This window comes from Yersinia massiliensis, from assembly GCF_003048255.1.
GTDB classification, from domain to species: domain Bacteria; phylum Pseudomonadota; class Gammaproteobacteria; order Enterobacterales; family Enterobacteriaceae; genus Yersinia; species Yersinia massiliensis_A.
The window spans coordinates 1,038,087-1,095,757 of sequence record NZ_CP028487.1 but is presented as its reverse complement, the minus strand read 5'-3'; the positions used below and the strand labels follow the sequence as shown (position 1 = coordinate 1,095,757).

The window sequence follows — 57,671 nt, the reverse complement described above, 5'->3', positions numbered from 1 at the left end:
CAGCGACGGTAAATTGATTGAAAAAGACAGTGTGAGCGAAGTCTTCTCTCATCCCAAAACACCGTTGGCACAGCAATTCATTCAATCAACGTTACATTTGGATATTCCAGAAGATTACGCCCAGCGTATGACTCAAGAGCCCGCAACTGATCGTGTTCCATTACTGAAATTGGAATTTACCGGTAAATCTGTCGATGCGCCGCTGATTTCACAAGCAGTTCGCCGTTTCAACATTGATATCGGCATCCTGAGTTCGCAAATGGACTATGCCGGTGGCGTTAAATTTGGCGTCATGTTGGCGGAGCTACATGGCGATAATCAAGATGGCCTCGCAGCCATTAAGTTCTTGCAAGATCATCATGTAAAAGTAGAGGTTCTAGGTTATGTCTGAGGCAATGATGTGGTTAATGGGCCGAGGCGTCTGGGAAACTCTGATGATGACTTTTGTGTCTGGTTTCTTTGGCTTTGTTTTAGGATTGCCGGTTGGGGTTCTGCTGTATGTCACCCGCCCTGGGCAAATTATCGCCAATAATAAGATTTACCGTAGCCTTTCTGGGGTTGTGAATGTTTTCCGCTCCATACCTTTTATTATCTTACTGGTATGGATGATTCCATTTACCCGAATGATTGTTGGAACCTCCATTGGTTTACAGGCTGCGATTGTGCCATTAACTGTTGGGGCCGCACCTTTTATTGCCCGTATGGTTGAAAACGCACTACTAGAGATCCCATCCGGTCTGGTCGAAGCAGCACGTGCAATGGGTGCGACACCCATGCAAATTATTAAGAAGGTGCTGTTGCCAGAAGCCCTTCCCGGCCTGGTTAATGCCGCCACTATTACCCTAATTACCCTTGTAGGCTATTCCGCTATGGGGGGAGCAGTCGGTGCCGGTGGTCTAGGCCAAATCGGTTACCAGTATGGTTACATTGGTTATAACGCCACTGTAATGAATACAGTATTGGTATTATTAGTAATTCTGGTTTATCTCATTCAGCTCAGTGGCGATCGGATAGTAAAAGCCGTCACCCACAAATAGTTATCACGATATAAATTACATCGCGACTGCCTCACACAGCGGCGCACCTTAACGAATGTCTATAGAGGAAGGGATATGTCTTTAAAATTCAAATCTATCGCAGCAGTCAGCGCACTTATTGGTACTCTGGCTCTCGTGGGTTGCGGCCCAGCAGAAAAAGATCCAAACCACATTAAGGTGGGTGTTATTGTCGGTGCTGAGCAACAAGTTGCTGAAGTCGCGCAAAAAGTCGCAAAAGACAAATACGGTCTGGATGTGGAACTAGTGACATTCAACGACTATGTGTTGCCAAACGAAGCGCTGAGCAAAGGTGATATCGACCTGAACGCTTTCCAGCATAAACCTTATCTGGATCAGCAAATCAAAGACCGCGGCTACAAATTGGTTTCAGTCGGTAACTCATTCGTCTACCCGATTGCTGGTTACTCTAAAAAAATCAAATCATTGGAAGAACTGCAACCGGGTTCTCAAGTCGCATTGCCAAACGATCCAACTAACCTAGGTCGTTCGCTGTTACTGCTGGAAAAAGTGGGCCTGATTAAACTGAAAGACGGTGTCGGCTTGCTGCCAACCGTACTGGATGTGGTTGAGAACCCTAAGAATCTGAAGTTAGTTGAGCTCGAAGCACCTCAGTTACCACGTTCTTTGGATGACCAACAGATTGCATTAGCGATTATCAATACCACCTATGCAAGCCAAATTGGCCTGACGCCAGCGAAAGATGGCCTGTTTGTGGAAGATAAAGAATCACCTTATGTTAATTTGATCGTGGCTCGCGAAGATAATAAAGATGCGGAAAATGTGAAGAAATTCGTTCAGGCATACCAGTCTGACGAAGTTTATAACGCCGCTGATAAAGCCTTTAACGGCGGTGCAGTTAAAGGTTGGTAATCATTAATTGATTACATTGCTGGATATAACACCGGCTAAATGCGGTGTTTGATAAATATATTGCAAGACGGGCTATGGCCCGTCTTGTTATTTGCAAAATAGATTGCTTCAATAGCGCCTCTTAAATAAAAAGGCTGAGGAATTTCTATGCGCGCGTTACCTCTGTGCCTGTTGGCCCTTTCGCTAACTGGATGCTCCATGTTTCAATCAAAGCCATCCATCACAGAAACTCCGGTCAAACAACCACCGCCAGTGACTAAAACCAGTCCAACGGTCGCCCCTCGTCCTGCGCCAGTAAAACTCTATAAAAGTGCAGAAGAGCTTGTCGGTAAGCCTTTTCGTGATTTAGGCGAAGTGTCTGGTGAATCATGTCAATCGACAGTTCAGGACTCTCCACCCAGTATCGCGACTGCCCGTAAAAGAATGCAGACCCGCGCTTCTTACATGAAGGCCAATGCAGTCTTGCTACATGAATGCGAAATTCAAAGCGGTGTTCCTGGCTGCTATCAACAAGCTGTGTGCCAAGGTTCTGCGCTGAGCGTTTCATCAAAATGAGTGTTTTTTCCTTTAATCAGATCGGGGTGATCCGTTCACCCTATAAAGAAAAGTTTGCCGTACCGCGACAACCTGGTCTGATTGAAGATGGTGGTGGTGAGTTGCAATTATTAGCACCTTATAACCAGCCAGAAGCTGTGCGTGGCTTATCTGATTTTAGTCATCTTTGGGTGATGTTTGTTTTCCATCAAACCATGGAGGGTGGCTGGCGTCCCACTGTTCGACCACCTCGTTTGGGAGGCAATGCCCGAATGGGCGTCTTTGCTACTCGCTCCACTTTTCGGCCCAACCCTATTGGGATGTCTTTGATTGAGTTGAAAGGTGTGCGCTGTCAAGGCAGTGAGGTGGTTTTGGAACTTGGGAGCCTAGATCTCGTTGATGGTACGCCAGTCATTGATATAAAACCTTATTTGCCCTTTGCAGAGAGCCAACCGCAAGCACGAGCGGGTTTTGCTCAATTGGCACCTGATGCCAATATGCAGGTTGGCTTCTCCACGGTCGCTGAACACCAATTGTCACAGCAGCAAAAACGCTATCCGAATCTACGACGTTTCCTTACTCAGGTGCTAGCGCAAGACCCACGCCCTGCTTATCGAAAAGAAGATAGTGAAAGCCGAGAATACGCGGTTCTACTGCTGGAGTTTAATGTGCGTTGGCGGGTTATTGACCAGCAAACAGAAGTGTTATCCATCGACCCGTGTTAAATTTACCCTGCTCTCTTTTGACATCCCGTTCTCACTGGTAAACTAAACCACTTTTTACTTTTTTGGCTGCCTCTAACTTGCAGTGCTAATGGAACCAAAACATCATGCGTACTAGCCAATATTTGCTCTCCACTCTAAAGGAGACACCTGCTGATGCTGAAGTGATCAGCCATCAACTCATGCTCCGCGCTGGGATGATTCGTAAACTGGCCTCAGGTCTTTATACCTGGTTACCGACCGGTGTACGGGTGTTGAAGAAAGTCGAAAATATCGTGCGTGAAGAGATGAATAACGCCGGTGCTATCGAAGTTTCTATGCCTGTCGTGCAACCAGCCGACTTGTGGCAGGAAAGTGGTCGTTGGGAGCAATATGGCCCTGAATTATTACGTTTTGTCGATCGCGGTGAGCGTCCTTTCGTGCTCGGCCCGACTCATGAAGAAGTGATCACTGACCTGATTCGTGGTGAGATCAACTCATACAAACAATTGCCACTGAATTTCTTCCAAATTCAGACTAAGTTCCGTGATGAAGTTCGCCCACGTTTTGGCGTAATGCGTGCTCGTGAATTCCTGATGAAAGATGCCTATTCTTTCCATACAACTCAGGAATCGCTGCAAGAAACTTACGATGCGATGTATACCGCTTATAGTAAGATTTTCGAGCGCATGGATCTGAATTTCCGTGCTGTACTCGCAGATACTGGCTCAATTGGTGGTAGTGCATCCCACGAATTCCAAGTACTCGCTGAAAGCGGTGAAGACGATATCGTCTTCTCAACCGATTCTGATTACGCCGCAAATATTGAGTTTGCTGAAGCACTAGCGCCAACAGAACCACGGGCTACTGCATCAGAAGAACTGCGTATCGTGGATACGCCAAATGCGAAAACCATCGCTGAATTGGTTGAGCAGTTCAAACTGCCAATCGAGAAAACAGTGAAAACTCTGTTGGTCCATGCTCATGAAGAGAGTGGCCATAAGCTGGTCGCGCTGCTGGTTCGCGGTGACCACGAATTAAACGAAATCAAGGCTGAGAAATTACCACAAGTTGCCAAGCCACTGACGTTCGCCACCGAAGAAGAAATTCGTGCTGCACTCGGCGCAGGCCCTGGCTCACTGGGTCCAGTTAACTTACCACTGCCGATTGTCGTTGACCGCTGCGTAGCAGTGATGAGTGATTTTGGTGCTGGTGCCAATATCGATGACAAACATTACTTCGGTATTAACTGGGAGCGTGATTTACCGCTGCCACACATTGCTGACTTGCGTAATGTCGTTGAAGGCGATATCAGTCCTGACGGTCAAGGCACGCTGCAGATTAAGCGCGGGATCGAAGTTGGCCACATCTTCCAACTTGGGACCAAGTATTCAGAAGCAATGAAAGCAACGGTCCAAGGCGAAGATGGTCGTAACCAAGTGATGACCATGGGATGTTACGGTATCGGAGTCTCTCGTGTGGTTGCAGCAGCAATTGAACAGAATTATGACGACCGTGGCATTATTTGGCCGGATGCAATTGCACCTTTCCAAGTTGCTATTCTGCCAATGAATATGCACAAATCTTTCCGTGTGAAAGAACTCGCAGAAGAGTTGTATACCACACTACGTTCTCACGGTATTGACGTTATTCTTGACGATCGCAAAGAGCGCCCAGGTGTAATGTTTGCCGATATGGAATTGATTGGTGTGCCACACAATATCGTGATTGGCGATCGCAACCTCGACAGCGAAGAAGTGGAATACAAACATCGCCGTGCAGGCGAGAAGCAAATGATCAAAACCAGCGAAATCATTGATTTCTTACTGAGCCAGATCAAACGCTAAGTTAGGGATTTTGCTGATAAGGCCACTGGTTAACCAGTGGCTTTTTTTTATTATTAATTAATGTACTTTATTGGCTGTCACAGTTTTTATTCGCATTAAACTGAATATCATCACCCGCCGGAATCAGCATTTTATCCAACTGCCCTTCTTCCATCGAAGGCCGAATATCAAAATGGCCATTAAGCGTCAGGAATACAGGTTCGCCAGCGTTTTTACGAGCCTTCAAATATCCCTTTTCCAGCGCAATATTATTCTCAACTGGGAATGTTTTTCCCGTCGCGCAATCCGTGAAAACCGCCGCATCCGCAAAATATTTATACATACCACTTAATGGCATCGGGGTTTTAGGGATAGCTTGAACGCTTGGCACCAATTGGTAATTCAACTTCGATTGGATAGGTAAACCTTGCTGATCGAGCATAACCAGATTCTTACCGACAGGTCGGAAATAACGTTTATCTCCCTGCCCATTAGTTAAGACTAATTTGTCCGCAGTACGCGCCCACTTACCATATTCAGCAAAAGACTGATCACCGTCTTTGCTGCCAAGATAAACCTCTTTCAGGATAAACGTACCATCGCTATCAAGAAAAAGTGAGGTATCCAACCCACTACAATCTGCACAGGGTAATACACCCTGATAGCTTTGCTGCATCGGTTGTAGTGCCTGCTCAACCGGCTGATGCCGATTGTTGCAACCGAATAGTGACAGCGCACCGACTGCCACAAACAGCGAAATTGCTAATTTATTCACAGTTATTCTCCCGTACTGTGTTCGATAATAAGACTTGAAGCCTTTTAGCATCATGCCTGATGTATTTTACCGCGCAGTGCTTTTATTGCGCCTTTGCGGACTTTGCCTTCAACTCGTCTAATTTTTGAGCCTTTGGTGGGTTTCGTCGCGCGGCGGGACTTTTCCACCACCATTGCCTGACGAATTAATGCCACCAGCCGCGCTAAAGCTGCCTCACGATTCATATCTTGGCTGCGGTATTCTTGCGCCTTAATAATGACGATGCCGTCAGCCGTCATCAAATGACTATTAAGTAATAATAACTTTTCTTTATAATACTCTGGCAGGCTTGATGCCTTGATGTCAAAGCGCAAATGAATAGCAGTTGAGGTTTTGTTAACATGCTGGCCACCCGCTCCCTGCGATCGAATCGCGGTTAGTTCAATCTCACTGTCGGGTAAGCTAACGTTATTAGATATAATCAGCACGTTTATTGCCCATTGCTTTGCCATTCAGCAAAACTAATTTCCAGACTATTCTTATCATCTGAAAGCCAGATAGTCCCTTCTTGCAGCGTAGCTTGCAATGACATATTTCGATTAGACAACGCTGCCAACTTTGCCATTTGTTCATCATCGAGGAAACGCACTTGAAGATTGCGGTACCCTGATAACCTCTCCTGAACTTGTGGCCACCACACTTTAGCGGCCCGTTCACTATAGGCATACAAAACAACTTGCTGCGATTGATTGCAGGCTTTTCGTAGCCGTTTTTCTTCTGGAAGCCCTAACTCTACCCAAAGCTCAATGCCATTATGATCATTGTGACGCCAGATCTCCGGCTCATCGTCAGCACTCAACCCTTTGGTAAATTGCAAACGTTCGTCAGCATGACAAATCCATGCTAATAAGCGTAGCATCATGCGCTGGTCGGTTTCAGAAGGGTGTTGCGCTATCGTCAGGTTAACATCCTGAAAAAAATTACGATCCATATCCGCGATATTAACAACAGCTTTATGGATGGTTGCTTTTAGTGCCATGGGTGACCTCTTAAATATCTGACGCACAGTGTACTTGATCAGGTCTGCCAGCAGCCAGCCAACCATGTGTAAAGAGAGCTATTAATGGTATCAATACAAGAAATAAACCTTATATAGCACTCTAATATCTCCATCACTCCTGTGCTATAGTCCTTATAAGTTCAGAGTTTATCTTCGTAGGTTGACGGTGTGGCGTATCCACTGAGAATCTACTGGGTTAAACTTTTCCAGGAGGATTATTGTGCAACAATACTGTGAATTAGTACGCCGTTTTTATGCCGAAATAGGAAGTGGTGATCTTGGTTACGTGCCAGACGCCCTGCGTTGTGTATTGAAAGCATTGGACGAAGTTGCGGCTAACGACGCACTCCCGTCCTCCGTTAGGGAACAGGCGGCCTTTGCCGCCGCTAACTTATTGGTGAGCGATTATGTCGATGAGTGAAGAGTATCAACCCATCAATTGTGATGACTACGATAATCTGGAGCTCGCCTGCCAACATCACCTGATACTGACGTTGAAGTTGAGAGGCGGTGAGATCGTAGAGGGTAAAGCTAGCGATCTGCTGCTGAGAAAAAAGGTCGAATACCTGATTGTTGAACAAGACGGCGCTATGCGCGAGTTACGTCTGGACCATATCGCCAGTTTCAGTCACCCCGAAATTGGGACTGTCGTGGTAAGTGCCTCATAATTCCCTCGCTTTATATGGGCCGCTGAAAAGCGGCCCTAATGTTTCAGCCGTACTCAGTTCCAGACTGACGCGTTATGGCTTTAGACTGGCTGACTATGGCTTTAAACTGGCATAGTAAGCGGCCAGATCAGAAAAATCCTCGTCAGATAAATTAGCGACATAAGCACGCATCACTTCAGCTTGCCCCCCTGTACGCCCACCTTTTTTATATGCCGCTAAGGATTGCTCCAAATACATCGCATTTTGCCCCGCTAAATTGGGATACATTGGCACTGATACTTTGCCATTCATACCATGGCATGCCACACAACTGGCAGACTTTGCTCGCCCTGCTTCGATGTCATTTTTTGCGAGTACTGAAAAACTGCACAATCCCAGTAACACTAACGTACTGACGATTAATTTCATCATTGCTCCTCACTCAATATCCTTCAAATTGCAGGTTGCTAGGTGACTCTGATTTGCCACTTTCCTGCACCGTACGTCGTACTTATTATTTATTTTAATTCCCCATTAGCCCAATTCAGGTACCAACAGGTCTCACCTTCTTTCGCTTGGCCGGCCTGAGTCACAAAGACGCCAGCGGCAGCAATCAATTGTTCGCCGAAATAGAGTAATGGTATACGCTCCCGCTGCCATGGCGGAATCCCCAGCTCCTGCCATATCTTCTTAGCTGGGCGAGAATGATGCCGCCCAACAATTCTTATGTCCCCTCGTAGTCCAAAACCGATACTGACTTCATCGCCGACAGTTGGCGGCCTAATGGCTTGGCTGCCGCTGGATAAAAAGCGCAAAACGCCCAAATTAGCAGGTAAGACCAACGGTTCTGGCGGTACATCTGTATTTTGAACTATCACCCAAGGTAAATGCTGCACATTAATCTCATCTAGCACAGGTACAAGATACAGATATTGCCGGAACCGACGAACCTGGTAAGCGCCGAGCGTTAACTGTGGTTCTGCATCCTGCCTAGCCATGGCAACCTCCAGCCACAAGCGCTGCAATTGGCTATACGATGGCATTGCGGCTCCCTGTCCGGCAAGCCAACGGCGCAATAATGCTGACCGTTTTGCTTCTGAGGCCTGCGATAGCCCTTCAATCGATATCGCACCATGGGGCGTTTTCAGTTGTTGCAGATTATCTGCAAGCAGTTCGTCCAGTAACTGTTCCTGTTCAGCACATAAACTCGCGCTACGTGCTGTCGCTTGAGCAAAATGTGGCCAGCGCTGATTGAGCAATGGCAGAACGTTTAACCTCAGGAAATTGCGATCAAAGCGATCATCCTGATTGCTGTCATCTTCAATCCACTGTAATAGATGCGTTCGAGCATAACTTTCGAGAATTTGACGCGAGAAACCCAGTAAAGGTCGCAGCAACTGGCTATGAGCAAAGGGCATCTTAGCGGCCATTGCTGATAGTCCCGCAGGGCCACTGCCCCGTTTAAGCGCAAGCAAAAATGTCTCGCATTGATCATCCAAATGCTGGGCCGTGAGTAATATTTCATCAGATGCCAAATGGGAAGAAAATGCTTGATAGCGGGCTGTTCTGGCGGCTGCCTCAATACCATTATGGCGGGGATCAATGTTCACTCGCACTACGACGAGCGGAATTTGCCATTGTTCACATTGCTGTTGGCAATGCTTTACCCACTCATCTGCTAACGGATTTAAGCCGTGATGAATGTGTATAGCACGTATTTTTAACTCAGGGATAAGTTGGTCGCGTATACAGACCAATAAATGCAGCAATACGCTGGAATCTAAACCACCGCTGAACCCTACCAAAAAATGACGATGCTTCCCCAACTGAGCGAACACGGGGTTAAGTAAAATATTTGGTATGGCTGGGGTAGCGTTCATGTTATTCCGGCATCAACTCATAGAGTTCCAGCGGTAAGCCATCTGGATCATTAAAGAAAGTAAAACGTGATTGAGTATAAGGGTCAATGCGTATCACTTCGCAAATAACACCAGCAGCCTCTAATTCACTGACCGCCAGTTCAATGTCATCAACCTGAAAAGCCAAATGTCGCAAGCCGCAGGCTTCCGGACGACTTGGACGAGGTGCGGGTTTAGGGAATGAGAATAATTCGATGGTGTAGTGACCTTTTAGGGCGAGATCCGCTTTCCAAGAATCACGTTCTTCACGATAAACCTCACTGATCAGGCTGAAGCCCAGCACTTCACAGTAGAATTTTTTGCTGGCCTGATAATCTGAGCCAATAATTGCGATATGGTGAATCTGACGAATTGCTAGCATGTGCCACTCCGACTTAAAGATCAATTCGCGTAGGCGATTTTGCTTAGCTTGATAAAAAAATCCGGAGGCCAGCTCCGGATTTTCCAACTACGATGACATTACCGAATGAATAAAATCAGCAATAGCCGTAGTTCATCAAACGCTGATAACGACGATTCAGTAGCTCTTCGTCATTCAGTACATCTAGATCACTAAGATCTGCCAGCAGTTGCGCTTTCAATGAAGCGGCAATCGCTAAATAATCACGGTGTGCACCACCTAAAGGCTCAGGAATGACTGAATCAATCATTTTCAGCTCTTTCAAGCGATGTGCAGTAATACCCATCGCTTCGGCAGCTAACGGTGCTTTGTCGGCGCTTTTCCACAAAATGGATGCACAGCCTTCTGGAGAGATAACTGAATAAGTGCTGTATTGCAGCATATTCACTTTATCACCAACACCGATGGCTAATGCGCCACCAGAACCACCTTCACCGATAACGGTACACACGATAGGCACATTCAAGCGTGACATCTCGCGTAAGTTACGTGCGATGGCTTCGGATTGGCCTCGTTCTTCTGCTCCCACGCCCGGATAAGCCCCAGGGGTGTCAATGAAGGTAATAATTGGCAGCTTAAAGCGCTCTGCCATTTCCATCAAACGCAGTGCCTTGCGATAGCCTTCTGGCGCAGGCATCCCAAAGTTACGACGGATCTTCTCTTTGGTTTCGCGACCTTTTTGATGACCAATGATCATCACTGGGCGACCATCCAGACGAGCAAGCCCACCTACGATGGCTTTATCGTCGGCATAAGCGCGATCACCAGCCAGTTCTTCGAAATCGGTAAAAATATTAGCGATATAATCCAGGGTATAAGGACGACGCGGATGGCGTGCCAGTTGGGCAATCTGCCATGCGCCAAGGTCCGAGAAAATTTTCCGCGTCAGCTCAAGGCTTTTATCTCGTAGACGCTGGACCTCTTCATCCAGATTAATATCTAATTTTTCGTCTTGACGGCTGACTGCAGTCAGCGAGTCAATTTTCGCTTCCAGCTCTGCAATCGGCTGTTCAAAATCAAGAAAATTAAGACTCATAGCATTCCTATTTTAGTCAAATTCCAGTTCCACCTGCTCATTACCTACCAGCGTTCGCAAATCTATCAATAAGCGATCGGTGGGCGTCACGCGCCATGTGGCTCCAAACCGTAGCCGAGCGCGAGCATCTTCCCGTTGGTAATAAAGATGCACTGGGATCGTCCCCGCTCGATGGGGTTCCAACGATTGACGGAGACGGTTCAAAAGCTGGTCATCAATTTGCCTGTCGGTCAGCGATATAGCAAGCCCACGGGCATATTTTTCACGAGCTTCACTGATGTCCATTAACTCACGGGCAGTCATTTTAAGTCCACCACTAAAGTCATCAAAGCTGACCTGTCCAGTGGCTATCAGGATACGGTCTTTTTCCAATAAATGCTGATATTTTTCCAACGCATCGGTGAATAACATCACCTCTAGACGCCCAGAACGGTCATCTAACGTACAAATACCAATTCTATTCCCGCGCTTAGTTAACATCACCCTAGCAGCGATAACCAACCCCACTGCTGTGGTCATTTTGCCCCGATCCGTCGGATGCATATCTTTCAAACGCTGCCCACCGGCATAACGTTCTATTTCCTTAAGATATTGAGTAATCGGGTGACCCGTTAGATACAGCCCCAACGTTTCCCGTTCACCGTCCAAGACGATTTGTGCCTGCCACGGCGGCACATTAGCATAAGATTGTTCAACCTGCTCAGGTGCATCAGCCAGTACTCCGAACATATCTGCCTGACCAATAGCTTCGGCTTTAGCATGCTGGTCTGCGGCTTTTAAGGCTTCCCCCAACGAACTCATCAGTGCGGCACGGTGCGGTCCTAAGCGGTCGAATGCACCGGACATAATCAGTTTTTCTAGAATTCGACGATTGAGTTTTTTGGTATCAACTCTGGCACACAAATCAAAGAGCTCTTTGAAGTGGCCGCCCTCTTTACGGGCTTCCAGCATGGCTTCAATGGGCCCTTCGCCAACCCCTTTGATAGCGCCGATACCGTAAACGATTTCACCTTCATCATTCACATGGAAATGATATAACCCGCTGTTGATGTCTGGAGGCAAAATTTTCAGCCCCATACGCCAGCACTCATCAACCAAGCCAACTACTTTATCGGTATTATCCATATCGGCAGTCATGACGGCCGCCATAAATTCAGCCGGATAATGCGCTTTCAACCAAAGTGTCTGGTAAGAAACTAAAGCATAAGCAGCGGAGTGAGATTTGTTAAAACCATAACCGGCAAATTTCTCTACCAAGTCAAAAATTTTAATGGCCAGCTCACCGTTAACGCCCTGATTTTTTGCGCCATCTTCAAATACAGATCGCTGTTTAGCCATCTCCGCCGGATTCTTTTTACCCATCGCACGACGAAGCATATCTGCGCCACCGAGTGAGTAACCAGACAGAACCTGAGCAATCTGCATGACCTGTTCTTGATACAAGATAATGCCGTAGGTCGGTTCAAGTACGGGCTTCAGGGATTCATGTTGCCATTCAATATCCGGATAAGAGATTGCTTCACGCCCATGCTTACGGTCGATAAAGTTATCTACCATCCCCGATTGCAATGGGCCTGGTCGGAACAAGGCCACCAGTGCGATCATGTCTTCGAAACAGTCAGGCTTCAGCCGTTTGATAAGATCCTTCATGCCTCTGGATTCAAGCTGGAATACGGCCGTCGTTTCTGAACGTTGCAGCATATCGAAGCTTTTTTTATCTTCCAGCGGAATAGAGGCGATATCGATAGGCTCTAATCCAATCTTGGCACGACGAGCGTTTATCATCTCTAACGCCCAGTTAATGATAGTGAGCGTTCGCAAACCAAGGAAGTCAAACTTCACCAAGCCTGCGTATTCGACATCATTTTTATCAAACTGGGTGACAGGGTTATGACCTTCTGCATCGCAATAAAGCGGTGCAAAATCAGTAATTTTAGTCGGCGCGATAACCACACCACCAGCGTGTTTACCGGCGTTACGTGTTACCCCTTCCAGCTTACGCGCCATATCAATCAGCGCTCGAACCTCTTCATCGGCCTCATAGATTTCAGGCAACTGAGGTTCAGCGGCGAAAGCTTTTTCCAGCGTCATGCCTGGATCTGGTGGGACTAATTTGGATATTCGATCGACAAAACCATAGGGATGGCCCAGCACACGGCCCACATCGCGGATAACTGCTTTGGCCGCCATCGTACCAAAGGTAATGATCTGGGAAACCGCATCACGGCCATACATGTCCGCAACATGTTCAATCACCAGATCGCGTTTCTCCATGCAGAAGTCAACGTCGAAGTCGGGCATAGAAACACGTTCTGGGTTAAGAAAACGTTCGAACAGTAAATCAAATTCCAGCGGGTCAAGATCGGTAATTTTTAGCGCATAGGCAACGAGCGAACCCGCACCAGAGCCTCGCCCTGGCCCTACTGGTACGCCATTATCTTTAGACCACTGGATAAACTCCATGACGATCAAGAAGTAGCCGGGAAAACCCATCTGGTTGATAACTTTTAGTTCAATATCCAAACGCTCATCATATTCAGGGCGCTTTTGCGCTCGAACTTCAGGATCGGGAAATAAGAACTCCAACCGTTCTTCTAAACCTTGTTTGGATTTTTCAACCAAAAAATCTTCTGTACTCATCTCACCCGTTGGGAACTGTGGTAAGAAATACTCCCCAAGACGGATGGTCACATTACAACGTTTAGCTATTTCTACACTGTTGATCAGTGCCTCAGGAATATCCGCGAACAGCTCGCACATCTGCTCTTCGTCACGCATAAATTGCTGAGGGCTATAATTTTTGGGGCGCTTAGGATCGACCAATGTAAAGCCATCATGAATGGCAACACGAATCTCATGTGCGTCAAAATCTGATTCATCGATAAAGCGCACATCATTGGTTGCCACGACTGGCAGACCCTGTTCAGTCGCTAATGCTACAGCGGCATGCAGATAGTTTTCTTCATCTGGACGACCGGTGCGAATCAATTCTAAATAATAACTGTCAGGGAAATGTTCTTGATAAAACGCCAAGCACTGCTCAACTAGAGCCTGATTTCCACGCAAAATAAACTTGCCAACATCCCCCATCCGGCCACCAGAAAGCAGGATCAATCCGTCTCTGTGCTTAATCAACCAATCACGGTCAATAATAGGACCAGCAGCACCATAACCTCGTTGGTAAGCTTCGGAGATCAGCAAAGTCAGGTTTTGATAACCTTCGTTATTACGCGCCAGTACAGTAAGATGAGATAACTCATCCCCCAGCAGATCACTTTGTACGTAAAAATCTGCACCGATAATGGGCTTAATGCCAGCACCATGCGCGCTACCGTAGAATTTCACCAAGCCACAGAGGTTAGTAAAATCAGTGATGGCCAGAGCTGGCATGCCTAATGCTGCAGCTCTTTTCACCAAAGGTCCAATCTTGGCTAATCCATCAATCATGGAATAGTCACTGTGAACACGAAGGTGGATAAAACGAGGCTCGGCCATATCGAGGATACTCAAAATTAGTGGATGGAATCATGCCATCAGCAATTCATTGCTGAGAAATCATATCCAAATGCAATGAATATTAAGTTGCGCTTTACACCAAACCCAGCACACGTTTAACTGGGCCAAAACTACGGCGATGATGTTTTGTCGCACCGAAGGCAGACAATTTTTCCAGATGGACAGCGGTTGGATAACCTTTGTGCTGCGCAAAACCATATTCAGGAAAGACCTGGTCTAGTTCGGTCATTTCACGATCTCGGGTCACTTTAGCCAGAATCGAAGCAGCGCTAATTTCAGCTACTCGGCTATCACCTTTCACCACTGCTAACGATGGCATAGCCAATTTCGGGCAGCGATTCCCATCAATCAAGACATAATCAGGTGCGATATGAAGCCCTGCAACCGCTCTTTGCATCGCCAGCATCGTAGCATGCAATATATTCAGTTGGTCTATCTCTTCTGGTTCAGCACGACCAAGGCTCCATGATAGGGCCTTATCGGTAATTTCGTCATACAGTGATAAGCGACGCTTTTCACTCAATTTTTTCGAATCAGCTAGCCCAATGATGGGCCGCTTTGGGTCAAGAATCACGGCTGCGGTGACAACTGCGCCAACAAGAGGGCCACGGCCGACTTCGTCCACACCGGCAATGAGATTAGCTTGTGGGTAGATAAATATTTCCGTCATCGTCCAGCTAACTCCATGACTGCTTGCGCTGCCTGCTCATCAGCACCACAACGAATACTCTGATGCAAAATCAGAAAACGTGCTTTTAATGCTTCAACCGCTTCACCGCCTTGCAACAACGGCAACAATGCATCAGCCAATGCTTGCGGCTGACATTCTTGTTGCAGCAATTCCGTCACCAACTCTTCCCCTGCTAACAAGTTTGGTAATGATACATAGGGGGTTTTGACTAGACGTTCAGCCAACCAGAAAGTGAACGGTTTCATACGATAACCGACGACCATTGGGCATTTTGCCAGCATACATTCTAATGCAGCAGTACCGGATGCCAACAGTGTCGCATCGCTGGCTATCATTGCCGCGCGAGCATTACCGTCAAGTAAATGTACCGATAGATCAGGAGCAACCTCAGCTTTGATACGTTCAAACTGTTCACGTCGCTTGCTATTGACCAGAGGAACGAGGACTTCAAGCTCAGGCAGCTTTTGCTTGAGGAGGACAGCAGTACGCAGGAAATCACCACTAAGCATTTCAACTTCTGAGTGGCGGCTTCCGGGTAGTAAGGCTAAACAGGGCACATTTGGCGCAATGCCTAATTCAGCTCTTGCTGCTGGCTTATCTGGGGTTAATGGCATGGCGTCGGCCATGGTATGACCGATAAAGCGGCAAGGAACATTAAAACGATCGTAAAACGCTTTTTCAAAAGGAAGAAAAGCGAGCACCATATCAGTCGCTTTACCTATTTTGAAAACACGTTTTTGTCGCCAAGCCCATACTGATGGACTGACATAATGAATGGTACGAATACCACGTTGCTTCAAGCGCCCTTCTAGGGTGATATTAAAATCAGGCGCGTCAATGCCCACAAAAACATCAGGAGCCAACTCACTAAAACGTTGAGTTAGCTCTTTTCGGATTTTCAGCAACCGTGGCAAGCGTTCTAGCACTTCAACAACGCCCATCACTGCCAATTCTTCCATCTCAAACCAAGCTTCACATCCTTCAGCTTGCATCAGAGGCCCCGCAACGCCGACAAAGCGAGCATTAGGTACCTGAGCTTTCAGCGCACGAATTAATCCTGCACCTAAGATGTCGCCAGATGTTTCTCCAGCGACTAAACCTATCGTTAAAGGACGCTCGCCACTTGATGGACGATCTGCAACTAATGGGCTAATTTGCATAGATCAGCGAATAATGCCGCGAGTCGAACGAGCAAAGAAATCACTAAATGCTTGAACAGCTGGATATTGCTCCGCCAATTCAGCAATTTCAGGTTTCACTTCATCTAACGTTCTACCGCTGCGATACAGTAACTTGTAGGCATTGCGGATAGCATGAAGCGATTCTTTGTCGAAACCACGACGTTTCAGCCCTTCGATATTGATACCGAACGGTGTCGCGTGATTACCTTGTGCAATGACAAACGGAGGCACGTCTTGAGCAACGCCAGAACAACCACCCACCATAACATGCGCACCGATCACGCAGAATTGGTGAATGGCAGTCATACCACCGATAATGGCATAATCGTCAATTTCCACATGACCACCCAGCGTTGCATTATTCGCAAGAATGCAACGATTGCCGATAATACAGTCATGGGCAATATGGGCATTGATCATCAGTAAATTATCGCTGCCTACTTTCGTCAATTCCCCACCTTGCACCGTGCCACGATGGATAGAAACGCTTTCACGGATACGGTTACGATCACCGATCTCGACTCTAGTTGGCTCACCTGCATATTTCAGATCCTGATTTGCTTCACCAATAGAAGCAAATTGATAAATCTGATTATCGCAGCCGATTTTTGTTATTCCATTAACGACGACATGGGATTTCAGTTCCGTGCCAGCGCCGATTTCCACCTGGGATCCGACAAAGCAGAAGGGGCCAATACGAACGCCTGCGCCAATAACAGCGCCTTCTTCGACGATAGAACTTGGATGGATAACGGCCGTTTTGTCAATCACGTATCAGGACTCCTTTGCAACTACAGGTTCTGCTGGCGGTGTCGCGGGTTTGCTACGAGCACACATCATGGTAGCCGTACAAACAATCTCACCATCGACTTTGGCAACACCGGTAAAACGAGTCAAACCACGACGTTCTTTGACAAACTCAACTTCCATGATCATTTGATCACCAGGAACAACCGGACGCTTGAAGCGGGCTTCATCAATACCAGCAAAATAATAAAGCTCGCCAGGCTCAAGCTTACCACGGCTCTTAAACGCCAAAATCCCTGTAGCTTGTGCCATAGCTTCTAAAATCAGCACGCCAGGGAAAATAGGTTTGCCCGGAAAGTGGCCTTGGAAAAATGGCTCGTTGAAAGAGACGTTCTTCACTGCACGCAGAAATTTTCCTTCCTCAAAATCAAGGACACGATCTACCAGCAAGAACGGAAAACGGTGCGGGAGTAGATCCAAAATCTCTTCAATATGCAGAGTATGAGTGTCAGTAGTCAAAATACTCTTCCTGTCTAAAAAACTGATGCTATCAACAACACGGCCTGCACTGCCCCAAAAGGGAGGCATTAGGCAGGCCGCAAATTAGGAACTCTGTATACCCTTCAAGCTTGAAACTGCTGGAGCTAGCGCTACTTTTATACCCAAATACTCACTTCAAACACTCATATGAGGAAGTCTCGGGAATCATTCGCTTACAGCCGACCTGCAATATCCATTTCTTTGGGTATCTACTTTTGGCATCAACTGCCAATAGCTTAATTATTTGCTCAGAGTGTCTGGCTTGAGTGATTATTCTTTATCGATTTTACGCTCAATAGCTTTTAATCGCTTATTAATCCCATCAATATTCATCACTAAAGCAGCTGTCTTGCGCCAAACTTTATTCGGTTGTAGCGGAATACCGGAGGAGTATAACCCAGGTTCAGTGATTGGACGCATCACCATTCCCATTCCAGTCACAGTGACTTTGTCACAAATCTCCATGTGACCATTGATCACACTGGCCCCACCTATCATGCAATAACGGCCAATTTTCAGGCTGCCCGCCATGATAACACCACCCGCAACTGCGGTATTGTCGCCAATCACAACGTTATGTGCAATCTGACATTGGTTATCAATGATGACGCCATTACCAATTATCGTATTATCTAATGCACCACGGTCAATCGTTGTACAGGCACCAATCTCTACACGGTCACCAATATGCACAGAACCAAGCTGCGGGATTTTTATCCAGTTGCCACGATCATTTGCATAGCCAAAACCATCTGCACCAATGACCGTACCGGACTGAATCAGGCAATTTTGCCCAATCACAATTTCATGATAAACGGAAACATTGGCCCACAAACGGCTACCAGCGCCAATGTGAGTATCTTTACCAATAAAGCAGCCAGCACCGATAACAACGTTATCGCCCAGCACAACACCTGATTCTATCACTGCATTTGCGCCGACTGAGACATTCTCTCCCAGCGTTGCCTGCGAAGAAATCACCGCACTCGGGGCAATATCTTGCGCCGGTTGAGGTGTGGTATCCATTATTTGCGCCATACGTGCATAGGTTAAATACGGATTCTTAACCACAAGCGCCGCAGATTTACAAAAAGGTAAGTCAGCCTCAGTTAACACCACAGCACCTGCACGGCAAGTGGCGAGTTGTTCCTGATAACGGCTGTTTGACAAAAACGTGATTTGCTCAGGTTGGGCAGAATGCATAGAAGCGATGCCGGTGATGACAAGATCGCCATCACCGTGCACCTGTGCATCCAACTGCTGGGCTAAATCAGCCAGTCGAATTGAAGGCATGTTTTATTTAACCTGTTTCAGCACGTCAGCAGTAATGTCTTTTGAAGGGTCTGCGTATGCAACAGCATTCGCATCAATCACCACATCATAACCGCCTTTGCTAGCAACAGACTTAACAGCATCCTGAATACGGCTCAGAATTTTGTTACGTTCTTCCATCTGACGACGGCGATTGTCTTGCTCAAAAGCCTGAGCTTTCGTTGAGAAAGTTTCACGCTGTTTCATTACATCGTTTTCCAGCTTGGTACGATCGCTGGCTTTCATGGTAGAACCATCACGTTGCAGTCTCTGCATTTTAGTCTGCAGATCTTTTTCCATTCCTTGCAATTCGGTTGCACGGCCTTTGAATTCATTCTCCAGCTGCTTAGCTACGGTTTCACGCGCAGGTAATTGTTGGAAGATGCTGGAAACATTAACAATAGCAATCTTGTCAGCGGCTTGAACGCTGGCTGAAGCAGCCAATGCTAAACCAAGACCTGCGGCACACAACCACTTTTTCACTATAAACTCCTTACCATTACCCGTTTGTGTCAGAGACACCTTGAAGTGCACTTAATACTGAATAACACCTAAGATAGCGCCAGCCAGAGCCAACGCGGTCTTAGGTTATTTCAACTACCAGTGCTGTCTTTAAAATTCGGCCCTGCTTTACCTAACAATTACCAAGTTTTACCGATGTTAAACTGGAATTGTTCTGACTTATCACCTTCGTAATCTTTAACCGGTTTAGCATATGAGAACACTAGTGGCCCCAATGGAGACATCCATTGCAATGACACACCGGCAGACACACGAATATTACTCGCTTTACTATAATCAGGTATGCCAGCAGCACGTGTTGCTGCAGTATTTTCCCAATTAGTATCCCATACCGTACCGGAATCAATGAAGAATGAAGTCCGTATAGAGTTAGAGTATTTCTCACTAATAAACGGTGTCGGTGTAATCAGTTCTAAACTGGCCACCGCCATCGCGTTACCACCGACTGCATCGGTAGAGTTTCTGACAGTTCCATCAGTATTATAGTACGCCGCTTTTGGACCGATGTTATTTGATCGGAAACCACGCACAGAACTGGAACCACCCGCATAGAAGTTTTCGTAGAATGGCATCTCTTTAGAGCCGATACCGTCGCCATAACCCAAGCGACCACGGCCTAACAGCACCCACGAATGATCTTCATCTATCGGCTGATAAGCAGACGTATCAAACGTCACTTTATAGAACTCGTTATCAGAACCCGGCACAGTCACTTTAGTATTGACTGATGATTTAACACCCTTGGTTGGGAAGAAACCACGGTCAAGGTTGTTATATGTCCAACCCATATTCAGTGTGAAATCGTCTGCGGTGAAGCCTGCACGGTCAACTAGGTTAGGATCTTGACCAACAGAGTCAAGGTATCGCCACATAGCGACTTGCGGTTCCATATCTGACAGGTCGTTATGGACGTAACCTAAGCCAACACGCAAGGAGTTATACTCATTGATTGGGAAGCCTAAAGTACCATCAACACCATAACTACTGTTGGTATAGCCCGACAGGTCTGCATTATCTGCTTTAAAGTCATTATAGAAGATACGCCCACCCAGACTAACACCATCAACAGTGAAGTAAGGGTCAGTCAACGTAAATTCAGCATACGTCTGGTAGTCGTTTTTCGTGCCGTTAATACCGACAGTATTACCCGTACCTAACCAGTTTTCCTGCTGAACACCGACTTGGAAGCTCACACCACTTTCAGTACCGTAACCGATACCAAAGTTGAGGCTACCCGTATTTCGCTCTTTAACTTTGTAGGTAATGTCTACCTGATCAGGTGTTCCAGGAACACGTTGAGTTTCAACTTCAACGGTTTCAAAGTAGCCAAGGCGGTTCAAACGCTCTTTACCCGCTTCGACTTGATCATTCCCTAACCAGGCACCTTCCATCTGACGCATTTCACGGCGTAATACGGAATCCTTACTGGTGTCATTACCTTCGAAGCGAACATTACGGACATAGAAGCGGTTACCCGCATCGACATTGATATGCAGTTTCACTGTTTTATCAGCATCGTTAATTTCAGGCTGCGACACGACACGCGGATAAGCATAGCCATAACGGCCCAACATCTTCTTGATGTCATCTTCCATTCGCGTGACTTTACTGCCGTTAAACAGTTCACCCGGCTCAATCTGTACCAGCTTATCTGCCTCAGATTGGTGCCCTGCAAGATTACCGCTCACAACCACGCTATTAAGCTTGTATTGGTTGCCTTCGGTAATGTTGATGGTGATATAGATGCCTTTTTTGTCCGGCGTCAAACTGACCTGAGTCGAATCAATGTTGAATCGCGCATACCCACGATCCAAGTAGAAACTACGCAAGGTTTCAAGATCGCCAGCCAACTTCTGCTTCTGATATTTACGATCACCAACCACGTTCCACCACGGCACTTCATCCCGCAATTGGAAGCGAGAGATGAGCTCATCAGTTGTGAAACTGTGATTACCGACGATGTTGATCTGCTGAATTTTTGCAGAAACACCTTCAGTGAAGACTAATTTAAGATCGACACGGTTACGCGGCAGCGGTGTAACAACAGCCTTCACAGAAGCGCTGTATTTACCCACGCTGTAGTAGAAATCTTCGAGTCCTTTTTCAATGCTGGATATAGTGGTACGGTCCAGGGCTTCGCCAACCCGGACGCCAGAGGCTTCCAGATTCTGCTTGAGCATGTCATCTTTCACCGCTTTGTTACCGGAGAAAGTGATGCTGGCAATCGTTGGGCGTTCTTTGACTTGAACAATCAGCGTATCACCATCGCGCAGGACGCGAACGTCCTCGAAGTTGCCTGTAGCAAACAACGCGCGAATAGTATTACCGATGTCATCATCACTGACGGTATCGCCTACGCGAACCGGCATATTAAGTAACGCCGCACCGACGGCGACCCGTTGCAGGCCTTCGAAATGAATATCTTTCACCACGAACCCGTCTGCACCGTATACGGTGGCGCTGCCAAACAGCAGCGACGCTATGAGCAACTTTTTCATCGCCATCGTTGTTATGCGTTCTTCCTAACCTATCCCCTGCCGTTAAAGACGGGAGAAATCATTGAAAAGTGCAAGCCCCATTAATAACACCAGCAAAATAGAGCCAATGCGATAACTGAAGTCTTGTACTCGCTCAGAAACCGGCCCACCCTTGAGCTTCTCTATCGCCAGGAAGAGCAGATGTCCACCATCTAATACCGGTAACGGGAACAGATTGATAATCCCCAAGTTGACACTGATTAGCGCCAAAAACATCAGGTAATACACCAACCCGTACTCAGCTGATACTCCAGCGCCTTGTGCAATAGATATCGGGCCACTCAAGTTATTCAGTTTAACATCACCAGTAATCAGTTTACCCAACATGCTTACCGTCAACCGCATCAACTGCCAGGTTTTATCCCCAGCTTGATAGAGTGCGGTAAACGGGCCATATTGGCGAATCGTTCTATACTCATCCGGAAGCGGTATCACTTTCGGTACTACACCCGCAAAACCTTCACTGCGGTTTTCTCCAACCGATTTTGTATCTGGAATCAAGGTTAAAGACAAGGGGGTACTTCCCCTTTCAATATCTAAAACCAGCGGTTTACCGGGATTATCACGAACCTGTAAAACAAAAGTCTGCCACCGATCCAGTGCTTGACCGCCAACTTTAACGATCCTATCCCCTGCTTGTAAACCTGCCTTTTGCGCCGCTGACCCAGATTGTACTTCAGCCAGAACAGATTCTATCTGCGGGCCCCGGGGAATTATACCCAGTGCAACAACAGGATCTTGCTTGTCTGGTTCAAATTGCCACTGCCGTAAGTCCAGCGTCTTTTGCACGATGTTGCTAGAACCTGATACCTCATGACCAGTAGTGAATGGCGCAACGCCAACTTGCGTTTGTTGATCACCAATTTTACTGATTAGTGCCAAACGAACAGAATCCCAGTCAGGCGTTTCGATACCATCTACCGACTTAAGTTCCATTCCTGGAGAAATATTAGCTTGTGCAGCAATGGATTGTGGCGAAATATCACCCACGACAGGACGCACACTTGGCACACCAATGATGAACACTAGCCAGTAAGCAATAATAGCAAAAAGGAAGTTAGCAATAGGACCCGCGCTGACGATTGCCGCACGTTGCAAAACAGTTTTATTGTTAAAAGATTGATGGCGAAATTCTGGCGCAACAGCTTCTACGCGCTCATCCAACATCTTAACATAGCCGCCTAGAGGGATCAGGGCGATGACATATTCAGTGCCCTGACGATCAGTCCGACGCCATAAAGCTTTGCCAAAACCAATCGAAAAGCGTTCTACGCGGACACCACAACGCCGTGCCACCCAAAAGTGGCCGAATTCATGCACGGTGATTAAGATCCCCAGTGCGATAATAAACGCGGCCAGGCTCCAGAGTATGCTCATCATATTCCCTAAACTCCCCGTCAGTGACGGATTAAAACACTAACAGCATTAAGCAGGCAAATACCGGCACAGCTGCGGTCAGGCTATCGATACGATCCAGTATCCCACCATGACCAGGAATCAAATGACCACTGTCTTTGATTCCCGCTTCACGTTTAAACATACTTTCGGTCAAATCGCCGAGTACCGAGGCCAATGCTGCGACCACGGAACAGATTAACAGTTTTTCAGGGATGATATCTAACGGTGCATATCGGCCAAACAGCCATGATATCAGAGCCGATGTCAGTAAACCGCCAATTAATCCTTCCCATGTTTTACCTGGTGAGACTTTAGGCGCTAATTTATGTTTACCGAATAGCTTACCGAACATATAAGCGCCAGAATCAGCTCCCCAGACCAAAAGCATTACGTATAACAGCCACCAAGCCCCAATATTATGGTGCTGGTCATAGCCATACTGGCGTAGTGCCACCATCCCCCAGAAAAATGGGACAATGGTCAGAATACCGAAAATGATACGTAAGAGACGCGAATCGCGCCAGAATGCAGCGGAACGTGGATAAGTCAGCACCAATAGCAATGCAGCGAGCCACCACCCCATAGAGAGCCAGAGTGGAACGCTAACTTGCGGAAGATGAACTGAATGCTGATAAGCCGGGAGACTTAGCAACATCAAGACAAGTAGGAAACCACAGAGTATCGCTAACCAGATACGCTGAGAACGACTGGCAAATCCAGCTAATTGCCCCCACTCCCAAGCTGCGAGCATACAGACGAAGAGAGTGACAATAGCAAAGCCAACCGGCGGAAGCAGGAACAGTGCACCAATGACAACTGGAATCAAAATCAAAGCAGTTATGAGACGATACTTCAGCAAAAGTTCCCCCTAGGATGCCGTGGCATCGATAGGTGTAGTTCCCCCGAAGCGACGCTCGCGTTGAGCAAATGCATTCAGCGCACCTTCAAAGACATGTTCATCAAAATCAGGCCAGAGTACATCAGTAAAGTAAAGTTCAGCATAGGCAATTTGCCACAACAAGAAATTACTGATGCGATGTTCACCACCGGTTCTGATCACTAAATCCACCTCAGATTGCTCATGTAGGCAGATATGCGAGTTTAGCGATTCTTCATTGATATCTGTGGGTTGCAGCTCCCCTCGCTGTACTTGTTCAGCGATATGGCGCACGCCCTGAATAATATCCCAACGCCCACCATAATTGGCAGCAATGTTAAGTTTCAGACCGTCATTATTGACTGTAAGCGCTTCTGAGCGACGGATCCGTTGTTGCAAACGTTCACTAAACCGACTGATATCACCAATAACCGATAAACGAACATTATGTTTATGCAGGCTTTTGACTTCGCTGTCCAGTGCACGAACAAAAAGCTCCATTAAAGCGGTGACTTCCTGAGCAGGACGATTCCAGTTTTCACTACTGAAAGCATAAAGTGTGAGTGCATCTAGATGATGGGTGGCAGCAAAACTTACCGCACGCCGAACCGATTTCACACCTGCTTTATGACCGAAAACCCTTAATTTTCCGCGATTTTTAGCCCATCGCCCATTACCATCCATAATGATTGCAACATGGCGTGGCATCAGGGGGGACAAACTAGTCCTATCTTCATTTACAGACGACATAATGCGGACTCATTTCCTCAAAAATCAATTGTTCGTCCCGAACATTAGGCAGCAAATGCACAAAAAAAGCCGTGTACCAAGTCACGGCTTCTTAAGTGACAGCCAAAATAGACGGCTTAAATACTTATTGGGCCACTAATCAACAGTCTATCTCTCTATCGACGGTGCAGACTATATCATCTCAGCCTTGCCCTAACAAATTCCCAAATCAGATAGCAATTCTGAATTATTCAATTTTGCGATAGCTTGGGCCGCTGTTGTGCGGGCTTTGCGATCAATCACCAGTACCTCATCAACACTAGAGGGTTCCGGTAACGATAAATGCTCGACTACTGCTCGATTAACAACTGCGATATCAGTAAAACGAATCTGCGAATCTAAAAATGCCATGACTGACACTTCGTTCGCGGCATTCAACGCTGTCGTTGCGGCCTGCCCTGCATTACATGCATCAATGGCCAGTTTCAGACACGGATATCGTAGATAATCCGGTGTAGCAAAGGTCAGCTCGCTTATTTTGCAAAAATCCAACGATGCTACACCTGAATTAACGCGCTTCGGATACGCCATCGCATGTGCAATAGGTGTACGCATATCTGGTGTACCCATTTGCGCGAGCACACTACCATCATGATAGCGTACCATCGAATGAATGACCGATTGAGGATGCAAAATGACTTCTATTTGTTGTGCGCTAGCATTAAATAACCAGCGAGCTTCAATATACTCTAGCCCTTTATTCATCATTGTTGCAGAGTCGACTGAAATTTTACGGCCCATAGACCAGTTTGGATGAGCACAAGCTTGATCTGGCGTGACATCTGCAAATTGCGACAACGGAATTTCGCGTAATGGCCCGCCAGAACCCGTCAGAATGATACTCGAAACGCCATTATCACTCAGTGAAGAATAGCCCAATTGGCGCTGAATTTTTTCAGGTAAACTCTGAAAAATAGCATTATGCTCACTGTCGATTGGCAACAGTTGTGCTTTGCTATTTTTTACTTCATCCATAAACAGTTTGCCGCAAGTAATCAGAGATTCTTTGTTAGCTAGTAAGACCTGTTTACCCGCACGAATAGCAGCCAGTGTAGAAGATAACCCCGCCACACCAACAATCGCGGCCATCACCTGATCAACATCATCTAACGCAGCCAACTCACAGGCAGCTTTTTCCCCCGAGAGCACCTCAGTTTTTGAGCCGTTCTCAGCTAAAAGCAGGCGCAATGCTTTAGCAGCTGTTTCATCACTCATTGCAGCATAACGGGGAGCGAATTCGAGGCATTGCCGAGCCATCTGCTCGACATTTCGACCTGCAACTAATGCAGTGATATTGAATAATTCAGGATTAGCTCGCACAACAGCTAATGTACTGTTGCCGATAGAACCAGTAGAACCAAGAATAGTCAGTTGCTTCATGAGAGTACTCTGAATAACTGTTTTTGTGATAGGCGAGGCGTCCACCATCCTGCAAGACAGGCGGTATTATTCATCTCCTCCAACCCAATTTTTTGGTGCTGTAAGACAAATGACAGATTAGCAGATAATATAATTAGCCGATATTATGTTGATTTGATGAAACTTTTAATCGATTGAAAATATTGATTCTGCTAAAAACAAAGCGCCCCCTAAGCGGCGCTTTATCATTCTGGATCAGGATTAGAAATCCATTAATTCAGCTTCTTTAGCAGCCAACGCTGTATCAACTTTTTTGATAAAGGCATCAGTCAGCTTTTGTACATCGTCTTGAGAACGGCGGTCTTCATCTTCGCTAATCTCTTTGTCTTTCAACAGCGCTTTTACTTTTTCGTTAGCATCGCGGCGCACGTTACGAATTGAGACACGACCTTGCTCTGCCTCTGCACGAACAACTTTGATGAGGTCTTTACGGCGCTCTTCAGTCAACGCTGGCAATGGAACACGGATTACGGTACCAGCAGAAGAAGGATTTAGGCCCAAATCAGACGTCATAATTGCTTTCTCAACGGCAGCGCTAAGGCTACGGTCAAAAACAGTCAAAGCCAGAGTGCGAGAGTCTTCAACAACGATGTTAGCCAACTGACGTAATGGCGTAGCAGTGCCATAGTACTCAACCTGAATGCCATCAAGAATACTTGGAGAGGCACGACCGGTACGAATCTTGCTGATATGGTTCTGGAAGGCTTCAAAGCACTTTTCCATGCGCACTTCAGCGTCTTTTCTAATTTCGTTAATCACGTTGTTAACCCTTGAAAACTGGTTACTTGGCAGGCCATAGCTTCAGTATAGCCGGTGAATATACAAACCAACAGTTGCTGACTGAAGGGGCAAATTTTTAAACGAAACACCCCTAGCCATTCGAGCACCTGCTTATTTAACGATTGATGTCACTTCTTTGGTGATCAACGTCCCTTCATTCTCACCCATCACCACGCGACGCAGTGCACCAGGCTTATTCATGTTAAAGACGCGAATAGGTAGATTATGATCACGTGCCAAAGTGAAGGCCGCCAGATCCATAACTTTAAGCTCACGCTCTAAAACATCCTGATAGGTTAACTGTTCATACAGTGTTGCGTCAGGATTTTTCACCGGATCTGCGGAGTAGACCCCATCAACTTTGGTGGCTTTCAACACCACATCAGCTTCGATTTCAATACCACGCAGACATGCAGCAGAATCCGTCGTAAAGAATGGATTACCCGTACCGGCGGCAAAAATGACCACACGGTTATGACGCAGTAAGCTGATGGCTTCAGCCCAGCTGTAATTATCACACACGCCATTCAATGGAATAGCTGACATCAAGCGAGCGTTCACATAGGCACGATGCAGTGCATCTCGCATTGCCAGGCCATTCATTACAGTAGCCAGCATTCCCATGTGGTCGCCCACAACGCGGTTCATCCCTGCCTGTGCCAAACCGGCACCGCGGAATAAGTTACCACCGCCAATGACCACACCGACCTGAATGCCCAATTCGACAAGCTCTTTAACTTCTTGAGCCATGCGATCCAAAACGCTTGCGTCGATACCAAAACCTTCTGCACCTTGCAGGGCTTCGCCACTAAGCTTAAGCAGGATACGCTGATATACGGGTTTTGCATTGGTTGCCATGGTGTTCTGTCCTAGCAGCAGTAGTAATATGAGGGAGACTTGTCCGTCAGGCATTCAACACAATTCTATGCGTCAAAACTGATCGAAATAAATTCTGTGTGAATAAAATGGAACCGCCTATTGGCGGCCCCATTTTTAGCATTAAGACTGTTTGCTCATTGCTGCAACTTCAGCAGCAAAGTCAGTCTCAGCTTTCTCAATGCCTTCACCTACTTCAAAGCGAACGAAGTTGACAACGTCAGCTTTGTTTTCTTTCAGCAGATCGCCAACAGTTTTGCTTGGGTCCATAACGAAGTTCTGACCAGTCAAAGAAACTTCGCCGGTGAACTTACGCATACGGCCTTCAACCATCTTCTCAGCAATTTCACGTGGTTTGCCGGATTCGATAGCGATATCCAACTGGATTTGGTGCTCACGAGCAACAACTTCAGCAGGCACATCTTCTGGCTTAACATATTCAGGCTTGCTTGCAGCGATGTGCATAGCAATGTGCTTAACCAGCTCTTCATCAGCGCCAGTTGCAGCAACCATAACGCCGATGCGTGCACCGTGCAGATATGTACCCAGAACATCGCCTTCCAGTGCAGCAATACGACGAATATTGATATTTTCGCCGATTTTAGCAACTAGGTTTGCACGTTGTTCTTCAAACTTAGCTTTCAACGCTTCGATATCGGTGATTTTGTCAGCCAGCGCTGCGTTAACCACTTCTTCGCCAAATGCTTTAAAGCCAGCATCTTTAGCAACGAAGTCAGTTTCACAGTTCAGTTCCAGAATCACACCGAATTTACCGTCGGTTGAAACTTTAGCCAGAATGATACCTTCAGCAGCGATACGGCCTGCTTTCTTGGCAGCTTTAGCCTGACCAGATTTACGCATATTGTCGATGGCAAGCTCGATGTCGCCGTTAGCTTCAACCAACGCCTTTTTACATTCCATCATGCCTGCGGCAGTACGCTCACGCAGTTCTTTTACCAAAGCAGCGGTAATAGCAACCATTTCAATTTCCTCGGTTCTCTTGTGAAGACAAGATCTCACATTAGATACGCAAAGGGGGCCTATAAAAGGCCCCCTAACCAACATTTTTCAATACCTGGTTAATAAGGGCTCCTGCGAGCCTGACTTATTATTCAGCTTCTACGAAGCTTTCTTCCGCTTGAACGGCCAGATCTTGAGAACGACCTTCATTGACAGCAGTAGCAACAGAGCTCAGGTACAGTTTTACTGCACGGATTGCATCGTCGTTACCTGGGATGATGAAGTCAACGCCATCTGGATCGGAGTTAGTATCAACGATAGAGAATACCGGGATACCCAGGTTGTTAGCTTCTTTGATAGCGATGTGTTCGTGGTCAGCATCAACAACAAACAGAGCGTCTGGTAAGCCGCCCATGTCCTTGATACCGCCCAAGCTGTTTTCCAACTTGTTCAGTTCACGAGTACGCATCAGCGCTTCTTTTTTAGTCAGCTTGTCAAAAGTGCCGTCTTGAGACTGGATTTCCAAATCTTTCAAACGTTTGATGGACTGACGAACAGTTTTCCAGTTAGTCAGCATCCCGCCCAACCAGCGATGGTTCACGAAGAACTGGTCGCAGTTGTTGGCAGCTTCTTTTACCGCTTCGCTTGCTGCGCGTTTAGTTCCAACGAACAAGATCTTACCTTTACGGGAAGAGATCTTTTTCAACTCAGCCAGAGCTTCGTTGAACATTGGAACAGTCTTTTCCAGGTTGATGATGTGAACTTTGTTACGTGCGCCGAAGATGAAAGGCTTCATTTTCGGGTTCCAGTAACGGGTTTGGTGACCAAAGTGAACACCGGCCTGGAGCATATCGCGCATGGAAACAGTTGCCATGATTAAAACCTCTATAGTATCAGTTGGGGTTATGCCTCCACGTATCCCATAACGCCGACCCCACAAGCAATTGATAATCATCAAAAACTTTAGGGCACCCCGGCGTATGTGTCGACACGTGTGTGTTATTTACACATATGAGTGCGTTTGGTATTACTCAGCTGAATCACACATTTGCCACTAGCACATGACTAAGAACGTAGTGCGATTCGCCGGCGCGCTTTATACCATAAACAGCCACAATACACCAACTTTTGTTGCATATAGTGCCGCCACTGCAAACGAAAGTTTGGCAGCAAATTGCAGGGCTGATACCATTAGCGCCAGATTTTTTATGAATCGACATTCACCTGTTTTTTCTACAACTATTTTTTCTACAATTATGCCCCGATAATTTAGCGTGGCAGGCCGGTAGCGCTCTCACCCCCTGCGATAGCAACAACGATGAAGGGTATAATTAATAACGGCGGCTGATACATACAGCCCCCACGGACACTTTGCATGGCAATCTCAATCAAAACACCTGAAGACATTCAAAAAATGCGCGTTGCTGGCCGCTTGGCTGCTGAGGTGCTGGAAATCATTGAACCTCATGTAAAACCAGGGGTCAGTACCGGCGAGCTTGATCGTATCTGTCACGACCATATCACCAACCACCAGCAAGCTATTTCTGCCTGCTTGGGGTACCACGGTTATCCAAAATCAGTTTGTATCTCAGTGAATGAAGTCATCTGCCACGGTATCCCAAGTGATGAAAAAATCCTGAAAGATGGCGATATCGTCAATATCGACGTTACCGTGATTAAAGATGGCTTTCATGGCGACACCTCCAAAATGTTCATCGTCGGCAAACCAACTATTTTGGGCGAACGCCTGTGCCGCGTGACACAAGAGAGCCTCTATTTGGCCATCAAGATGGTCAAACCAGGTATCCGCCTGCGCACGCTGGGTAAAGCTATCCAGCAGTTTGTTGAAGCAGAGAACTTCTCTGTGGTGCGTGAGTATTGTGGTCACGGTATTGGCGAAGGCTTCCATGAAGAGCCTCAAGTTCTGCACTACGATGCAGATGATGGTGGAGTGGTCTTGCAAACCGGTATGGCGTTCACGATTGAACCCATGGTGAATGCTGGGGATTACCGAATTCGCACCATGAAAGACGGCTGGACGGTAAAAACTAAAGATCGCAGCTTGTCGGCACAGTATGAGCATACTATTGTGGTAACGGATAACGGCTGCGAAATAATGACGTTGCGAAAGGATGACACTATTCCCAACATCATAACGCACGAGTAATGATGACAAGCCGGCTTCCGCCGGCTTTTTTTATGGGCTGCGTTTCTTATCAGGTATACATTCATCTCAGGTTTATATTCATCGGGAAAACATATGTCTGAAAATCATACCGAGCACGCTGTAGCACTGGCGCTCACCATTCCTGAGCAGCCCGCTTCACCCAGTACCTATCTTGATGGTGAGCTTAATTGCGCGAGCCTCAAGCAACGGCTTGAAGCATTTCAATTCTGGTTGGCTGAAGCATTCAATGGCGGAATCAGCGCTGAGGTCTTAATTGCAGCACGCAGTCATTACATCGACCAATTGTTGCAGCGTTTGTGGACATATTACGGCTTTGATGACGTCCCTGAAACTGCCTTAGTCGCCGTCGGTGGTTATGGGCGTGGTGAACTGCACCCTCTATCAGACATTGATGTCTTAGTCCTAAGCAAACAGCGCTTAAATGATGAGCAAGCTCAGCGAATCGGCCAGTTGATCACACTACTCTGGGATCTGAAGCTAGAAGTGGGCCATAGCGTGCGAACTTTGGAGGAGTGTTTACTGGAAGGATTGGCCGATCTCACCGTCGCCACCAACATGATTGAATCTCGTCTAATTTGTGGTGACGTGGCTCTGTTCTTACAGATGCAAAAACACATTTTTAGCGATGGTTTCTGGCCTTCGCCTCAATTTTTCCATGCCAAAGTTGCCGAGCAGCAAGAGCGACATAAGCGCTATCACGGTACGAGCTATAATCTGGAACCGGATATTAAAAGCAGCCCCGGTGGGTTAAGGGATATTCACACTCTACTCTGGGTCGCGCGCCGCCATTTTGGTGCCACATCATTAAGTGAAATGGTTGATTTCGGCTTTCTAACCAAAGCTGAGCGCAATGAGCTCATCGAAAGTTTGAGTTTTTTATGGCGTATTCGTTTTGCCTTACATCTGGTTTTGACTCGCTACGATAACCGATTGTTGTTTGACCGCCAGTTGAGCGTTGCCCAACTTCTGCAATATCAAGGCGAAGGTAATGAACCGGTCGAGCATATGATGAAAGATTTTTATCGCATGACACGCCGAGTCAGTGAACTCAACAACATGCTGTTGCAACTGTTCGATGAAGCCATACTGGCACTGGATACCACTGAAAAGCCACGTCCACTCGATGATGAGTTTCAGTTACGTGGTGACTTAATTGATCTGCGCGATGAAAACCTCTTTGTTCAGCAACCTGAAGCCATTATGCGCATGTTCTATCTGATGGTGCGCAATCAAGAAATCAAAGGGATTTACTCCACCACAGTACGCCGCTTACGCCATGCTCGTCGGCATCTAAAACAGCCTTTATGCCAGATTCCTGAAGCTCGTAAGCTGTTTATGGCTATTTTGCGCCATCCAGGTGCGGTTTCTCGCGCATTACTGCCCATGCATCGTCATAGCGTGCTGTGGGCTTATATGCCGCAATGGGGCAGCATTGTCGGCCAAATGCAGTTTGACCTTTTTCATGCTTATACCGTTGATGAACACACGATTCGGGTACTGCTTAAACTCGAAAGCTTTGCGGATGAGAAGACTCGGCCGCAGCATCCCCTGTGTGTCGAGCTTTATCCGCGCCTGCCGCAGCCTGAATTACTGTTACTCGCAGCGCTATTTCACGATATAGCCAAAGGGCGTGGCGGCGACCATTCAATACTGGGTGCTCACGATGTATTGGAATTTGCTGAGCAGCACGGACTCAACTCGCGCGAAGCGCAGCTCGTTGCTTGGCTTGTGCGCTGCCATTTATTGATGTCAGTTACGGCCCAGCGCCGTGACATTCAAGACCCCGATGTTATCCAGCAATTTTCCGCTGAGGTACAGAGCGAAACTCGCTTGCGTTATTTAGTCAGCCTGACCGTCGCTGATATCTGTGCCACTAATGAAACCTTGTGGAATAGCTGGAAGCAGAGCCTATTACGCGAACTTTATTTTGCGACAGAAAAACAGCTTCGACGTGGGATGCAAAATAGCCCTGACTTGCGTGAACGTGTTCGCCATCATCGACTACAAGCCTTGGCATTGCTACGGATGGATAATATCGATGAAGAAGCATTGCATCGTATCTGGAGCCGCTGTCGAGCCGATTACTTCCTACGCCATTCGCCTAATCAATTGGCATGGCATGCCCGTCACTTGTTGGCTCATGACTCAACCAAACCACTGGTGTTGGTGAGCCGTCAGGCTACTCGAGGTGGAACCGAAATATTCATCTGGAGCCCTGATCGTCCATCATTATTTGCCGCCGTTGTCGGTGAATTGGATCGCCGTAATCTGAGTGTCCATGACGCACAAATCTTCACTAACCGCGATGGTATGGCGATGGATACCTTCATCGTGTTAGAACCGGATGGCAGCCCACTGGCGCAAGATCGGCATCCCGTCATTAGTCACGCTTTGGAACAAGCCATGACGCAGCCAAACTATCAACATCCGCGTGTGAGAAGGCTGTCGCCGAAACTACGGCATTTCAGTGTGCCGACTGAAACTAATTTCTTGCCGACTCATAACGAGCGCCGGACTTATCTGGAGCTAATTGCACTGGATCAGCCGGGCTTGCTGGCCCGCGTGGGTGAGGTCTTTGCTGACTTAGGATTATCGTTACATAGCGCACGTATCACGACGATTGGTGAACGGGTGGAGGATTTATTTGTGCTAGCCGATAAAGATCGCCGTGCATTAAGCCCCGACACGCGCCGCGAATTGGCACAACGGTTGACAGATACCCTCAATCCAAACGATAAACTGTGATACAAATAACTTTTTAGCCATTAATTTACTTACAACCACGGCCCTAAATCATTGGCGTTGTCGCAAGCACATAAATCCAGATGAACTTTCATCGATGAGCCATTTGGGTGAATCTGAGCAGCTAATACAGCAACAGCGTCAAGTTAGAAGGGTATAAATGTTAGAAAGGGAAGAGAACAGAATGCAACAACTACAAAACGTGATTGAAACTGCCTTCGAGCGCCGCGCAGACATTACTCCGGCTAATGTAGATACCGTTACGCGCGAGGCGATTAACCATGTCATTGATCTGCTTGATACTGGCGCACTGCGTGTCGCAGAAAAAATTGAAGGTCAGTGGGTCACTCACCAATGGCTGAAGAAAGCTGTACTGCTCTCTTTCCGCATCAATGACAACCAAGTCATGGAAGGCGCTGAAACTCGTTATTACGATAAAGTCCCGATGAAATTCGCCGGTTATGATGAAGCGCGTTTCCAGCGTGAAGGCTTCCGTGTAGTGCCACCAGCAACCGTGCGTAAAGGTGCATTTATTGCCCGTAATACGGTATTGATGCCCTCTTATGTGAATATTGGCGCTTTCGTTGATGAAGGCACGATGGTTGATACTTGGGCGACGGTCGGTTCTTGCGCGCAAATTGGTAAGAACGTTCATCTTTCTGGCGGAGTGGGCATCGGTGGTGTATTGGAACCTCTGCAAGCCAACCCAACGATTATCGAAGATAACTGCTTTGTTGGTGCACGCTCCGAAGTGGTTGAGGGAGTTATCGTCGAGGAAGGTTCGGTTATCTCAATGGGCGTATTTATTGGTCAAAGCACCCGTATCTACGACCGTGAAACCGGCGAAGTCCACTATGGCCGAGTGCCCGCTGGATCTGTCGTGGTTTCGGGTAGCTTGCCATCAAAAGACGGCAGCTACAGCTTATATTGCGCTGTCATCGTGAAGAAAGTTGATGCAAAAACGCGCGGTAAAGTCGGTATCAATGAGTTATTACGCACCATTGACTAAGATTGAAGATAGCGGGAAAATCTCCCGCTATTTTTTTGCCTTGTGAGTAAATCACATATTTTGGCGAGATTTAACGTCATAATCATAAACTGTGGAATATACCCTTCAAAGAATTTGGATTGCATATCAGCAGCAAGTTTAATGAGGGATAAAACTAAAAGGTGGCGCTATGTATGACAATCTGAAAAGCTTAGGAATCACACAACCAGAAGATGTCGATCGCTATAGCCTGCGTCAGGAGGCCAATAACGACATTCTGAAGATTTACTTCCGCAAAGATAAAGGCGAGTTTTTTGCTAAGAGTGTGAAATTCAAATATCCACGCCAACGCAAAACAGTAGTGGCAGATAATGCCGGTCATGGTTACAAAGAAATCAATGAAATCAATCCTAACCTACGTTATGTCATTGATGAGTTGGACCAACTGTGCAAACGCGACCAGATTGAAGTTGATTTAAAACGTAAGATCCTTGATGACTTGCGTCATTTAGAAAGCGTTGTCGCCAATAAGATTTCTGAGATTGAATCTGATCTGGAAAAATTAACCAACGGCCGTTAATACGAACGCTTAAAATTAAGTCAGCCCGTATCGTGTTGTAATGTTATGACACAATACGGGTTTATTTACGCCACGCTCAACGATATTAATTAGGATGTGTTATTTAGCGATAAGCCGAAACTTTAGACGAAAGTGAATTCATCGCCTGTACAGCATCAATCTTATTAGGTATACCCATGGGAATACCGTAGTCCATAGTATAACGATCAGGTGTAGAATAATAAGGGACCGCATTACCTGCCATAATCGTTGAAAGCAACCCGTACCCTTGATCATGGGATTCACTCTCGCCACCATGCGATAGACCCATATTATGGCCCAGTTCATGGCGCATGACAGTCGTTCCACAGTTTATTGAACCGGTTGCTACCATATTACGGTCCCTTCCCCATGAACCTAGCCATGCCAATCCACAGCCATCTTCAGTGCCTTCGTAATAAATACCGTCGGCTTTTAAAGTATTCCGCCAGCCCTGCACTGTTGCATCTTCTCGTAACTCCTCGAGAGGATTACCCAGCGATTTCCAGTGCACCTTTGCCTCCACCTGCCGTAAACCAACAATACGATAGCGGAAATTAGCACCCGAATTTTCCAGCGCTTCATTCGTCAGAATAAAGCCTTCAGTTAAGCGCTTATGCATTGCGTCTTCGCCTAAACGATCTGCGGCTTTATCGCTGTAAAGTAATAACAAATCGATGGTGACCGTTTCACGATCCCAATGTCCTCGCTCATCCACCTTGAATGCGGCTGTCTCCCCCTTAGAGATTTTATAGTTTGAATTATCTGCCGAAACAGATATGTCTAATTCAGCTTCACTGTTAATAATAACCCGACTACCTGGTTCCTGTGCGGTAGGTAAGTATAAATTAGGCTGATAATTTCCATTAGCAGAATTAATAACAGTTCGTGGCGTCTGTAATTCAGGAATCTTGCCATCGATAATATCTTGCGCTTCATAAAAAGTATCTGGTGAGTCTATTAACTGCCATTTTCCTTTTTCAGCAAGATAGAAAAATTCATATTGTTCACCATGATGTAATTTCATCACGCTCGGATTATTAACATTGCTAGCATCAATAAACGTCACATTATCCGTTAGTGATTTTAGTATTATTTTATCGCGATCACCGGCGTTTTCTGGAAGAATCACTTTTTCCCGCCCAAGATTATCGGTAAGAGTCACCAATGTTTTTTGAGATGTCGGAGAGGGTATTTCACCATTAAGGCTATCTACCTCTGCATTTCTAATTGGTGAAGAATCAACCACCCAGAGATTATGGCTTTTCAAATACTTTAATACATACTGATCACCCGGTTCTATCGTCGTGGTACTCGCATATAAAAGCTGATTCGCTAAAATGCTTGAATTGTTGCTAGCAGTGGACCGAATAATAACGAGTGATTCATCCTTGGCAGTTGATGGGAGAGTGATTTCAGGCACCCAATCATTATTTTCCATCTTATAATAAACGATACCTTGAAGATTTTCAGAAATAAGGCTGCCGTCACTATTTGGTGTTAGATGAGTAACCCCTTGCCCTTGAATATCCCATTGTTGTATATCTTCGTGATATTCAAGAGTGTATTCACTATCTGATGTAATCTTTAATTTCGTGAATGGAAGATGCAAATCAGCATCAAAGGTTGCCGTTGATTTAATCACCACACGTGTTCCATCTACTGGCTGTAGCGGCAATATAACGTCTTTGGTCCAATTACCGTCATACAGTTCGAATACAATATCATCGTAGCCTGAAGGTAATATCCCGCTACCAAGTTGGTCTGGTGTGGTCGACAATTTATTAGAGATAGAACGTTTACTTCTCTCTTTAACCTTCTCATGAATAGTGTCACCATTTTCATCAAAAACACGAGTGTGCTCGATTGAATCTGATATCTCACCATTAATATCAGACAAACTGCCCTCGAGGGTATATTTAGGTATTTTATTGCTATCTATACTAATATTTTTAGTTAGATTAAGGATTTCATTGTTAGTATCATCGAAGAATTCGAGATTAACTGAATCGCGAATCCAACCACTCATATTACAAGACGAATAATACTTAAAAACATACTGCTCACCATGTTCAATTACCGTCTCACCACTATATAATATAGTGTCAGCAGAAACTTTTGATTTCTCACAAGCGGTGGAGCGAATAAGAATAGTATCGCCATTTCTTGCTATGGCTGGCAACGTAACCTCTGTGGCATAGTTGCAATTATTCATCGAGTAGTAGTTCATGTTTTGTGGGTTATCTGGAATAACATTACCGACACTGTTCGGTGATAAATATTGAATACTCGAAGCCTTGATATTCCACTGTTGAATATCTGCATCATACTCAAGCGTGTATTGATTCCCAGTCTTAATTTCCACTGGAGCTACTAAAGGGAGTTGTAGCACCGCATCCCAAGTGGCTGAAGTACGAATCACAACACTGCATTTATCCTCAGGATATTCAGGTAATATAATATTGTTAATCCAGTTGCCATCTGAAAGTTCAAATATAACTTCATCATAGCCTGAAGGCAGTACGTTACTGCCTAATTCATTAGGCGAGGTAAATAAAGTGTAGTCTTTCATAGTGTTGTGTCTCTTAAGTGAATAGATTGAGTCACTGCATTTGCAGCGGCAGCAACTTTACACAGAGACGATTTACACACTACTCATAAAAGAACTAATGATGAGAAGAGGAGAGATTTTGAAAGTTTTAAAGAAGTAGCCTCAGTTTTATTACTGATATTCACTATCAAACATGAGGCCCAATAATTACGTTGACTACTGAATTAAGCGCCCCCACTGTTCAACCCATGGTGCTGAAACAGTTTCTGGCTCCGAGTGCTCAATGGCATCAATTTCTAATCTTTCGCCGATTCGTGTCGCACCTTGTTCCTGTAGTAGCTCATCGAATGCACGACCTGCACCGCAAAAGTTATCGTAACTACTGTCGCCCAGCGCAATGAGGCCATAACGCAGTTCTGGTTGGAAGCCCACTTGATCGCGTACGGCGACGAAAAGCGGCGCAATACTGTCAGGAAAATCGCCCTGCCCAGTCGTTGACGTCACCACCAACACATAATGTTGCCGATAATATTGCCAAGCTTCTAACGTTCCCTCATCGAACACTTTAACTTCGTGCCCCTGCTCTTTCAGTATGCTTTCAGCCTCTTCTGCGACTAACAATGCATTACCGTAGACAGTGCCGACAAAAATCCCAATCTGAGCCATAAATGAACTACCTTACTAACGAGAAAATTATTCACTATCCTGACCGGCGGTGGTAGAAAACTCAACCCTTTCAAGATGAGGGACAATGCTAGACCAGCCAAAATGTGACATCAATCCTTGCCAGGAGTCATCCCAACGAGCAGTGAGCGACAGTGGCTCACCGGTCACCGGATGATTAAGCGATAGGTGGCTGGCATGCAGCATAAGTCTAGAACAATCAAAATGTTGTGCAATACCACGATTTTGGCGCAAATCACCGTGGGTACTATCGCCAATGATCGGATGGCGGATGTGCGCCATATGCCGCCGCAACTGATGTTTACGCCCGGTTTCTGGTTTCAGTTCCATTAAACTGAAGCGTGCTGTGTCATAACGACCAATAGCAACAGGCACTTCTACTTGCGCTAAAGGCTGATAGTGTGTGACTGAAGGCTGCGGCGCTTTCTCTGCACGAGAAAACTTATCGGCGATCTTATCCAGCTCCTCAGTCATTTCGTAATCAATCGTTCCCTCCTCCAGCACATAACCACGAACCACCGCATGGTATGTTTTCTGGATTTGGTGCTGCTCAAACTGCGAAGAAAGCGCACGAGCAATATCACTGGAAAGTGCCATCAACAGCACTCCCGATGTCGGACGATCTAATCTGTGTACGGTATAAACATGCTGACCAATCTGGTCTCGCACTGTTTGCATCACAAATACCGTTTCATGACTGTCTAACCAGCTCCGATGAACCAACCAACCAGCTGGCTTATTCACTGCAACTATATATTCATCTTGATAAATTATTTCTAGCATCAGTGACTTTCTTTATTTAACAGATCATCAAGACGCTGTAAGTGAGCCAGCAGTGACGTGCAATCAGGCCGCTCATGGCCACTCAGAGCCTCTTCAAAATAGGGGGTAATGGCGAAACGCGTAGGAAGTGGACCATTCGATTCCAGCAATGCATACATACGAGGAATCAATACCCACTGTAACCACTGTTCTGCATCCATGGTATCGATGCTAAAAGGTTCATTGCTTTCGAAGGCTTCTGCTTGTGGAGGCACTGCTTGCCAGAGATCAACCGCTCGCATAGCAAGCTCAATATCCTGAAGACTTTGAAGAACTTGATTTTTTGTATTCATGATTATGCTCTCAACCAAAAAACAGCCATTTACCAAGTCGGTTCAACGGCGGCAAAGCATACCACTGAAGCAGGCGATGCCCAAATTCACACCATAGACAACAGTTGCTGGTTAAGCAAAATGGGGATAAAAAAAGGGGTACTGTTTTACCAGTACCCCTAGATTCGTTTTATAGCTATCCAGCTAAAAATGATGCTCCCTGCTCATTCCTTGAAAACTTTTCCGTTTGGTTATCCTAACCAGCAATCCTTAGCGAAATCCTACACCATCCCGGTGCTAATCCTGAAGCTATCCTAACCCACCATCCATCCTGAACCGGCTCTCAATCTCCATCCTGGAGGTGTCCTTTGTTTCATCCTGAAACATCCCTTCACTCATCCTAAGCAGTCCCTGTTTCCTTCATCCTGAAGAGGTAACATCCGATACCGTCCTTCTCCGCCAGATCCTATCCGGCGAGTAGAAGGATCGCTTAATCGACAAAGGGTGACAAGGTACTGTAAGGATAATGATGCAGACACTTTTTATATAAAAAAATGAACGTTTATAACGAAATGATTTTATTGAAATTAAATTTAAAGCCAGAATTTCACATTTGAATAATAGAAGTGATGTCTCACAGGCCATGTGCGAGATCTCTTACACGCATTTGCATTGAAATACATGATAACCACTTATTTATTCTGGTAATACGGGGCGTAATGCATCCAGAAAATGCGTAAGCGTCGATGCCAATAGTGTGCGTTTACTACGGCCAAATTCCTCGAGCACGACGTTACCACTGACATTACAAAATGAAGCCATGGTCATTTCTGACTCAGTCGTTGCCAAAAATAGCGTTGGCGAGAGCTTCAGTCTTTTTTGCGTAACCAAATGCCCAATCAAGTTCTCCTGCAAGCGGATAAAATCGTCTTCGCTCCACACTTGCAGCAAGTTGAAACGATGATCACCAAGGTCAGCCATCATGTCGCCCGCATATTGGCAAGTGTAAAATTCATGAATATCTGGGTGAAGCTGAATCTCTAATGCACGCTCAATATTACTCAAATTGGCATCAGCAACAAAAGGTTGAGGCAACCAAATCACCTCATTGTCTTGCGTCTCTACAATGCAAGGTGAGGGTACACCGTAGAGTTCTTTACTGGCGGGAGGATGCCCAGTGTTTTGCTGCCATAAGTCGATATACCGTTGAGTAAAACTGTTCAGTGCCGTTGAAATGTTCTGGTCCATACTTAATTCTCAGTATCGCGGCAACTTGTACTACAGCAAAGGGGATAGGTTCCCCCAGAAATGCAGTTAAGCGCGGCATAAATTGGTAAACTATCACCAAAGAACTTGAGGTTGTTGGTAGACCAGCAACGTCAAGTAAGAAGGGCATAACGCTATTGTACCGATCTCTCACCATGGAAACAGTATGTCTTCATATCAAGACCACAAAGCACTCGCTGAGCTGACGCTAGGTAAACCAACCGCTTACCACGATCACTATGACGTGGCCTTATTACAGGCCGTCCCACGCAGTATGAACCGCGAACCTCTCGGCCTATATCCAGATAACCTACCCTTTCATGGTGCTGATATCTGGACACTTTACGAGCTTTCTTGGCTAAACAGTAATGGGCTACCACAAGTCGCTGTGGGTCAAATAAGTTTGAATGCGGATAGCGTCAATTTAATTGAATCGAAAAGCTTTAAGCTCTACCTCAATAGTTTTAACCAAACTATTTTTGCTGACTGGGAAAGCGTCCGAACGACTTTGCAGCGTGACTTAGCCATCTGTGCAGAGGGTGATGTCAATGTCACGCTATACCGGCTTGACGAAATAACAGATCAGCCTATTGCTAACTTTTCAGGTGAATGTCTAGACCAGCAAGATATTCGTATCGATAGCTACGAATTCAGTACAGATTATCTGCAAGGTGCTATTAGCGCTAATCACGTAGAGGAAAGCCTTGTTAGCCATCTGCTGAAATCTAATTGCCTGATAACTCATCAACCCGATTGGGGCTCGGTACAAATCAGCTATAGCGGCCCACAGATAAACCGTGAAGCCTTGTTGCGCTACCTCGTCTCTTTCCGGCATCACAATGAATTTCACGAGCAGTGTGTAGAACGTATTTTCAATGACATTATGCGGTTTTGTCAGCCCGATACCTTGTCAGTCTACGCCCGCTATACCCGCCGAGGGGGCTTGGATATCAATCCTTGGCGTTCTAATACTCACTTTGTGCCTTCGACAGGTCGTCTGGCACGGCAATAAATGCGCGCATGTGCGCAACATTTTAGTGCGGAGCACGTTAATGTTGGCAATCTGCGAGGGACAACGTTAAGGTTAATTACAGTATCTTCAGACTATCTTTAGCCAAAAAATGCAAACTTAATGCCTGAAGAACTTCCTGATATTCCTAAACAAATAGAAAATCGCACTTTGATTCACGGGCACTACCCCCCTAAGGGTGTAAAGGAGCAACTTTGATTACACATATCAGCCCACTCGGCTCAATGGATCTGTTATCACAGCTAGAAGTGGATATGCTCAAGCGCACAGCTAGCAGTGACCTGTACCGTTTATTCCGTAATTGCTCGCTGGCCGTTCTCAACTCAGGCAGCCTGACTGATAACAGTAAAGAACTTTTATCGCGCAATGAAACTTTTGATATCAATGTATTACGCCGTGAGCGCGGTGTTAAGCTTGAGTTAGTTAATCCCCCCGAACATGCCTTTGTTGATGGTAAAATCATTCGCTCATTGCAAGCAAACCTCTTTGCCGTGCTGCGCGACATCTTATTCGTGAATGGCCAAATTGTTAGTGCAGAGCAAGATCAACATCTCAATACAGAAAACTCCAGCCATTTGACCAACTTGGTTTTCTCCATTTTACGTAATGCCCGAGCCCTGCATATTGATGAAGAACCGAATATGGTGGTTTGCTGGGGAGGGCATTCAATCAATGAAAATGAATATTTGTACGGACGAAAAGTCGGTAATCAGCTTGGTTTACGTGAGTTGAATATTTGTACTGGCTGTGGCCCTGGCGCGATGGAAGCACCGATGAAAGGTGCGGCTGTCGGTCATGCACAACAACGTTACAAAAACAGTCGTTTTATCGGTATGACTGAACCTTCAATTATTGCAGCAGAGCCACCCAACCCGCTGGTTAACGAGCTGGTTATCATGCCAGACATTGAAAAACGGTTAGAAGCCTTTGTCCGTATTGCGCACGGGATCATTATCTTCCCTGGCGGTGTAGGGACTGCGGAAGAGCTACTCTATCTATTAGGTATTCTGATGAATCCAGAAAACAGTGAGCAAGTGCTGCCACTGATTTTGACGGGGCCAAAAGAAAGTGCTGATTACTTCCGCGTTGTCGATGAGTTCATCATGAATACGCTGGGTGATGGTGCACGTAAATACTACCAAATCATTATTGATGATCCAGATGAAGTGGCCCGCCAGATGAAAAAAGCGATGCCATTAGTCAAAGAAAATCGCCGTAACACGGGTGATGCTTATAGCTTTAACTGGTCGATGCGTATCGAACCTGATTTACAACACCCATTTGAGCCGACCCATGAAAACATGGCGAATCTGAACTTGTCCCATAACCAACCACCAGAAAAGCTAGCGGCTGCGCTGCGTCGGGCTTTCTCTGGAATTGTGGCGGGTAACGTTAAAGAAGCGGGGATTCAGGCGATTGAAACTTACGGGCCATTCAAATTACACGGTGACCCGCAATTGATGAAGCAAATGGATAGCCTATTGCAAGGCTTTATCGCTCAATATCGAATGAAATTACCGGGCAGCGATTACACCCCTTGCTACGAAATCTGTAGCTAATAAAGAGCGCAATCAACGGGCAGTGCTGAACTCTAGTTCTGCCCGATTTCACGCTGATATACGCCCCTATATAAGACAGGCCATGCAAATCCACCTTCTTATCATTGACGCCCTCAATTTGATTCGCCGCATTCATGCGGTTCAAGGTTCGCCATGCATCAAGGCTTGCCAACATGCATTACAACAACTCATTCAGCACAGTCATCCCACACATGCAGTCGCTGTGTTTGATGAGGATGATCGCTCTGACAGTTGGCGTCATCAATGCCTGCCAGATTACAAAGCGGGCCGCTCCCCGATGCCAGATAATCTACAACAGGAAATGCCCCTTATTCGCGAAGCTTTTAATTCATTGGGTGTTGCTTGTTGGCACTCTCCGGGTAATGAGGCTGATGATCTGGCCGCCACGTTAGCAACTAAGATTAGTGGCGCAGGGCATCAAGTCACGATCGTGTCGACTGATAAAGGCTATTGCCAGCTATTAGCACCGAATGTGCAGATTCGTGATTATTTCCAAAAACGTTGGCTGGATATGCCTTTCGTGAAACAAGAATTTGGTGTGTTACCAAATCAATTGCCCGATTACTGGGGGCTTGCGGGGATTAGTAGCAGTAAGATTCCTGGTGTTGCGGGGATTGGGGCAAAAACGGCCACATTGCTATTACAACAAGCCAGCACGCTTGAGGTGCTCTATCAGGGGCTGGACTCAGTGCCAGAGAAATGGCGTAAGAAATTACAACAGCATCAAGAAATGGCATTCATTTGCAAACAAATCGCCACCTTGAAAACGGATTTACCCTTAGAGGGCAACTTGCAGCAACTGCGTTTGCAAAAAGAGTAAGGGGCCAAAGGACAGCAAGGTTGGTGACAAAGTGCCCATTACGGAGAGGACAGGCAGATCGTAAAGACGCCGTGAAATCATCCCTGATGGCTCGAGCCGCGCCATCCTTGGCGCGGACGCTTTACTCTTCTGCCTGTCATCACCGTTACAGATCGAGTCATCGGGGTTTGCCAGCAAGCTATGAGGCAAAAAGCCCTTAACCTATATTAGCGTTCGTCGCGACGCCCCGGTACACCTGACCAGATACGGCGCACATGGACTGTGACTTCTTCACGGTCATGGTAAAGCTGCTTGGCCTGAATATGGGCATTAATACCATTTTCTTTAAGTTGCTCATCCATCATTGCTAAGTTCTCTGAAACGACCTCAAACCGTTTTTTCATCGGTAATTTAAGGTTGAAAATCGCCTCACGGCACCAACCATTTACCATCCATTTGATGATTAATTCGGTGACTTTAGCCGGTTTCTCCACCATGTCGCATACTAGCCAGTAAATATTGCTTCGCGTTGGCTCATATTTAAAACCATCAACACGATGATGCGTTACCTGCCCTGTATCCATCAGACTTTGCGCCATAGAACCATTATCAATGGCCTGAACCATCATGCTGCGTTGTACCAACTGATAAGTCCAACCGCCCGGGCAAGCACCTAAATCAACAGCATGCATACCACTAGCCAAACGCTCTTCCCACTCATCGGCTGGGATGAACATATGGAAAGCTTCTTCCAGTTTTAACGTTGAACGACTAGGCGCATCGGATGGGAATTTAAGACGTGGGATACCCATATAGAATGGCGAGTTATTATTGCTATAGGAATAACCGACATAACAACAACCTGACGCAATAAAGAACACATGCACCACTGGACGATGAGGATTTTCACGTACAGAAAGAATTTTTTGCTCACGCATAGCGCTGCGTAGCGGCACCGTGAGCTTACGACAAAATTTAAGTAGCTCTTTGCTTTCGTTGGTATCAGGGACTTCTACCCGCAACTCACCGGCTTTTTCAATAACGCCGACCAACATCCCCACGATAGGTGACACGCGATCTTCCGGTGGTAAGTCTTTCAACAATTCGCCTACCACCATCATTTGGCGGGCAAAAATTAACTCACGAAATGGCACTTCGCGGATCAAGCGATCGGCATCGTCCAACTGATAGCATTCAAACAGGACATAACCGCTGTTCTCTTTAACACGGGCGAAACCAAAAATTTCGAGCTGTGCGGCTTTGGCGGTAATTTCTGCCGCACACTCTTTCTCAAAACCTGAGCGGCAATATAAAGCAATTTTATTATTCATGGCGTTCTGCCCTTTTTCTTAGACGCAGCGCGCCAATCAACATCAAAACCCATCCTGCCAAGAAACATACTCCGCCGATTGGCGTGATATAAACCCACAGTTTCAGGTGTGATAAAGCCAGGCAGTATAAACTGCCGCTAAAGAGTAGGGTTCCCAGCGCTAACAAGGCCCCACTCCAATAAAACCAAATACTGATCTGCCGTTGCATCGCAACAGCCAATGCCAAGATGGCCAACGTATGGAAACCTTGATAATCCAGGCCCGTATGGATCCAAGCCATCTCATTCGGCCCCAATGTGGTACTCAAAACATGGGCACCAAAGGCCCCTAAAGCCACATAGACAAAACCGCTCAGTGCGGCAAATATCAGCATTAAACGACCGTTCATCGTCATTAACCTTGAATTAGATTGAGTGAGATTCAGGATACTTGGCGCTGCAAGCGTACTAATTGCAACACCACGATTGATTATTTGTCGTAGCGAAAACGCAACTTGTCCTGTTCACTGGCAGCTCTTGCCAGTATCCACTGACGAAAGGCGGCTATTTTACCCAGTTCTGCCTGACTGTCATGACAAACCAGATAAAAAGCATTTTTACTCACCAAAACATCATTAAACGGGCAGACCAAACGCCCAGCTTCTATCTCTGACTGAGCCATCACGTTATTCACTAAAGCAATCCCCTGCCCATGAACAGCAGCTTGAACCACCATGGCGCTATGACTGAAAATAGGCCCTTGTTGCACATTAATCTGCGGTACACCCAATTGACGGGTATATGCCATCCAGTCTCGGCGGGAAGTATCATGCAACAACGTGTGATTAGCCAGATCTGCCGGCACTTTTAATCCATGCTCACCCATTAATAAGCTAGGCGCGCAAACAGGCAGCAAATATTCGGCATACAAACGTTCAGTACGTAGCCCCGTCCAATTGCCCCGACCATAGAATATCGCGACATCAACGTCATCTGCGAGTTTATCCTCTTCTCGATCCACCGCTTGAATCCGGACATCAATCCCCGGATAAGCGGCATTAAATCCTGAAAGACGCGGGACTAGCCATTGGATAGCAAAACTAGGCGGCAGGCTAACCGTCAGAGCACCTTTCGCGCTGCGGGCCTGTAACTTACGGGTCGCTTCATTGATGGAAGTGAAAATTTCTTTGATGTCGAGATAATAGCTCTGACCTTCTTCAGTCAGGAGTAAAGAGCGGTTACGGCGGCGGAACAATTTTAGTCCGAGAAAATCCTCCAGGGACTTTATCTGGTGGCTAACGGCTGCTTGCGTGACAAATAATTCATCCGCCGCTTTAGTAAAACTCAGGTGGCGCGCGGCCGCATCGAAAACCCGTAAGGCGTTCAGGGGTGGTAATCGTTTAGACATGAGTTGGATACTTTTTTATAACGGCTCATCCGCAGATGAAACCCTTTGTTTACTTATTAGTTTTTATAATCCGAGGCATTATAAATTGTCCGTTGATGATGTGCCAGCAAATACCTATAGTGGCAGCACTTCCCAAGCCGGAACGAAAAGTAGGTTTAGTATCCAGGTACTGAAATGCTTTTGGCTTTGTGGTTGTGATGTTGTGTTTGCAAATGGTCTGGTGTACCAGACATAGTAGCTAAGCTACTGTTTTTTTTCACTTCCTGTACATTTACCCTGTCTGTCCATAGTGATTTTATGCAGCACCGCCATTTTCGCGGTGCTTTTTTTTGCGCTTTTTTTGGGAGTAACTTCATAGCGAGTGCTTAAATGTAAGCGCCACTTTCTGTTTAACACCAGTCAGAGCTTACATTTAAGTTGTTACTGAAGGGTTTGAAGCCTTATCCGGCCTCATTTGAAGGCACTTGTGTTGACTTAGTTAGTCTCCACCATCTCTCTTACTTCTGAACGATTAATTTGCAACTCAGTGCCATTGGCATCGGTGTAACTAATCATCCCTGTCTCGTCATCGACTTTAGGTTTACCATCAGCAACGATAGTGCGACCATCATTCGTATGCATGGCATAGTTGCTGGAACAGGCTGCTAAAGTAAAAGTGAGCATTAGGGCAGAAATAACGGCAGCTGTCTTTTTCATGGGTGACTCCTTGCAGATTAAAATGCTGAAAAACTCGTTTCCATTACCAGACAAATGGTTGTGTCCGTTACTATTCAGCATAACCCGCTCATGACATATTTCCAGCCAACCGGGCAAGAAGCGTACGAATTATGCACAAAACACGCCAAAATGAGACAGTTCCGAAGTGAACCCAAAAATGAGAAAAACGGTATGAAGGCCTTTAATTCAACGGATTTTCGTCAGGAATTTCCGGCAATTAGCGATGAGATTATCTATCTAGACAGCGCGGCAACGGCTCTAAAGCCCCAAGCGATGATTGAGGCAACACAACTTTTTTATCAGCAAGATGCCGCAACGGTGCATCGCAGCCAGCATCAATCAGCCTTATCATTGACGGTCCGCTTTGAAGAAACGCGCCAACAGGTAGCCGACTTTATTAATGCCCCAGCAGCAGAAAATATCGTTTGGACGCGAGGCACTACCGAAGCCATTAACCTCGTAGCACAAAGTTACGCCCGCCCGCGCCTACAGGCTGGGGATGAAATTATTGTCAGCGAAGCTGAACATCATGCGAATTTAATCCCTTGGTTGATGGTGGCTGAGCAAACCGGTGCTCACATCGTTAAATGGCCTATCGGCCATGACCATCTACCTGATTTACAACAATTACCGCGATTATTGAACGATAAAACGCGTATCTTAGCGCTGGGGCAAATGTCCAACGTGACGGGTGGCAGCCCAGCATTGGCGAGCGCAATAGACCTCGCTCACCAATATGGCTGTATTGTGATGGTCGATGGCGCGCAGGGGATTGTTCATCGTCCGGCAGATGTCCAAGCACTTGATATTGATTTTTATGCATTTTCCGCCCATAAATTGTATGGCCCGACAGGCATTGGGGTGCTCTACGGGAAATCTGAATTACTGGAGGAAATGCCCGCGTGGCAAGGCGGAGGGAAAATGCTCACTCATGCCTCATTCGGGGGTTTTACGGCCCATGAAGTACCATACCGCTTTGAGGCTGGTACCCCCAATATTGCAGGCGTGATTGGCTTATCGGCAGTACTGAGTTGGCTCGAACACATTGATTTGGAAGATGCTGAGTCATATAGCCAAAACCTAGCGACAATGGCGGAGAATAAGTTAGCGGAATTACCCGGTTTTCGTAGCTTCCGTTGCCAGCAATCGAGCTTATTAGCATTTACTTTCGATGGTGTTCATCATAGCGATTTAGTGACATTACTGGCAGAACAAGGCATTGCGTTACGCGCAGGCTTACACTGTGCCCAGCCACTCATGGCCGCACTTGGGCTCAATGGCAGCCTGCGGGCTTCTTTTGCACCCTATAACACAGCTAACGATGTTGAAATGTTATGCGCCGCAATCGCAAAGTCACTAGCACTCTTGCAAGATTGAGTACTACCAAATGATAATTACGATCAATATCAACAAGCAATAAAGTGGAAAAACGATGATTGCACCACACCCTTTTGGCCACGAAATTACAGCGGCTCACCTCATTGAAACATTCAGCGCTGACAAACAGTGGGAAGATCGTTATCGCCGGTTAATTTTATTGGCTAAGCAACTCCCACCATTACCGGCATCATTGAAGCAAGATGAGCTGGAATTGACTGGTTGTGAAAATCGAGTGTGGTTGGGCCATCAGCGTCAACCAGATGGCCGCTTACATTTCTATGGTGACAGTGAAGGCCGTATCGTTCGCGGGTTGCTCGCCGTCATTTTAACCGCTGTAGAAGGTAAAACACCGCAACAGGTCTTAGCTGAAGACCCATTGGAATTGTTTGATAAGCTAGGACTACGGCAGCAACTGAGTACATCGCGGGCCAGTGGTTTACAAGCACTGGCACAAGGTATAAAGACAATCGCAACCCAATATATCGAAGGGTAAATAACGTGGAGGGTGATTACGCCTGACGTGCCGCTTTCGCCATCATTTTTTTCAATGCGTGGGATACCGCCACAAAACCAAAAGTCGCGGTAACCATGGTTGCCGAACCAAAACCTGACGTACAGTCCATTTTCTTTGGCCCCTCAGCGGTACTACGAGAGGCGCACACCGAACCATCCGCCTGCGGATAAACCAAGGGTTCACTCGAGAAAACACAATCAATTCCCAGCTTACCTTTGCTATTTTTTACCACGTTGAAATCATTTTTTAGCCTTTCACGTAGCTTCGCCGCCAGCGGATCCTGAATGGTTTTTGCCAAATCGACGACTTCAATGCGCGTTGGGTCGATTTGGCCACCAGCGCCACCGGTGGTGACAACAGGGATTTTGTATCGGCGACAATAAGAAAGCAGCGCGGCTTTTGGGCGAACGCTGTCTATCGCATCAATGACATAGCTGAAACTGTTATTTAAAAGTTCTGCGACATTATCCGCAGTAATAAAATCATCAATACAAGTCACTTGGCATTCAGGGTTAATCGCCAGAATACGTTCCGCCATCACCTCGGTTTTCGCCTGACCGACATTATGCCGCAGCGCATGGATCTGCCGATTAGTATTAGTGACGCAAACATCATCCATATCAATCAACGTGATCGCACCAATCCCGGTACGAGCTAGCGCTTCTGCAGCCCATGAGCCCACACCACCGATACCAATAACACAAACATGCGCCTGCGAAAAAAGTGTCAGTGCTTGCTGTCCATAAAGGCGGGCAATCCCCCCAAAACGCTGTTGGTATGCTTCGGAAAAGGCTGTGCTCATAAACGGGTTACCTTAATAACTTAGAATTAATAAATAGCTGCAATCATATCGACAGTGTAAATGCAAAAGCGGCCAATTGGCCGCTCGATAAAGAGTGAAATCTACCGCATTAATCAGTTCACTGCCCCTGATTATTGACCAATAACGGTGTCCCATTACCTGTCAGGGCGGTTTTATCGCCACTTTGATAGGCTGTAAACAAGGGTCCGTTACTTTGAGCATTTTTCAACACCCAGACACGGCCATAGTGGTTGTAGAAACCAGCGGCTTGCCCTGCCTCATGGCCAATCCCCTGATAAATATCAAAGTGTTGACCCTTAATTGCCCCCCCAACATCTAGCGCGACCATCAAACGCATCTGATACTGGCCAGTGAATTTCCCCTGATCATCCAGCAAAGGTACTTCAGCCAACAAGGTCGTACCCGGCGGGATCAACGAACGATCGGAGGCAACAGAGGCTTTTGCGATCAAAGGAACCGCGCTGGCGCCTTTCACAGGTGCGTACATTTCCGGTTTAAAGAAGACAAAGGACGGATTTTGCTCCAGTAATTCTCTGACTTCCGCTTCGCTATGTGTTTCTGCCCAGTGGCGGATAGCTTGCATCGACATATCGGCTTTAGCGACTTCTCCACGGTCAATCAATACCTTACCGATGCTACGGTAAGCATGGCCGTTTTTACCTGCATACCCGAAGAAGGTCAGCGGCCGCCCGTCGCCATAATCAACGTAGCCACTCCCCTGCACTTCCATCATAAAGTTATCTACCAACGAATTGGTGTACGCGATAATTAAGTTACGGTTATCCAATGCACCTGCATAAATTGAAGCACGATTAGGTAAGCGCCCCTTCCCTTTCGATGGCATACGATAAAGTGGATGGCGGAATTCGCCTTGTGGCGTATAGCGAGCTTGGAGCACCGGAGTGTAATAACCGGTAAATTGCACATTACCAAAGTTATCCACGCCTTCCATCTGGTAAGCATTCAGCCCAAACAGATGTAATTTGCTGGTATCAGCGCCGGCCAACATCCAGTTCTCAACTGCATTGAATGTACTACTATTACGGCCATACAAACCCGGTGAAGATTGATTAATCACTTTCACCTGATCAGAGTAATCTTTTGCGTTGACTGGCTTACCTGTCGCATTCGGTTCATTCACTAATCCTAGTGGCTGTTCCAGATGCCCATCTTTATATTGCTGCCCACGATCTGTTGGTCGCGATTGGCAACCCGCCAGAACAGCAATCATTATTCCACTCAGTAGGTATTTGCCCCAACGACTTGTCATCTCGCGCCTTCTCTTACTTATTTTATCTACCGGCGAACGATAACAAACGCCTATGGATAAAGGAATCAGCAGGCGGAAAAAAATCCCTTGATGCCGTTGTGGGGAAAAAGGGAACAGATAGTGGATAAATTAATCGAAAAACGCTATTTACCTAAATTAAGTGGCAAAAATACTTGCAACAGATCTCATCCAGAGTATAGTGCGCTCAATCGGACGCGGGGTGGAGCAGCCTGGTAGCTCGTCGGGCTCATAACCCGAAGGTCGTCGGTTCAAATCCGGCCCCCGCAACCAACCGATACTGGCTACCAGCAGTATCAAATATCGTCCGACAGTCTTGAAACTTAAGGTTTAATAAGTAGAATAGGCGATTAGCAGTAATTGAAGTAAAAGTGTAATGACGGACGCGGGGTGGAGCAGCCTGGTAGCTCGTCGGGCTCATAACCCGAAGGTCGTCGGTTCAAATCCGGCCCCCGCAACCAATTACACAGCAAGATAGAAAAAGTATTAAGACGGACGCGGGGTGGAGCAGCCTGGTAGCTCGTCGGGCTCATAACCCGAAGGTCGTCGGTTCAAATCCGGCCCCCGCAACCAATTCTTAATGACTTAGCTATCGACATCAGACACCCTCAAGGGTGTTTTTTTGTTTCTAGTGCCTGCAACTGTCATTTATCACTGCCTTTCAATTATCAACCGCCTACTGAGTATCAACAACCTACTGGGTATCAAGACCCTATCGAGAGTCGTCGGTTGCTAGCGTCAGTAAGCGGTGGAACGACCAAACAAGGGTCATGCCCCTGCTCGATATTAATCTCCCAGCGGTTACACCCGCGCCATTGCCCCACCATTAGCGAAATAGGCTTTGATGCCAGCAAAAATAGACTCAGCAACTTGTTGCTGAAAATGACTGGTGCGAAGTTTCCGCTCTTCTTCCAGATTACTGATAAACGCCGTTTCAACCAGAATTGATGGAATATCAGGGGCTTTTAAAACCGCAAATCCTGCTTGATCGACACTGTTCTTATGCAGCTTATTTATTTTACCCATTCGATTGAGCACTTCTTTGCCAAACTTCAGGCTGTCACTGATCGTCGCCGTTTGCAGTAAATCAATCATGGTATGGTCTAAATAACGATCTCCGCTCTTGCTGACCCCGCCGATTTGGTCTGCCTCATTTTGCGTTTGGGCCAAAAATTTTGCAGCCGTACTGGTTGCGCCCTTGGTTGAAAGCGCAAATACGGAAGATCCTCTGGCAGCCTGACTGGTGAATGCATCAGCATGGATCGAAATGAATAAGTCTGCACGTTGCTTACGGGCTTTTGCTACCCGCACTTTTAGCGGGATAAAAACATCTTCATTGCGGGTCATGAACACTCGCATGTTGGGTTCTTTCTGAATCAATGCTCGTAACCGGCGAGCAATTTGCAGCACGATATCTTTCTCGCGTGTCTTATTTCGCCCAATGGCTCCTGGGTCTTCGCCACCATGACCAGGATCCAGCATGATAACAATTGGCCTATCTCGTCCTGCTTTACCGGCTTTAGGTGCCTCTGCGGGTAAATTACGTTCAACGTTCCCTTTATTATAATCTTCCAATAATGCCAGTAAGGGGTCATCTTCAACCGAGGTACTGCCCTGCTCCGGATATAAATCCACGACCAAGCGATTGCGAAATTTTGCGAAGGGTTTCAACGTAAATAACTGTGGACTGATGCTTTGCTTTAACTCTAAAACCAGCCTGACGGTATTTTTATCAAACTGCCCAACACGAGCCTGCTTGAGGTAAGGGTCACTAGACTGAACCTGATTGCTGATCTCTTTCAGGACGCTGTCAAGGTGAACGCCCTCAATATCAACCACAATGCGATCAGGATTTTTCAGCGCAAACTGTTTATATTTCAGTGGAGTACTGGATTCTAACGTCACTCGAGTATAGGTCGAAGAAGGCCAAACTCTGACAGCAATAATGTGTGAGGAAGCAGCAAATCCAACCCTGCTGACACTCAGCATCCAGGCTGCGGCGGCACCTTGTAATAGACGGCGACGCCCAGAATTATGATTTGAATCTGCCATGTAACTCCAAAGTAACTACCAATATATGAATAAAAAACAAACAAAAAAAGTTTATGAGGAAAAACTTTAACGAATCAATCCCATGCTGTCATTAGAAAAACATTTTTTTACGTTATTCAACTTACTAATACATACCCGCCATATATATGCATTTGATCGTAATTTGTTGCTTGCCATCTTGGTCAAAAAAGAATAAAAATACAAAAATATCGAATAAAAATTCAATGAGGGTCTGCCGTGAAGGAACGTAGTACTGAACTGGTCCAGGGATTTCGTCACTCAGTTCCCTATATCAATGCGCATCGTGGCAAGACCTTTGTCGTTATGTTGGGTGGTGAAGCGATTGAACATGAAAACTTCACTAGCATCGTTAACGATATCGGTTTACTGCATAGCCTTGGTATTCGGCTGGTTGTTGTTTACGGAGCACGCCCACAAATCGATAGCAATCTGGCGCAGCATCACTACGAGCCAATTTATCACAAACATACTCGAGTAACAGATGCCCGCACACTGGAAATGGTTAAGCAGGCTGCTGGTTTATTGCAGCTAGATATCACGGCCAGATTATCCATGAGTTTGAATAATACTCCGCTACAAGGTGCGCATATCAATGTGGTCAGCGGTAACTTTATTATTGCTCAGCCATTAGGTGTCGATGATGGTGTCGACTATTGCCATAGCGGGCGTATTCGGCGTATTGATGAAGAAGCCATTCATCGCCAATTGGATAACGGCGCGATCGTGTTATTAGGACCCGTTGCCGTCTCAGTCACGGGTGAGAGTTTTAATCTCACGTCAGAAGAAGTCGCGACACAGTTAGCCATCAAACTTAAAGCAGAAAAAATGATCGGGTTTTGCTCATCCCAAGGGGTGACAGATAACGAAGGCAACATTATTTCAGAGCTGTTCCCCAATGAAGCTCAAAAACGAATCGAAGATTTAGAACAAGAAGGGGACTACAACTCAGGAACAGTGCGTTTTCTACGTGGTGCGGTCAAAGCATGCCGTAGTGGTGTGCGCCGCAGCCATTTATTGAGCTATCAGGAAGATGGCGCACTGGTACAAGAGTTGTTCTCTCGTGATGGTATCGGTACACAAATTGTGATGGAAAGTGCGGAGCAAGTCCGCCGTGCGACCATTAATGATATTGGTGGAATACTGGAATTGATCCGTCCGTTGGAACAGCAAGGGATTTTGGTTCGTCGCTCACGCGAGCAGCTTGAGATGGAGATTGATAAATTCACTATTATTGAGCGAGATAATCTGACGATTGCCTGTGCTGCACTTTATCCATTCCCAGAGGAACAAATCGGTGAAATGGCCTGTGTTGCAGTCCATCCGGACTATCGCAGCTCCTCACGTGGTGAAATGCTCCTCAAGCGTGTAGCAAATCAGGCGCGCCAAATGGGCCTTAAAAAACTGTTTGTACTAACTACCCGCAGCATTCACTGGTTCCAAGAACGTGGCTTTACCCCTGCTGAGGTTGAGGTTTTACCCGTTCAGAAGCAGGAGTTATACAATTATCAGCGGCGTTCAAAGATTCTGCTGGCTGATTTGTAGATTCTGTTGGTTGATGTGACAATCTTGAGAGCGCTCGTTCTGATTCGATGGCTTTGTTTTGAGTCAAAAGTTAATGTCGTTCATGAATGGAATTTGAGGGGCTTTCGCCCCTCAGCTTAATGTCTTCAGCTCATTTAACCGATCGACTAATCCGCTGCGACGCTGTGTGGGTGTTCGTATCGCATGACTCAAAACCGCATCGTTACAATACAGGGTCAACCGCTGGCGAGCGCGGGTTATCGCGGTATAAACCAGTTCACGAGTCAGCACTGGCATAATAGTGTTAGGCAATACTAATGCCGTGTGTTCGAATTCTGAGCCTTGGGATTTATGAACCGTCATCGCATAAGCGGTTTCATGGTTGGGGAGGCGGCTAGGTTGTACCGACTTAATGTTGCCATCGGGTAGCTGGAAGTGTACGCGTAACTCGCCTTCTGAATCATATAACGCGATGCCGATATCACCATTGAACAGGCCAAGCGCACTGTCGTTAAGCCCAATCATCACTGGCCGGCCAACATACCAACGCCCATTGGGTCCTGATGCTCGCTCAATTAGCCTCTTACGATGTAACAACTGCTCAATTCGTTCATTTAATCCGCTAACACCAAATGGGCCACTTCGTAGAGCACACAGCAGTTGATAACGACCAAAAGCCGCTAACACATCAACAGCCCGAGCTCCTGATGTCGCCAATTGAAGATAATGCTGATATCCCGTCACACAGTCTTCTAGCAATATCTGATAATCATCTGAATCGGCCAAAGGGAAGCTCTCAATATCTGAGTAAGAGCCGCTTAAAACGGATAATGCATGTTGATACTTACCCGTATTAACCGCTAGAGCGAGCTGCCCAATGCCCGATTTTTCATCGAAACGGTAGCTTTTACGTAGCAGACATAAACTATCGCGAACATTAATACTATCTTTAGAGACATCTCCGATAGGGATGATTCCCGTTAACGTACACCCCGTTAAACGGGCTAATTCTTCAGCTCGCGACTCGCTGTAACCCCACTCGGCAAAACGGCAAATATCACCCAATACAGCACCCGCCTCAACCGAAGCCAACTGATCACGATCCCCCAGAAAAATAACCTGTGCTTTTGCGGGCAGAGCGGCAATTAACCGCGCCATCATGGGTAAATCCACCATGGATGCCTCATCAACCACCAGCACATCAAGGTTTAGCGGGTTACCACGGTGATAACGCAAACGCTGGCTGTTAGGCTGCGCACCCAACAAACGATGCAACGTCGATGCTTGATCCGGAAATAACTGACGTTCAGCCTCGGTTAATGAGAGTTGCCCAATGGCATGGCCCAGTGACTCTGTTAATCGCGCAGCGGCTTTGCCCGTTGGTGCAGCGAGTTGGATGCGCAGACGTTGCCCCTCACTCAGTTGTATCAGCGCAGTCAACAATTTAGCTACCGTCGTTGTTTTCCCTGTACCTGGACCACCCGAAATGACGGAAATACGACGGGTAGCCGCAACCGCGGCCGCCACTTTCTGCCAGTCAACATCAGTATCAGCCAAACCAAACAGGCGGTCTAACGTCGTTCTTAAGAGTGTTTCGTTTATCTCTCTAGACTCATGAATCCTTACCAGCGTACTGTCGCTAGCAATGAACCGAACAACATCACCTTCGTATTGCCACATACGTTGCAGATATAAACGGCCATTTTGCAAAACCAAGGGGGTTGGCTGTGACCCATCACTGACAGCGAGTGAGCTTTTGAGCACTTGTGTCCAACGTGCTTCATCAGGCGCACCGGCGGCTTGCCACAGCTCTTGTGATAATGCAGGCTGCCGACCACCCAATAATTGCTCGGGTTGTAAATAGCTTAAGGGTAAGCAAACATGGCCAGCCCCCGCTTCAGCACTGAGAATGGCCGCAGCCAATTGCAGCATAGGGTTATCCCCACCGGCAATCAGGCGTGAGAATTGGACATCCAACGGGCGCAGTAAGTGGTCACGAACAGCCTGATCCAGTAACGCCATCATATTGATATATCCTCATCGGCATTAGCTGAATCATGGTTGATATCGCGACCACTGAATAAGCCGTCCATTCCCTCAATAAGTGCTCGTTCGGGGCGGCAGCTAAAAATACCGTTACCCGGATATTGCTTATCGACACCCCGTAAG

At 46.6% G+C, this 57,671-nt stretch carries 55 protein-coding genes and 3 tRNA genes (2 of these 58 cut by a window edge); 21 read left to right on the top strand and 37 right to left on the bottom strand.

Going from position 1 to position 57,671, the window contains the following annotated elements; genetic code table 11:
- The 6 genes from metN to proS all read left to right on the top strand — a co-directional run.
- Positions 1-391 carry the 3' end of a methionine ABC transporter ATP-binding protein MetN gene (gene metN / locus DA391_RS04995; protein ID WP_050286491.1) on the top strand. 641 nt of this gene lie to the left of the window's left edge, so 391 of the gene's 1,032 nt are visible here — the last part of the coding sequence; the start codon falls outside the window, past its left edge; its stop codon occupies positions 389-391.
- Entirely contained in the window at positions 384-1,037 is a 654-nt protein-coding gene (locus DA391_RS04990; RefSeq protein ID WP_049605978.1) for a methionine ABC transporter permease MetI, read from the top strand. The genes metN and DA391_RS04990 overlap by 8 nt, the downstream gene beginning before the upstream one ends.
- Positions 1,038-1,112: 75 nt before the next feature.
- Entirely contained in the window at positions 1,113-1,928 is an 816-nt protein-coding gene (locus DA391_RS04985) for a MetQ/NlpA family lipoprotein (protein ID WP_019211519.1), read from the top strand.
- Positions 1,929-2,075: 147 nt separating this feature from the next.
- Positions 2,076-2,483: an Rcs stress response system protein RcsF gene (rcsF, locus tag DA391_RS04980; RefSeq protein ID WP_042806743.1), complete on the top strand. Its 408-nt coding sequence runs from the start codon at positions 2,076-2,078 to the stop codon at positions 2,481-2,483.
- Positions 2,480-3,187 carry a tRNA (N6-threonylcarbamoyladenosine(37)-N6)-methyltransferase TrmO gene (gene tsaA / locus DA391_RS04975; RefSeq protein WP_050286490.1) on the top strand — a complete coding sequence of 236 codons (708 nt, stop codon included), beginning with the start codon at positions 2,480-2,482 and terminating at the stop codon, positions 3,185-3,187. The genes rcsF and tsaA overlap by 4 nt, the downstream gene beginning before the upstream one ends.
- A 104-nt stretch (positions 3,188-3,291) precedes the next feature.
- Positions 3,292-5,010 carry a proline--tRNA ligase gene (gene proS, locus DA391_RS04970; RefSeq protein ID WP_057643235.1) on the top strand — a complete coding sequence of 573 codons (1,719 nt, stop codon included), beginning with the start codon at positions 3,292-3,294 and terminating at the stop codon, positions 5,008-5,010.
- 67 nt (positions 5,011-5,077) lie between these two features.
- Here proS and nlpE read toward each other — a convergent pair whose 3' ends face one another.
- The 3 genes from nlpE to DA391_RS04955 are packed head-to-tail and all read right to left on the bottom strand — an operon-like array spanning position 5,078 to position 6,782.
- Complete coding sequence (gene nlpE, locus DA391_RS04965) at positions 5,078-5,764, bottom strand: envelope stress response activation lipoprotein NlpE (protein ID WP_050286489.1); 687 nt, start codon at positions 5,762-5,764, stop codon at positions 5,078-5,080.
- A 50-nt stretch (positions 5,765-5,814) separates the two neighbouring features.
- Positions 5,815-6,231 (bottom strand): alternative ribosome rescue aminoacyl-tRNA hydrolase ArfB, encoded by a 417-nt coding sequence (gene arfB / locus DA391_RS04960; RefSeq protein WP_042806744.1) that lies wholly within the window; start codon positions 6,229-6,231, stop codon positions 5,815-5,817.
- 2 nt (positions 6,232-6,233) lie between these two features.
- Entirely contained in the window at positions 6,234-6,782 is a 549-nt protein-coding gene (locus DA391_RS04955) for a YaeQ family protein (RefSeq protein ID WP_108087419.1), read from the bottom strand.
- A gap of 241 nt (positions 6,783-7,023) precedes the next feature.
- Between DA391_RS04955 and DA391_RS04950 the strand changes: the two genes are divergently transcribed.
- Entirely contained in the window at positions 7,024-7,224 is a 201-nt protein-coding gene (locus DA391_RS04950) for a YaeP family protein (protein ID WP_019211526.1), read from the top strand.
- A complete protein-coding gene (gene rof / locus DA391_RS04945; protein ID WP_019211527.1) occupies positions 7,211-7,471 on the top strand; it encodes a Rho-binding antiterminator in 261 nt (86 codons plus the stop codon). The genes DA391_RS04950 and rof overlap by 14 nt, the downstream gene beginning before the upstream one ends.
- A gap of 93 nt (positions 7,472-7,564) precedes the next feature.
- Here the strand turns inward: rof and DA391_RS04940 are convergent, their stop codons facing one another.
- The 20 genes from DA391_RS04940 to rpsB all read right to left on the bottom strand — a co-directional run bounded on the left by DA391_RS04940 (position 7,565) and on the right by rpsB (position 29,823).
- On the bottom strand, positions 7,565-7,882 hold the full coding sequence (locus tag DA391_RS04940; protein WP_050082322.1) for a c-type cytochrome: 318 nt from the start codon (positions 7,880-7,882) through the stop codon (positions 7,565-7,567).
- 86 nt (positions 7,883-7,968) lie between these two features.
- A complete protein-coding gene (gene tilS, locus DA391_RS04935; protein WP_050082321.1) occupies positions 7,969-9,330 on the bottom strand; it encodes a tRNA lysidine(34) synthetase TilS in 1,362 nt (453 codons plus the stop codon).
- 1 nt (position 9,331) lies between these two features.
- A complete protein-coding gene (locus tag DA391_RS04930) occupies positions 9,332-9,730 on the bottom strand; it encodes a VOC family protein (RefSeq protein WP_050082320.1) in 399 nt (132 codons plus the stop codon).
- A 115-nt stretch (positions 9,731-9,845) separates the two neighbouring features.
- A complete protein-coding gene (gene accA, locus DA391_RS04925) occupies positions 9,846-10,805 on the bottom strand; it encodes an acetyl-CoA carboxylase carboxyl transferase subunit alpha (RefSeq protein ID WP_050082319.1) in 960 nt (319 codons plus the stop codon).
- 12 nt (positions 10,806-10,817) lie between these two features.
- A complete protein-coding gene (gene dnaE / locus DA391_RS04920) occupies positions 10,818-14,300 on the bottom strand; it encodes a DNA polymerase III subunit alpha (RefSeq protein ID WP_050873801.1) in 3,483 nt (1,160 codons plus the stop codon).
- Between the two features lie 94 nt (positions 14,301-14,394).
- Positions 14,395-14,991, bottom strand: coding sequence for a ribonuclease HII (gene rnhB, locus DA391_RS04915; RefSeq protein ID WP_049606001.1), 597 nt, complete (start codon positions 14,989-14,991; stop codon positions 14,395-14,397).
- Positions 14,988-16,172: a lipid-A-disaccharide synthase gene (gene lpxB, locus DA391_RS04910; protein ID WP_050286483.1), complete on the bottom strand. Its 1,185-nt coding sequence runs from the start codon at positions 16,170-16,172 to the stop codon at positions 14,988-14,990. Before lpxB ends, rnhB begins: the two co-directional genes overlap by 4 nt.
- A 3-nt stretch (positions 16,173-16,175) precedes the next feature.
- The gene (lpxA, locus tag DA391_RS04905; protein WP_019211534.1) at positions 16,176-16,964 is read right to left on the bottom strand and encodes an acyl-ACP--UDP-N-acetylglucosamine O-acyltransferase; all 789 of its coding nucleotides are present in this window, start codon (positions 16,962-16,964) and stop codon (positions 16,176-16,178) included.
- Between the two features lie 3 nt (positions 16,965-16,967).
- Positions 16,968-17,459 (bottom strand): 3-hydroxyacyl-ACP dehydratase FabZ, encoded by a 492-nt coding sequence (gene fabZ / locus DA391_RS04900; RefSeq protein WP_004874503.1) that lies wholly within the window; start codon positions 17,457-17,459, stop codon positions 16,968-16,970.
- 291 nt (positions 17,460-17,750) lie between these two features.
- On the bottom strand, positions 17,751-18,773 hold the full coding sequence (lpxD, locus tag DA391_RS04895) for a UDP-3-O-(3-hydroxymyristoyl)glucosamine N-acyltransferase (protein WP_050082315.1): 1,023 nt from the start codon (positions 18,771-18,773) through the stop codon (positions 17,751-17,753).
- Between the two features lie 3 nt (positions 18,774-18,776).
- Complete coding sequence (gene skp, locus DA391_RS04890; protein ID WP_019211536.1) at positions 18,777-19,274, bottom strand: molecular chaperone Skp; 498 nt, start codon at positions 19,272-19,274, stop codon at positions 18,777-18,779.
- Between the two features lie 158 nt (positions 19,275-19,432).
- The gene (gene bamA, locus DA391_RS04885; RefSeq protein WP_019211537.1) at positions 19,433-21,817 is read right to left on the bottom strand and encodes an outer membrane protein assembly factor BamA; all 2,385 of its coding nucleotides are present in this window, start codon (positions 21,815-21,817) and stop codon (positions 19,433-19,435) included.
- Positions 21,818-21,853: 36 nt separating this feature from the next.
- Positions 21,854-23,230: a sigma E protease regulator RseP gene (gene rseP, locus DA391_RS04880; protein WP_050082313.1), complete on the bottom strand. Its 1,377-nt coding sequence runs from the start codon at positions 23,228-23,230 to the stop codon at positions 21,854-21,856.
- 28 nt (positions 23,231-23,258) lie between these two features.
- Entirely contained in the window at positions 23,259-24,107 is an 849-nt protein-coding gene (gene cdsA, locus DA391_RS04875; RefSeq protein ID WP_108087418.1) for a phosphatidate cytidylyltransferase, read from the bottom strand.
- Between the two features lie 9 nt (positions 24,108-24,116).
- Positions 24,117-24,875, bottom strand: a complete 759-nt coding sequence (gene ispU, locus DA391_RS04870; protein WP_050082309.1) for a (2E,6E)-farnesyl-diphosphate-specific ditrans,polycis-undecaprenyl-diphosphate synthase — start codon at positions 24,873-24,875, stop codon at positions 24,117-24,119.
- A gap of 192 nt (positions 24,876-25,067) precedes the next feature.
- Positions 25,068-26,294, bottom strand: a complete 1,227-nt coding sequence (ispC, locus tag DA391_RS04865; RefSeq protein ID WP_050286495.1) for a 1-deoxy-D-xylulose-5-phosphate reductoisomerase — start codon at positions 26,292-26,294, stop codon at positions 25,068-25,070.
- Between the two features lie 240 nt (positions 26,295-26,534).
- The gene (frr, locus tag DA391_RS04860) at positions 26,535-27,092 is read right to left on the bottom strand and encodes a ribosome recycling factor (RefSeq protein WP_019211542.1); all 558 of its coding nucleotides are present in this window, start codon (positions 27,090-27,092) and stop codon (positions 26,535-26,537) included.
- A 132-nt stretch (positions 27,093-27,224) separates the two neighbouring features.
- A complete protein-coding gene (gene pyrH / locus DA391_RS04855; protein ID WP_050082308.1) occupies positions 27,225-27,971 on the bottom strand; it encodes a UMP kinase in 747 nt (248 codons plus the stop codon).
- A gap of 141 nt (positions 27,972-28,112) precedes the next feature.
- Positions 28,113-28,970, bottom strand: coding sequence for a translation elongation factor Ts (tsf, locus tag DA391_RS04850; RefSeq protein WP_050286481.1), 858 nt, complete (start codon positions 28,968-28,970; stop codon positions 28,113-28,115).
- Between the two features lie 127 nt (positions 28,971-29,097).
- A complete protein-coding gene (gene rpsB / locus DA391_RS04845) occupies positions 29,098-29,823 on the bottom strand; it encodes a 30S ribosomal protein S2 (protein ID WP_019211544.1) in 726 nt (241 codons plus the stop codon).
- A 501-nt stretch (positions 29,824-30,324) separates the two neighbouring features.
- On the opposite strand from rpsB, the gene map reads away from it, so the two are divergent.
- From map to DA391_RS04820, 4 genes are all read left to right on the top strand, one after another.
- On the top strand, positions 30,325-31,116 hold the full coding sequence (map, locus tag DA391_RS04835) for a type I methionyl aminopeptidase (protein WP_019211545.1): 792 nt from the start codon (positions 30,325-30,327) through the stop codon (positions 31,114-31,116).
- A gap of 93 nt (positions 31,117-31,209) precedes the next feature.
- The gene (gene glnD / locus DA391_RS04830; RefSeq protein WP_050873791.1) at positions 31,210-33,882 is read left to right on the top strand and encodes a bifunctional uridylyltransferase/uridylyl-removing protein GlnD; all 2,673 of its coding nucleotides are present in this window, start codon (positions 31,210-31,212) and stop codon (positions 33,880-33,882) included.
- A 181-nt stretch (positions 33,883-34,063) separates the two neighbouring features.
- A complete protein-coding gene (gene dapD, locus DA391_RS04825; RefSeq protein ID WP_049606025.1) occupies positions 34,064-34,888 on the top strand; it encodes a 2,3,4,5-tetrahydropyridine-2,6-dicarboxylate N-succinyltransferase in 825 nt (274 codons plus the stop codon).
- 169 nt (positions 34,889-35,057) lie between these two features.
- Positions 35,058-35,447 carry a DUF3461 family protein gene (locus DA391_RS04820; RefSeq protein ID WP_004706707.1) on the top strand — a complete coding sequence of 130 codons (390 nt, stop codon included), beginning with the start codon at positions 35,058-35,060 and terminating at the stop codon, positions 35,445-35,447.
- Positions 35,448-35,550: 103 nt separating this feature from the next.
- Here DA391_RS04820 and DA391_RS04815 read toward each other — a convergent pair whose 3' ends face one another.
- From DA391_RS04815 to syd, 5 genes are all read right to left on the bottom strand, one after another.
- The gene (locus tag DA391_RS04815) at positions 35,551-38,037 is read right to left on the bottom strand and encodes a zinc-dependent metalloprotease family protein (RefSeq protein ID WP_108087417.1); all 2,487 of its coding nucleotides are present in this window, start codon (positions 38,035-38,037) and stop codon (positions 35,551-35,553) included.
- 195 nt (positions 38,038-38,232) lie between these two features.
- Positions 38,233-38,682, bottom strand: a complete 450-nt coding sequence (locus tag DA391_RS04810; RefSeq protein ID WP_050286476.1) for a flavodoxin — start codon at positions 38,680-38,682, stop codon at positions 38,233-38,235.
- Between the two features lie 27 nt (positions 38,683-38,709).
- Positions 38,710-39,483: a tRNA pseudouridine(65) synthase TruC gene (gene truC, locus DA391_RS04805; protein WP_050286475.1), complete on the bottom strand. Its 774-nt coding sequence runs from the start codon at positions 39,481-39,483 to the stop codon at positions 38,710-38,712.
- A complete protein-coding gene (locus DA391_RS04800; RefSeq protein ID WP_050082297.1) occupies positions 39,483-39,815 on the bottom strand; it encodes a YqcC family protein in 333 nt (110 codons plus the stop codon). Before DA391_RS04800 ends, truC begins: the two co-directional genes overlap by 1 nt.
- A 675-nt stretch (positions 39,816-40,490) precedes the next feature.
- Entirely contained in the window at positions 40,491-41,042 is a 552-nt protein-coding gene (gene syd, locus DA391_RS04795) for a SecY-interacting protein (RefSeq protein WP_050082296.1), read from the bottom strand.
- Between the two features lie 184 nt (positions 41,043-41,226).
- Between syd and queF the strand changes: the two genes are divergently transcribed.
- The 3 genes from queF to xni all read left to right on the top strand — a co-directional run bounded on the left by queF (position 41,227) and on the right by xni (position 44,490).
- A complete protein-coding gene (queF, locus tag DA391_RS04790) occupies positions 41,227-42,072 on the top strand; it encodes an NADPH-dependent 7-cyano-7-deazaguanine reductase QueF (protein ID WP_050286474.1) in 846 nt (281 codons plus the stop codon).
- Between the two features lie 212 nt (positions 42,073-42,284).
- Positions 42,285-43,649: a nucleotide 5'-monophosphate nucleosidase PpnN gene (gene ppnN / locus DA391_RS04785; RefSeq protein ID WP_050082292.1), complete on the top strand. Its 1,365-nt coding sequence runs from the start codon at positions 42,285-42,287 to the stop codon at positions 43,647-43,649.
- A gap of 82 nt (positions 43,650-43,731) precedes the next feature.
- Complete coding sequence (xni, locus tag DA391_RS04780) at positions 43,732-44,490, top strand: flap endonuclease Xni (RefSeq protein WP_050286473.1); 759 nt, start codon at positions 43,732-43,734, stop codon at positions 44,488-44,490.
- Between the two features lie 206 nt (positions 44,491-44,696).
- Here the strand turns inward: xni and rlmM are convergent, their stop codons facing one another.
- The 4 genes from rlmM to DA391_RS04760 form a co-directional block, all read right to left on the bottom strand.
- On the bottom strand, positions 44,697-45,800 hold the full coding sequence (rlmM, locus tag DA391_RS04775) for a 23S rRNA (cytidine(2498)-2'-O)-methyltransferase RlmM (RefSeq protein WP_050873782.1): 1,104 nt from the start codon (positions 45,798-45,800) through the stop codon (positions 44,697-44,699).
- Complete coding sequence (locus tag DA391_RS04770) at positions 45,793-46,188, bottom strand: DUF423 domain-containing protein (RefSeq protein ID WP_072085274.1); 396 nt, start codon at positions 46,186-46,188, stop codon at positions 45,793-45,795. Before DA391_RS04770 ends, rlmM begins: the two co-directional genes overlap by 8 nt.
- 80 nt (positions 46,189-46,268) lie before the next feature.
- Entirely contained in the window at positions 46,269-47,186 is a 918-nt protein-coding gene (locus tag DA391_RS04765) for a transcriptional regulator GcvA (RefSeq protein ID WP_019211556.1), read from the bottom strand.
- Positions 47,187-47,660: 474 nt separating this feature from the next.
- On the bottom strand, positions 47,661-47,882 hold the full coding sequence (locus tag DA391_RS04760; protein ID WP_019211557.1) for a YgdI/YgdR family lipoprotein: 222 nt from the start codon (positions 47,880-47,882) through the stop codon (positions 47,661-47,663).
- Positions 47,883-48,074: 192 nt separating this feature from the next.
- On the opposite strand from DA391_RS04760, the gene csdA reads away from it, so the two are divergent.
- Entirely contained in the window at positions 48,075-49,280 is a 1,206-nt protein-coding gene (gene csdA, locus DA391_RS04755) for a cysteine desulfurase CsdA (RefSeq protein WP_050082288.1), read from the top strand.
- 55 nt (positions 49,281-49,335) lie between these two features.
- A complete protein-coding gene (gene csdE, locus DA391_RS04750) occupies positions 49,336-49,776 on the top strand; it encodes a cysteine desulfurase sulfur acceptor subunit CsdE (protein WP_050082286.1) in 441 nt (146 codons plus the stop codon).
- Between the two features lie 16 nt (positions 49,777-49,792).
- On the opposite strand, the gene tcdA is transcribed toward csdE, so the two are convergent.
- Together tcdA and mltA are read right to left on the bottom strand one after the other, a co-directional pair.
- The gene (tcdA, locus tag DA391_RS04745) at positions 49,793-50,599 is read right to left on the bottom strand and encodes a tRNA cyclic N6-threonylcarbamoyladenosine(37) synthase TcdA (protein ID WP_050082284.1); all 807 of its coding nucleotides are present in this window, start codon (positions 50,597-50,599) and stop codon (positions 49,793-49,795) included.
- A 118-nt stretch (positions 50,600-50,717) separates the two neighbouring features.
- Positions 50,718-51,890 carry a murein transglycosylase A gene (gene mltA, locus DA391_RS04740; protein WP_050082282.1) on the bottom strand — a complete coding sequence of 391 codons (1,173 nt, stop codon included), beginning with the start codon at positions 51,888-51,890 and terminating at the stop codon, positions 50,718-50,720.
- A gap of 214 nt (positions 51,891-52,104) precedes the next feature.
- Between mltA and DA391_RS04735 the strand changes: the two genes are divergently transcribed.
- The 3 genes from DA391_RS04735 (at position 52,105) to DA391_RS04725 (ending at position 52,481) form a co-directional block, all read left to right on the top strand.
- Positions 52,105-52,181, top strand: a tRNA-Met gene (locus DA391_RS04735).
- 111 nt (positions 52,182-52,292) lie between these two features.
- Positions 52,293-52,369, top strand: a tRNA-Met gene (locus tag DA391_RS04730).
- Positions 52,370-52,404: 35 nt separating this feature from the next.
- Positions 52,405-52,481: transfer RNA gene (locus DA391_RS04725), tRNA-Met, on the top strand.
- 228 nt (positions 52,482-52,709) lie between these two features.
- On the opposite strand, the gene amiC is transcribed toward DA391_RS04725, so the two are convergent.
- Entirely contained in the window at positions 52,710-53,960 is a 1,251-nt protein-coding gene (gene amiC, locus DA391_RS04720) for an N-acetylmuramoyl-L-alanine amidase AmiC (RefSeq protein WP_050082280.1), read from the bottom strand.
- Between the two features lie 237 nt (positions 53,961-54,197).
- Between amiC and argA the strand changes: the two genes are divergently transcribed.
- Positions 54,198-55,523, top strand: coding sequence for an amino-acid N-acetyltransferase (gene argA / locus DA391_RS04715; RefSeq protein WP_050082279.1), 1,326 nt, complete (start codon positions 54,198-54,200; stop codon positions 55,521-55,523).
- A gap of 111 nt (positions 55,524-55,634) precedes the next feature.
- Here the strand turns inward: argA and recD are convergent, their stop codons facing one another.
- Positions 55,635-57,527 (bottom strand): exodeoxyribonuclease V subunit alpha, encoded by a 1,893-nt coding sequence (gene recD, locus DA391_RS04710; RefSeq protein ID WP_050082278.1) that lies wholly within the window; start codon positions 57,525-57,527, stop codon positions 55,635-55,637.
- Positions 57,524-57,671, bottom strand: partial view of an exodeoxyribonuclease V subunit beta gene (gene recB / locus DA391_RS04705; RefSeq protein ID WP_108087416.1) — the end only. The gene runs 3,464 nt beyond the window's last position; the window shows 148 of its 3,612 coding nt (coding positions 3,465-3,612); the start codon falls outside the window, past its right edge; it ends in the stop codon at positions 57,524-57,526. The genes recD and recB overlap by 4 nt, the downstream gene beginning before the upstream one ends.

Coding starts and splice junctions, on each gene's coding strand:
- mltA (WP_050082282.1), bottom strand. CDS start 51,890: ATGACAAGTCGTTGGGGCAAATACCTACTGAGTGGAATAATGATTGCT.
- glnD (WP_050873791.1), top strand. CDS start 31,210: ATGTCTGAAAATCATACCGAGCACGCTGTAGCACTGGCGCTCACCATT.
- lpxD (WP_050082315.1), bottom strand. CDS start 18,773: ATGCCTTCAATTCGACTGGCTGATTTAGCCCAGCAGTTGGATGCACAG.
- DA391_RS04810 (WP_050286476.1), bottom strand. CDS start 38,682: ATGGCTCAGATTGGGATTTTTGTCGGCACTGTCTACGGTAATGCATTG.
- DA391_RS04765 (WP_019211556.1), bottom strand. CDS start 47,186: ATGTCTAAACGATTACCACCCCTGAACGCCTTACGGGTTTTCGATGCG.
- rpsB (WP_019211544.1), bottom strand. CDS start 29,823: ATGGCAACTGTTTCCATGCGCGATATGCTCCAGGCCGGTGTTCACTTT.
- truC (WP_050286475.1), bottom strand. CDS start 39,483: ATGCTAGAAATAATTTATCAAGATGAATATATAGTTGCAGTGAATAAG.
- proS (WP_057643235.1), top strand. CDS start 3,292: ATGCGTACTAGCCAATATTTGCTCTCCACTCTAAAGGAGACACCTGCT.
- ispC (WP_050286495.1), bottom strand. CDS start 26,294: ATGAAGCAACTGACTATTCTTGGTTCTACTGGTTCTATCGGCAACAGT.
- DA391_RS04930 (WP_050082320.1), bottom strand. CDS start 9,730: ATGCTAGCAATTCGTCAGATTCACCATATCGCAATTATTGGCTCAGAT.
- DA391_RS04940 (WP_050082322.1), bottom strand. CDS start 7,882: ATGATGAAATTAATCGTCAGTACGTTAGTGTTACTGGGATTGTGCAGT.
- map (WP_019211545.1), top strand. CDS start 30,325: ATGGCAATCTCAATCAAAACACCTGAAGACATTCAAAAAATGCGCGTT.
- DA391_RS04800 (WP_050082297.1), bottom strand. CDS start 39,815: ATGAATACAAAAAATCAAGTTCTTCAAAGTCTTCAGGATATTGAGCTT.
- accA (WP_050082319.1), bottom strand. CDS start 10,805: ATGAGTCTTAATTTTCTTGATTTTGAACAGCCGATTGCAGAGCTGGAA.
- dnaE (WP_050873801.1), bottom strand. CDS start 14,300: ATGGCCGAGCCTCGTTTTATCCACCTTCGTGTTCACAGTGACTATTCC.
- tcdA (WP_050082284.1), bottom strand. CDS start 50,599: ATGAGCACAGCCTTTTCCGAAGCATACCAACAGCGTTTTGGGGGGATT.
- rseP (WP_050082313.1), bottom strand. CDS start 23,230: ATGATGAGCATACTCTGGAGCCTGGCCGCGTTTATTATCGCACTGGGG.
- DA391_RS04985 (WP_019211519.1), top strand. CDS start 1,113: ATGTCTTTAAAATTCAAATCTATCGCAGCAGTCAGCGCACTTATTGGT.
- bamA (WP_019211537.1), bottom strand. CDS start 21,817: ATGGCGATGAAAAAGTTGCTCATAGCGTCGCTGCTGTTTGGCAGCGCC.
- csdA (WP_050082288.1), top strand. CDS start 48,075: ATGAAGGCCTTTAATTCAACGGATTTTCGTCAGGAATTTCCGGCAATT.
- xni (WP_050286473.1), top strand. CDS start 43,732: ATGCAAATCCACCTTCTTATCATTGACGCCCTCAATTTGATTCGCCGC.
- syd (WP_050082296.1), bottom strand. CDS start 41,042: ATGGACCAGAACATTTCAACGGCACTGAACAGTTTTACTCAACGGTAT.
- queF (WP_050286474.1), top strand. CDS start 41,227: ATGTCTTCATATCAAGACCACAAAGCACTCGCTGAGCTGACGCTAGGT.
- tilS (WP_050082321.1), bottom strand. CDS start 9,330: ATGAACGCTACCCCAGCCATACCAAATATTTTACTTAACCCCGTGTTC.
- DA391_RS04815 (WP_108087417.1), bottom strand. CDS start 38,037: ATGAAAGACTACACTTTATTTACCTCGCCTAATGAATTAGGCAGTAAC.
- tsaA (WP_050286490.1), top strand. CDS start 2,480: ATGAGTGTTTTTTCCTTTAATCAGATCGGGGTGATCCGTTCACCCTAT.
- rcsF (WP_042806743.1), top strand. CDS start 2,076: ATGCGCGCGTTACCTCTGTGCCTGTTGGCCCTTTCGCTAACTGGATGC.
- DA391_RS04770 (WP_072085274.1), bottom strand. CDS start 46,188: ATGAACGGTCGTTTAATGCTGATATTTGCCGCACTGAGCGGTTTTGTC.
- rlmM (WP_050873782.1), bottom strand. CDS start 45,800: ATGAATAATAAAATTGCTTTATATTGCCGCTCAGGTTTTGAGAAAGAG.
- recD (WP_050082278.1), bottom strand. CDS start 57,527: ATGATGGCGTTACTGGATCAGGCTGTTCGTGACCACTTACTGCGCCCG.
- rof (WP_019211527.1), top strand. CDS start 7,211: ATGTCGATGAGTGAAGAGTATCAACCCATCAATTGTGATGACTACGAT.
- lpxB (WP_050286483.1), bottom strand. CDS start 16,172: ATGCAAATTAGCCCATTAGTTGCAGATCGTCCATCAAGTGGCGAGCGT.
- csdE (WP_050082286.1), top strand. CDS start 49,336: ATGATTGCACCACACCCTTTTGGCCACGAAATTACAGCGGCTCACCTC.
- DA391_RS04955 (WP_108087419.1), bottom strand. CDS start 6,782: ATGGCACTAAAAGCAACCATCCATAAAGCTGTTGTTAATATCGCGGAT.
- tsf (WP_050286481.1), bottom strand. CDS start 28,970: ATGGTTGCTATTACCGCTGCTTTGGTAAAAGAACTGCGTGAGCGTACT.
- dapD (WP_049606025.1), top strand. CDS start 34,064: ATGCAACAACTACAAAACGTGATTGAAACTGCCTTCGAGCGCCGCGCA.
- pyrH (WP_050082308.1), bottom strand. CDS start 27,971: ATGGCAACCAATGCAAAACCCGTATATCAGCGTATCCTGCTTAAGCTT.
- ispU (WP_050082309.1), bottom strand. CDS start 24,875: ATGTCGTCTGTAAATGAAGATAGGACTAGTTTGTCCCCCCTGATGCCA.
- DA391_RS04820 (WP_004706707.1), top strand. CDS start 35,058: ATGTATGACAATCTGAAAAGCTTAGGAATCACACAACCAGAAGATGTC.
- amiC (WP_050082280.1), bottom strand. CDS start 53,960: ATGGCAGATTCAAATCATAATTCTGGGCGTCGCCGTCTATTACAAGGT.
- DA391_RS04990 (WP_049605978.1), top strand. CDS start 384: ATGTCTGAGGCAATGATGTGGTTAATGGGCCGAGGCGTCTGGGAAACT.
- rnhB (WP_049606001.1), bottom strand. CDS start 14,991: ATGACGGAAATATTTATCTACCCACAAGCTAATCTCATTGCCGGTGTG.
- DA391_RS04760 (WP_019211557.1), bottom strand. CDS start 47,882: ATGAAAAAGACAGCTGCCGTTATTTCTGCCCTAATGCTCACTTTTACT.